Raw genomic sequence first — 57,671 nt, 5'->3', positions numbered from 1 at the left:
GCATGGCGATACGCTGTGCACCGATGATATCGGCTATCAGCAATATCGTCAGCGCGTCCATACACCGTGGATACAACGGCTATTCCTGCTTCTCCCTCTGTTTATCCGTTTGAAAATTGCCGCCAAAATGCGGGCAGGTAGCCAATACGCCAACAGTCAAAAATCCGAATCGATTATGGATGTCAATCAAGCGGCTGTTATCGCGCATTTTAAAAGACATCAGGCAGATTGGATCATTCACGGGCACACTCACCGCCCGGCAATACATGATATGCAACTTGATGATAAAACCGTACATCGCGGTGTTTTGGGGGCATGGCATGAGCAAGGTTCGATGTTTAAAGTCACAGAAACAGCCATTGAATTGATCTCCTTCCCTTTCTAAACACCTTTATTTATTTTAGAAAAATCGACAAATCAAACGACGCAAACGTTTTCCTTGTGCAATTAGCGTGATATGATCCGCCGTCTGAAATTTCCTCTTTGTTCTGGTAGATACCCAATACAGGAGCATCTGATTTATGACTTCCCCAACAGAAATAGAGGCCAAAATTGCTATTGTCATGGGTTCTAAAAGCGATTGGGCAACCCTGCAACATGCCGCCGATATTTTGACCTCCCTTGCGATCCCTTTTCATGTTGAAATTGTTTCAGCACACCGAACACCCGATAAACTGTTTAGTTTTGCCGAACAAGCCAAGGAAAACGGTTTTGATGTGATTATCGCGGGTGCCGGTGGTGCAGCACATTTACCGGGGATGCTGGCAGCCAAAACCTTGGTGCCTGTGTTTGGGGTTCCAGTACAAAGCGCCGCGCTTAGCGGTGTTGACAGCCTGTATTCCATCGTCCAAATGCCAACGGGCATCCCCGTTGGCACACTGGCTATCGGCAAGGCAGGCGCAGCAAATGCCGCATTATTGGCGGCTCAAGTGCTGGCTTTGCATGACAATGCGCTGCTTCAACGTTTGTCGGATTGGCGCAGTGCACAAACACAGGCGGTTTTGGATAATCCAGATCCACGGGAGGAGGCATGAAACCCGTTTGTGTATTGGGAAATGGTCAGTTGGGCAGAATGCTGCGTCAAGCCGGCGAACCATTGGGGATCGCGGTTTATCCCGTTGGATTGGATGCCGAGCCGGAAGCGGTACCTTACCAGAGCAGCATTATCACCGCTGAAATTGAGCGCTGGCCCGAAACCGCATTAACCCGCGAACTGGCTCATCATAAGGCGTTTATCAATCGCGATATTTTTCCGCAACTGGCGGATCGCTTGCCGCAAAAACAGCTTATGGATACGTTGGGATTGGCGACCGCACCGTGGCGATGGCTTTCCACGCCGGATCAATGGCCACAACTATTTGCCGAATTAGGCAATTTCATCATTGTCAAACGCCGGACAGGCGGCTATGACGGGCGCGGTCAATGGCGTATCCGGCCAGGCGATGAAACCACCCTTCCACCTGAAATTTATGGTGGGGATGATGGTGGATGTTATGGTGAATGTATTGTAGAACAGGGGATTCCGTTTTCAGGGGAAGTCTCGCTGGTAGGTGCCCGTAATGCCAAAGGTGAATCGGTATTCTATACATTGACTCACAATTTGCATCAGGACGGTATTTTGCGTACCAGTGTCGCCTTGCCTGATCATACTGCCGACAGGCAATTTCAACAAAAAGCAGAGAAAATGCTGTCCGCCATCATGAATCACCTGGACTATGTGGGTGTGATGGCAATGGAATGTTTTATTGTCGGCGATGATTTGTTGATCAATGAATTGGCTCCGCGGGTTCACAATAGCGGTCACTGGACACAAAACGGCGCTTCTATCAGCCAGTTCGAACTGCATTTACGGGCGATTTTGAATCTCCCTATGCCACAACCTGAAATCTTCGCGCCATCCGTTATGATCAACCTGATCGGCACGGAAATAAATCCCGCATGGCTGAGTCTGCCGCTGGTTCGTTTACACTGGTATGAAAAAGAAGTTCGACCGGTACGTAAGGTCGGCCACTTAAATGTGACGCATGCAGATAAGGCGACACTGCAAACGACATTGCAAACCTTAGCGTCACTCTTGCCAACCGAATATCAAAGCAGCCTTAAATGGGCACAAGATAAATTAAGTTGATGGGTGACGTACTTCAAAGTGCATTGATTATCTCCCCGCACAGCGGGGAGACAATCAGCTACTTCTGTCTTGCGAGCTGCAACCTGAAGCTAATAGGGTATATTAAATAACAATGACACCCACGTAAAAATCCATTCTCACTTCTTTAACCAATAGTGACTCCAGACAGTGAGTTAAAGTGGTTAACATTATGGGATGTATAGCCACTTCGGACTAGAATATCCTTCAATGCCTCGTATCTTTCTCTAACTGATTTGTACGGATTACGACTAAAACATTCATCTAACAATTGAAAATATTCTCTGATTGACACTGCATAACTAAAGTGAAAGCGGGTAGCAAGAAACAGGATAGACTGAATGTTGAATTCATCGGCGTGCTCAGCTATATGAGCGAGTGAATCCCGCAGTGATGTTGGCAATGGTTGCCGATCATGAATAATATCTGGTTCTAGGTTGTCTACACATAACGTGTGGCTTTCGGAATACAAATCCTCGAATTTAGCACCAGAGTCAAAATCAAGCACTAAACTGTATTTCCCTACACGACTTAGTGACATTGCACTGTGTGCACTATGACCGTCAACAAACCATACTTCACCAGGGAGCATGTGATAAACTGTATTCTCTTCGGAATTGAGGCAACTTCGGTCTGATTTTAGCACCAGATGCACACGTTTGAACCCTTGATTGAATTCCAAATAATCAATATGTGGATAAATGGCTCCACCGTTATAAGAACGGAATATACGCACTGATTTGATCAGAGATATATTAAAATTGTTTCGAATAAGTTGGTTAATACAATCCAACTGCTGTCCAAGCTCTGTAGGACGAGCCTGCCCAACATACTCTCTTGATGTTTGGTCACCAGCGTCTCCACTGTGATTCCATAACGTGATGGTGCCCCAGTTGCCACAAGCATATTCGCTATATGCAACATCCAGAATTTCACTACCTACAATATTTAAGTCGTGTTCAATTTGTTCCTGATTCAGTTCAATGCTGGCCAACAATTTTGCACTCATCATGTTACATCTGTCCTCTACGGTGGGGGGAGAGAGAATCCCCAATGGTGTCAATACTGCGCAACGGGTCAAAAATTGTGGGTACATCGCCATCATCCATACAATGACGTGCGATCAATTCAGATGCTTGCTGGGAAAACATATAGCCAAAACCTGACAACGCACTGTTGATATAAATTTTGCCTGATACCAATGTACCGATGCAGGGCAAGTTATCCGGCATTTTGGTATAGATGCCCGTGTGCGTCACAGAACCATCTGGATAATATGGATGGGGTTCATCCATCGGCTCACAGTCATAGGTCCAAAGTGCTTGAACTGAAGGTTCACCTAAAACATCCGACCAGTTTTCTCTTACGTGAAAATGGCCTGGCAATGCCTGTCCTTGCAAGCCAGCCAGAGCTGGTTCTGCCGCGAGTTCCTCTGCATTGAAATTTAATTCAAAAGTATCTGCGTAGAATGAAAACGGCATTCCAGACAATGATCGTGATAAGTCCGGTAATACCACTTTGGAGTGAGATTCATAAGCAATAGGTAAGTTAATATCAATACGTTGCAGTAACGCCTGGCTATACTGACCAGCACAAATAATAACCTTATCCGCCACTATTGCTGTGCCATCGTCGAGTTTCAACGTTACCTTGCTGTTTCCCCAATTTAGTTCTTCCACTGTTGCTCGAGCAAATGTGAAACGACTGGCCATGGCTTCGAACAACATCGATTTCAAATATTCCCCAGTACGGAACCATCCACACCGATGGAACACCAACGCACTACGTATAGCGGGAGACAGGTTGGGGTAAAAATGATGTAACTCTTGGGCATCACGAATAAATGAAGCACCATCAAAACGCAACGCCAAACCCTCCGAGTCTTGGTACAGTGGTTTCTTAGACAAATCGGCTTGTTCCATCGCCAGCAACTGCATTTGCTCACTACCTTCATCTAGCTGACTAAAGAAGGCATAGCCACGTGTTTGCATCTGCAAACTGGGGTGGCTAGAGGCAAACTACACCAGAGAGTCTACACTTTGCTCTAATTGCTGTGTAAACAAGCCACCAGTGATGTCATTAGGCCAAAATGTACGGAATGCCTCCGTTCCTTTATTGCTTGCCACACTGCCTGGAGCCTCACGATCCAGTAAAGTGATGTGACAGTCTGGGTACAAGCGCCTAAACTGCCAAGCTGTAGCAATTCCAGAAACACCAGCCCCGATGATCACGATATGCATATAACTCCTCATTCTTTATATAATTCCCTGATCCATACCCAGGGCTATTGTTATTCCACGCTTAGTGTCAATCGCTTTGCTGTTTCCAGACAACGTGTAAAGGCATCATCTTCATTTGATACACAAATCACGTAACCGATACGATTAAATGAACTGCTACACGAAGGTACTTCATCGCCTGGCTTGTAGTTGAGTTCGAGACTAAACAGATCCAAGTCATCAGTTAGCTCAAGTGAACGAAGGTAACCAGCATCCCCATCATGAGTAAAAAAGTGGATTGCTGCTGAGCCCTTAGGATGTCTTGGTGTAGGAAGTAAGGTGCCAGATATTAGAACTTCTATTGCCAGCTTATACTGACAATGTTCCTCAACCAAAAGCAGCAATTCCGGAATTTCATCACCGCCTGGGCGGAGGTGAGTTTCGATGATATGCACGCCTTTAGAACCAGACATTACCTCGGTATGGGTAGCTCCCCAACGTACCCCCAACAAGTTCAGTGCCTTAAGAGTGGTTTGTTCAATCGCCACTTGTTCGGCTTCAGGTAATGGCGCGGGATAAAGGTGCCCCACTTCAACTCCTCGGTGATTAGTGTATTTCTTTGTTATACCCAGAATCCGAGTAATACCATCGCAACTCACTGCTTCTACACTGTATTCCTCACCCGGTAATTCTTCTTCCAATACCCATACTGCATCTGAATTGGAGTGATTTTCCAACGCATCTCGTAACGCAGGCATACCATCAATGAAATAAATATCGCGGCTGCCTACCCCATCTGAAGGTTTGAGAACATAACGATGATGGCCCGTTAACATTGAGGCAGCTATTTCCAGCAATTCAGAGGCGGTTCCTGAAACAAAGCCCACAGCCATATGGACATCCTGATTCAGCACACTACGCATCAGCCCTTTGTCGATGATTGTCTTCGCCACATCGACACCGTTGCCTTGCAGTCCATGGCGGTCACGTAACCATTCACAGGCAAGTTGGCCAGCATCAGAAAAATTCAAAATAGTGAGTGGAGGGCCAAATAGGCTCTCGCACTCGTCATATGCCTGCGCCACCGCGTTAAGATTACTTAATTTGACAGGAAAAGCGGCTCGACAGAGCTTGATAGCTTCTCCACTCAAGGAATTTGCCTCATCTGGTATCATTGCCACATCATAGCCTAGGGTTCGTATCGCTTTTGCCCCTTTAAGAGAATTCCCCAAAAGCAGCACCCAACCTGCCTCAGGTTGTTGCGACTGGAGCGTACTAATACCCTCTGGCTCCAGCAAAATTCGGGTATGTTGCACAAATGTATCTACTGCCTCTCGTGCTGCTTGTGTTGATATTCCCCCGGCGACTACGAAGCCAAGTCGGTCATAACTGCTAGACACCGATTGAATACGTTGAGGGACCGCCTTGATTTTTGACATCACGATGTTTGGTCCCGGCTCTGGCGTTTCCACAAGAGTGACAATGCCTGCTGCCTCAGGTACCAAGAAACGAATGGATGCGGCCTGATATTTCGCAGAGTTAGATTGCCCTGCATACCCATGGACCAGAAGTTCCAGATAACGATCCACTACATCTATGCCAGTCGATAGTTGGCACAACAAATGGATCATATCTCCACCTGGACGAGGATTAATCTCAATCAATGCCATACCATGTGAGGACAATTTGAATTCAACATGTGCTACTGTGTGACTGAGCCCAGCTTCGTTTAGCCAGCCATGAATGGTAGTTTCAACTTCTTGATATTCTGGCAATATCACCGGAAAGTCATGGCCAACTTCTACGGCGTAGCTACCCGATGTAATATGTTTCTCTGTCACACCAAGCAATTGCCAATTATTGGAAGTAGTATTCCAGATCAGTTCAGCGCTGTATTCCTGTCCCTCTACAAACGCCTCAATTAAATACTGGCTGGATAGACGATACCCACGCGCGTTTATCCTTTGTTCTTTAAGTGCGGCAACGGCCTTGTGCAGATCTTCCGCATTCTGACAAATACGTACACCTACACTTCCGCTATCATCGCAAGGTTTAACCACACAGGGATAAGGTACGGTACCGTCATCCAAAGGAGCTTTCAGTTCACATACTTGGTAATCAACATTCCCACTGGACACGACTTGCCGGGTAAGGTTCTTAAAGCGGCAATGAATCAATCCGTCTATACTTGGATGCGGGAGTCCCAGATGTCGTGCAACAAAAGCAGCAGTTATCAATCTGTAATCATCGAAAGCAACCACTCCGTGTAGCTCAAAATTAGCTAGGCGATTGAGGATAGAACCAATACAGTTGGTGTTGACCTCTATCACAATATCGGCCACTTCCAACGGATTAAGTTCCAGAGATTGGTAAAACTCAATCTCTTGAGTTAGAAACAACACGTGATAACCAGCATGTTGCAATTTACGGATTGCCTCGACTCCAGTACCGGAAGCATTAGTTTCCAAAAATGCCACATATTTATTCATTGCATCTATATGAATACATCCTGTTTGCAAGGTTTCCGGGCTCTGACTATCTAAGCTTTAAACAAGGAAATTAGACAGATTCATAATTTATTACCTGCCTTTGTCATTGCCAGAATTTATCTCACAATCTTTCAGTATTCCCCTCGTTATTAAGGATTAATATTTGTAGGCTGAAAATAGTGTTAATTAACCGACAATACTCATCTGATATTATTTCTTTTTGCTTAGAAATAATTAAGTTCCTCCGATACCTATTTTGGCTGCACGTGCAAGAGCAAAGTGTGTAGCCAGAATAATGGCTGCCACAGTGATGGCCACTATCGGTAAATTTTTACCCAGTGTATTAAACCCACTGATACCAATAAAAGTACCCAGCGATTCCGCTATCCCCCACACAAAATTACATACAGGCATAAAGGACTCTCGGCCATCCGGCCCTGCAAATTCAGCCGACAGATAATCGTTAAGCGGGCTCCAAACCATCTCGCTGAAAGTAAATACTACGACGAACATAATCAGAGCTTCAAAGCTATCTAGTTGGTAAAACATCAAGCTGGCACACAGCACCAATTGATTGATGCAAGACACCCACAACAACCCGTCTTTCCTTATCCGATCGATGTAATGCAGGACTATTGTCTGGAATACAATGATTAAACCAGCGTTTAGCGAAAACAGGATAGATACACGATGTCCTGTAGCACTGGTTGTAGCGAGTTGATAACTGATCCCATTAAAGAAAAATCCATATATAAGCCAAGGCGACAAACTGGCCAAGATGAACAACAGACGCATCCGTATTTGTCCAGATACAGTCTGTACATGTTCTAGTTTTTTTCTATGTAGAGGCAGGCGCTGTTCATCCAGCTTTGCAATCAACAAAGCGGTAGCGGCAAGCACAACTCCTGCCAGTAGAGGAAGTAGATTGATATAAATACGGGATGTCTGATCTGCAATGACTGTTCCCAACGCGCTGGCAACGTTAACAGCTACATTCAAATATCCGAATGCTTTCAAACCCTTACCACCCTGCGATAAGCCTGCGATTAATATTTTCGAGGCAATCGAACACAAGGCAAATGATATGCCGATGATCATAGACGCCAGGCTTAACGCAACGCATCCCTCTAAAAGAGTCAACAATACGCAGACTGCCGAACAACCAGCATAACCACACAACAATAATCTTTTAAGTCCAGTGCGAATGATCACAATCCCAGAGAACAATGAAGACACCCTTCCGCTGAGAATCAGTAGCGACACAGCTATAGCAGCATCCGCTTGGCTAATCTCCTTGGCCTTAACCAAATAAATAGCCAGAAAGGGTACAAAACTGTAATAGGCGAGACTGCCAGTGAAACGGGAAATAATAATATTCTTGACCAATTTTGCCCCTTACAGACAAGCACACACAATGTCTTTTCGCTAAAAATATATCTCCATCAAGTACCCTGATATCTTTTTTGTCGGCAAGATACTACCTCTCAAAAAATTCAAAAAAAATAAACAGAAAATAACAATATCGATTATTTATTAAAAAACAACCCAGTTATTTAATTAACAAGACAAAACAAAAAATTAAATCAGGTATATATCTCTTTTGAATCTGGAGCTTTGCAAATATAATTTCTTAATATATTAATCCCCTCAATTTAATTAAAACTCTGCGATATTAGAAATATACCTTCATTAGCAACATAGGGTATCTTTATTATCCTGAAATCCCTCAATAAAAATTGAGGGATTTGTGTATAAGAGACAAACACACAGCGGGGAGACAATCAGCTACTTCTGTCTTGCGAGCGTGCGAGATAATGTATCCACAATTGTTCTTGTCGTTTGATCTATTTCATAATTGAGAAAATCACCGACCTTAATCTGGCTGAGATTCGTCATTCTTAATGTCTCAGGGATCAGGTTTAAAGTGATGGTCTTATTTTCTTCATCAATGCCGTTGATGGTTAAGCTACAGCCATGCAGCCCAATAAAACCTTTCAGGAAGAAATAACGAATATTGTCTTGCGGGATACGGATCACTAAGCGATAGGTTTCACCCGTGGCAGTAAATTCGACCACTTCGGCCATGCCCTCGACATGCCCGTAAAGACTATGCCCGCCATTTTCTTTGTGCATCTGGTGTGAACGTTCAATATTGACGTCATCTCCAATGGCGAGAAACTTTAACGTGGTGGTATCCGTAGTAAAGTCTGAAATATCAAAAGCGACGCTATCGCCGCTGAATTGGGTCACCGTCAGGCAGGTGCCATCAATGGCGACACTGGCACCGACGGTGACATCATCAAAAAAATGATGATGATTGCTAACCATCAAGGTCGTGAATCCACTCCCTTTATTGAGTGATAATACTTTCTCTTTGCCTTGCACAATACCGGTATACATGATTACCCTCTCTCTCATTATGGAAATGTTTGGTAGGCCGTTTATTCGATACAGCTTTTTCTCATAATCACATAAAATAAGGTCGTTTTTAATCGCTTATATCCTTGATGGGGTCTCGATGTCCACTCAACACGACAAATTTGGGCGTACTTATCGGTGGTTTTTGCTGATACTTTTAGGCATGGTTTATTTTCTGTCCACAGCAACAACCTTTACGTCATTGGGTGTTGTCCTGCCCAGTATGATTAATGAACTGGGCTGGAGTTGGACAAGTGCCGGTTTGGGGTTCACACTGCTTGGCCTGACCTGCGGGCTATCCAGTTTTTTGCCAACGTTGTTTATTCGTAAGGTTGGCGTCCGTTTCACGCTGTTTATCGGCCTGCTGATTTTTCTGGCGGGTTTCTACCATCTTTATCACACCTACGCGATTGCATCCTATTTTATGGGTACGGCCTTAATGGGGGTCGGTTTTACTTTTCTGGCAACGGTACCCGGCACTTATGTGATTTCACGGCTATATGAGAAGCAGTCCCTGGCTTTTGGTTTCTACTTTACGATCGGCGGATTGGGCGGCGTTATTGGCCCGTGGATCTACTTTCTGGCAAGTCGTGTTTGGGGCACATGGCGGATGCACTGGATGATTTCTGCCATTATTCTCTCCGTTTTCGTTATCCTGACGATCATGACCCTGCAAGAGGGAAAACGGGAAGTCGCCCACGCCAAGGCCGTTAATCAGGAACATAACCGGCAGGATACGCCCAGCATTTATCGCACCAGACAACGCTGGACCGCACATCAAGCACTACGGACATGGCAGTTCTATGTGATTGCCGCAACTTACACCTCATTTTTATGGTGCGGCATTACGGTCAATAGCTTTGCGGTTGCCCATATTATCGAAAAGGGTTTCAGCGAAGCCATCGCCGCCGGGTTATTAAGTAGCATGGCTTTTATTAATGCGTTGTCCAGATTGGCCGGTGGCGCAGTGGGGGAATGGGTCGATCCAAAAAAATTACTGATTGTCAGCCTGACCATTATTATTGTGGGTTTGATTGCGCTGAGTAGCGCCTCATCATGGCCGTTCTTGATTGCGTTTACCGTATGTGTTGGGATGGGATATGGTATGACCTTCCTCGCATCCAGTGTCTTGCTGGCTAACTATTTTGGCCGCAAACCTTATCTGGAACTGTTTTCCGTCATGAACCTGATATCCACGCTGGCTTGTCTGGCGCCTTTTTTTGCCGGTGCCATCAAGGATTATTCAGGGAGTTTCACCGCTGCGTTCCTGATTATTGCTGTCCCTGTATCTGTCGTTCTTGTTGTCACATTAATGATGAAACCGCCGACTCATAAAATGAGAAAACAGCCGGTTGAAAATACTCAACTGACTAAATAGAGTGAATGAAATAATCGCTGATAAACCTCGTTAGCGTAAACGAGGTTTATCAGGCTTCTCAAAACCAGAGGGGAATTACTCCGGCAAACGCCGATATTGCCCTTGCCCGCGCAATAACCTGATCCCTAACCAGCCACCACATAATGAAAGCAATAAGCTACTGAGAACAGGCAGCACAAACCACATTGGCCATTGCGGTTGCCACGGGAAATCAAAGACCTGCGTCTGTAACAACCAAAGGGCAATTTCTGCCCCCCATGCCGCTGCCAGACCCGCCATAAAACCCAACAGGGCAAATTCACTCCATAAGGTGCGACGCAACAGTTTTTTACTCGCGCCTAATGTGCGGTATACCACCAATTCAAGTTGCCGTTGGCTCATGCCGACTTGAATTTGTGCCAATAACAGTAATCCGCCACAAATCATTACCAAAACAACCATAATTTCCAATGCCTTGCTGACCTGCTGCAAGATGCCTTGGGCTTGTTTGAGGATCGAACCGATATCCAGCATGCTGATGGTCGGGAAATGACGATTCATTTCGGTGAGCAACCGCCCGTCTCCTTCGTAGTGAAAGCTGGTCAACCACATTCTGGGCTGGTTTTCCAATGTCTCTTTGGAAAGAATAAAAATAAAGTTCGGATTGATACTTTCCCAATCGACCTTACGAATACTGCTTACCGTAGCGTGAAATGTACGGGTATCTCCCGTGAAGGTCAGTTTATCCCCTAAATGAATTTGCAACCGTTCAGCAACGCTTTGTTCCATGGAAACTTCGTTCGGTTTTGGCGGCCAGCTTCCGGCAATCAGGGTATTAAAAGGCGGTAATTCTGTTTTCCAGGTTAAGTTCAATTCACGGCGCACGGTCGTACTGTTCGGGTGTTTTTCATCCGCCCATGCAATCGCAGATTGTCCGTTTATTTCCGTCAAACGCGCCAGCACCACCGGGTAAAAATCGGTCGGTTGCACCTGATGGTTAGCCAATAAATCACTCACTTGGGCAATTTGTGGTTGCGTGATGTTAATCAGGAAATAATTCGGGCTATCCGGCGGTAATTGCTGCTGCCATCGACTCAATAAATCCCCCCTTGCCATGACCAGCAAAGCCAGCAACATAAATGACAGGGAAAATGCCGCCAGTTGGGTCATGGTCTGAAACGGCCGGCACAGTAACCGATTGACCGCCAAACGCAGGCTTAACTGACGGAATGTCACACGGCGCAGCAACCATAATCCACCCCAGCCCAATAGCGCTAAAAACAGCGCGACAACCGGCACGCCCGCCAACAGTGACCATAACAAAGGCTGAGTCCCGGCCAGTAATACCAATCCCCCCGTGATGATTAATGCCACCACAGGCAAATAGTAACGCAATGGCCAGATGGATGCCGTTACATCACTTCTCAACACCCGTGAAGGCTGGGTCGCCATCAGTTGACGATAAGGGCGAATTCCTACCAGCACGGTAATGCCAAACAGGGCACCCATCGCCCATACCCACGGCCACATTCCCGCAGCCGGTAACATCTTCGGCAACATGCCGGCCAGAATTCGAATCAATGCCGATTCAAAAACCAAGCCTAAAATAGAGCCTACCACGATGGCGGCAAGCAAAATGACCAACCATTGCCCGATGATCCATTGACGCAACGCCCAACGCCCGGCTCCCAATGTTTTCAGGATGGCGATCAGGTTATGCCGGCTGCGGCAATAATGCGCCATAGAAACGGCCATCGCGGCGACAGCCAGCAGTAATGTCAATAAAGCGGACAACAGTAAAAATTGCTGCGCACGCTCAATGGATTGCGCCATCACGCTATTGTCTTGTTTCAAGGTCAGCCAGCGTTGATCCGCCTTGAGTTGCGGTTCAACAAATTGCTGAAATGACTGAATGGCTTGCGGCGCTCCCGCGAACATATAGCGATAAGTCAGGCGGCTGCCGGGTTGGATCGCGCCGGTTGCCTGCGCATCAGCAATATGGATTAAAATGCGGGGCGAAATCTGGAAGGGACTGAAACCGCTGTCCGGCTCTTGCAGCAATTCCCCGCTGATTTTCAATGTGGTATCGCCCACATCAATATTATCCCCAACCTTAACGCCCAACAGGGTCAGCAATCGCGGTGCCACCAACACCGCACCTTTTTCGGGTTTTAACCCGCGTGGATGGGTTTCCAGTTCGCCGTACAGGGGATAACCTTCATCGGCGGCTTTGACCTGAGCCAGTTGCGGAATATCTCCCGCATAGGTCATGGTCGAAAATGCGATCTGGCGACTCAGTATCAATCCCTGCCCTTGTGCCCTTTGCAACCACGCTTCATCAACGGGATAGGAAGCCCTTAGGACCAGATCCCCCGCCAGAAAATCACGGCTTTGATAATGCACACTTTGATCAATACGATCACTGATACGCCCCAATGCCAGCACACACGCCACCGCTAATGTCAGGGATAACCAAACGATCAGGAGAGAGGGGGTGCGCCACTCACGCCAAAACCAGCGCCAGATCATGCTTCCTCCCGCAATTTTCCATCCACCAGACGTAAACGACGCTGACAACGCGCCGCAAGCTGGCTATCGTGGGTCACCAGAATCAACGTGGTGGCATAATCTTGATTAAGGGAAAACAGCAAGTCCGCGATACGATCGCCCGTTTGGCGATCAAGGTTACCGGTGGGTTCATCAGCAAACAGGATTTTGGGACGGGTACAGAATGCCCGTGCCAAAGCTACCCGCTGCTGCTCTCCGCCCGAAAGCTGGGCTGGCATATGTTTTAAGCGTTTTCCCAACCCTAACTGTTCGAGTAACTCGATGGCTTGTGCACGGCTTTGGTTTTCCGATTCACCCCGCAATAGTGCCGGAAGCTGGACATTCTCCAGCGCATTCAAGGTGGGGATCAGCATAAATGACTGAAAAACAAAACCCACATTTTCGGCCCTTAACTGCGCCCGCTGCTCTTCATTCATGCGGCTGATATTCTGCCCCAACAGGTGAACGTCCCCTTCACTGCCATCATCCAAGCCGGCAATAATGCCCAGCAACGTTGATTTACCGGAGCCTGATTCGCCAATTAATGCAATTGTCTGGGCTGGCTCGACAACCAACTCAATACCTTGCAATATATTAATTACCTGTTCCCCTTGACCAACATGTTTAGTGAGATGATGAACTTCAAGAATACTTTCTACAGCCATGTATTTTTCCTTTTATTATTGGTGCTATGCAGTGCAAAAGCAGCGGCAGCGGATACCCTGCTGATACTGGGCGACAGCCTCAGTGCCGGATACCGTTTGCCGGTTGAGCAATCCTGGCCTGCGCTGATGGCAAAACAGTGGCAACAAACCGGCAAAAAAACCGTGATCGTGAACGGCAGTATTAGTGGCAATACCGCAGCACAGGGCCTTGAACGTTTGCCTGAATTATTAAAACAGCACAATCCAAAATGGGTTCTGGTAGAGCTTGGGGCGAATGATGGACTGCGTGGTTTTCCCATTCAAAACATAGAACAAGATTTGCAACAGGGCATTAGTTTGATCAAGCAAGCCGGCGCCCAACCGTTATTAATGCAAATCCAAATTTCACCTAATTACGGCAAACGCTATACCGAATCCTTTGCCAACATTTATCCGGCGCTGGCTGAACGTAACCACATTCCTCTGCTGCCATTTTTTATGGAGCACGTGGCTGGCAAGCCAGAATGGATGCAGGATGATGGCCTTCACCCCAATCAAGCCGCACAACCCTTTATCGCTGATTGGATGTCCAACACATTATCGGTATATATCAACGCTTCTTAAGTAACCGGATTTCTCAATAGTAAATCATTTATTTCCATAAATTAAACAGGTTTTCATCAGTGAGCGTTTGCAACCTTGCCCGTGCGTTGCGCGGGGCAAGGTTTATCCCTATCATTTCGAAACACGATCATTTTGAAACACCATTCAATGCAGGTGAACAGATAAAGCAGGTGAACAGATAAAGTTATGCAAAAATCGATTCTTATTACGGGATGTTCCAGCGGGATCGGTTTAGCCGCAGCCAAAACCCTCCAGCAACGTGGATATCGCGTACTCGCCGCTTGCCGCAAGCCCGCTGATTTGGCACATATGCGTGAGTTGGGGTTCGAACCGATTGAATTGGATTTAGATGATAAATCCAGCGTCAAGCACGCCGCCCGGAAAGTGATTGAATTAACCCACGGCCGTTTGTTCGGGCTGTTTAATAATGGCGGATTTGGTCTATACGGCTCGCTGGAAACTATTTCCCGTGAACAGATGGAAAAACAGTTTTCCACTAATTTCTTTGGCACCCATCAACTGACGTGCCTGCTCCTGCCGGCGCTACGCGCTTATGGTGCCGGGCGGATTGTCCAGACCAGTTCGGTGATGGGATTGATCTCAACGCCGGGCCGTGGTGCCTATGCTGCCAGTAAATATGCACTTGAAGCCTGGTCAGATGCCTTACGGGGCGAATTGGCAAAAACAGACATCAAAGTCAGCCTGATAGAACCGGGGCCAATCCATACTCGTTTTACCAAGAATGTCAATCAAACCCAGCAGGATCACCCGGTCGAGAACCCAGGTCTTGCACGCCGTTTCACGTTGATGCCTGAAGATGTCGTCTCTAAACTGATTCATGCGTTGGAAAGTCCCAAGCCGAAATTACGTTATTCCGTGACTTTATTAACGCATGCCGTCAAAGTGATGCGCCGTCTGCTTCCGGAGAGATGGCTTGATAGGATCGTGTGCCGACAAAGCGAATAGACGTTGAAAAACGGACCAACAAGTCTTATTTATCCATGTAATTACCTTACCATTCACCTTACAACGACCCTGAGAGAAATCCCATGCAGCCAACAGTGAATACCAACGATACTGCCTATATTGTTAATATTGATGAATCGAATATTGCTCAAATTGTACAACACTCACTCACCCAGCTTGTCGTATTCTATTTTTGGTCGCCACAGGACCTGCATTGTCATGAGTTAGAAACGACGCTGGATAAAATCGCCCATGAATATGCCGGGCAGTTTACTCTGGCTAAAGTCAATTGTGACCAACTTCTCCATATCGCCGCCCAATTTGGTGTGCGCAGTTTGCCGACCGTCTTGTTTGTCAAAGAAGCCCGCCCGGTACAAGGTTTTGAAGGCATCCAGACCGACGATGCCATCAGGAAAATTTTCTCCACCCTGCTGCCTCAAGAGGAAAAATCACCGTTAGATCACGTTGACGAACTACTTGCCGACGGCAAAAATCAGGAAGCCTTGCGCTTACTGCAAGAACTCCATCAGGAAAATCCGCAAGACACCGATATCACCCTGTTGTTAGCCCAAGTGAACCTTTTACTCAATCACCTTGAAGACGCCCAAAAAACAGTGGAGACCATCCCATTGGAAGAACAGAATGAACGCTATCATGCGTTAGTTGAACAGATTCAGTCCCAGCAAGAGGCGGCTGATTCACCTGAGATCCGACAACTGCAACAAGCGTTGGCAACTCAGCCAGAGAATGCAGAACTGGCTGTGCAACTGGCAGCGAAATTACACGAAGTTGGCCGCAATGAAGAAGCGCTGGAATTGTTGTTCAGCTTTCTGAAACAGGATCTCTCTGCTGCTGATGGCGCGGTGAAAAAGACGCTGATGGATATCCTTTCGGCACTGGGTACTGGAGATGCGCTGGCATCTCAATATCGTCGTCATGTATACTCTTTACTCTATTAAGTAAAGAAATTTATCTATTCCATAAAACTGGGTAAGGGAATTGTTATGGATTTACTCTCTTTTGGTGCTGTACCGATTTTAATCGTGATTGCTGTTGCTATCGTTTTTACCTGTGTAAAGACGGTTCCACAAGGCTATCAATGGACGGTTGAGCGCTTTGGCCGCTATACCCGCACATTAACGCCGGGTCTGCATATCATTATGCCATTTGTGGATCGCATTGGCCGTAAAATCAATATGATGGAGCAGGTTCTGGATATCCCGTCGCAGGAAGTCATTTCCCGCGATAACGCCAATGTCACCATTGATGCCGTCTGCTTTATTCAGGTTGTCGATCCCGTGCGGGCAGCCTATGAAGTCAGCAATCTGGAACTGTCGATTATCAACCTGACCATGACCAACTTCCGGACAGTACTGGGTTCAATGGAGCTGGACGAAATGCTGTCCCAGCGCGATTCCATCAACAGCCGGTTGCTGACCATCGTCGATGAAGCGACTAACCCGTGGGGCGTTAAGATCACGCGTATTGAGATCCGCGATGTGCGTCCGCCCAAGGAATTGATCTCCGCGATGAACGCGCAGATGAAAGCAGAGCGTACCAAACGGGCAGATATCCTTGAGGCCGAAGGTATCCGTCAGGCCGCTATTCTGAAAGCCGAAGGGGAAAAACAGTCGCAAATATTGAAAGCAGAAGGTGAGCGTCAGTCAGCCTTCCTGCAAGCGGAAGCCCGTGAACGTGCCGCAGAAGCAGAAGCCCGTGCCACCAAAATGGTTTCTGATGCGATTGCTGATGGTGATATGCAGGCGATTAACTACTTCGTTGCCCAGAAGTATACCGATGCCCTCACCAACATTGGTGCCTCAAGTAACAGCAAAGTGATTATGATGCCACTGGAAGCCAGTAATTTAATGGGTGCCATTGGGGGGATTGCTGAACTCATTGGCGAGAGCAAGAAGAGCAAACAGGATAACTAACCATGATTGAACAGATCGCCGCGCAGCCAGCTTGGTTCTGGCTCTGTTTTGGTGGCCTGCTGCTGATTGCGGAATTGCTGGGAACGGGGGGCTATCTGTTGTGGACAGGAACCGCAGCCATCGTGGTTGCCCTGATCACATGGGTTTTCCCCCATATGGGCTGGGAACTACAAGGGATTCTGTTTGCGGTCCTGACCTTGCTTTCTGTGATTGCCTGGCGTCGCTGGCTGCGCCATCGCCCCCGTCAGGCAAGTGATAAGACGCTCAATCAGAAAAATCACCAATTGATTGGATTGCATGCCCGTTTAACCACGGATACCGAAAACGGTTTTGGGCGAGTCAAACTGGCCGATGGGAGCTGGCGCGTTCATTGTGACCGCGAACTGCCAGCCAATACCGAAGTTGAGGTGATTGCCGTTGACGGGATCACGTTGAAGGTGAGACCGGTTCCCCATCAACCGTGATGTTTGCAGCAACCCGATAAATGCTCAATGATGGGGCAATCCGCCCCATCATCTCCCGGACATTCAGCCACCAATGCCAGTAATTTTGCTTTGATCTTTTGCAATTCCGCCATTGTCTTTTCGATTTCCGCCACTTTTTGCAGGGTCGCGGTTTTGACATCGGCACTGTGACGGCCGGGATTGCGAAATAGCCGCAGCAATTCACGACATTCCTCCAATGTAAATCCGACTTCTTTCGCCTGCCGCAAGAGTATCAATTCATCAACGTGCTGTTGCTGGTAATAACGATAGCCATTATCACCCCGCTCCGGCACAGTAATAAGTTGTTTTTCTTCATAAAACCGAATCGCTTTGCGGGTTAAACCCGTCTTACGGGCAATTTCGCTGATATTCATAATTTCCCCTTGACCTTCCCCTTGCAGGAAGGTTTAGCCTTAATGAAGTATATCACTCTGTATCAGGAGATCGTGTTATGTCCACAACCACCATACTCGCACTTCAAGGCCTAACGTGTCTGCATTGTGTCGGCCGGGTCAAAAAAGCGCTGGAAAAAATACCCGGCGTTGAACTGGCGGAGGTGAATCTCAATTATGCCAAAGTTATCAGTCATGTTTCATCGGATGAATTGATCGCCGCCATTGTTGCCGAAGATTATCACGCCACCGTTGCCACTCAACCTGATGTTGTTTTACGGCTGTCCGGTTTAAATTGCATGAAATGTGCAAATAAGACCCAAAAAGCATTAGAGGCCGTGGAAGGGGTTATCGCGACAGAAGTGAACACCCAAACAGCAAAAATCTATGGTAAAGCAGATCACGATGCTTTAATTGATGCCGTCGAGCAAGCCGGATATCACGCTGAATTAGCAACGGAAGCCGATTTCCCAAAAACTGAGCCGCTGACAACACAGACTCCGGAGTCTTTGGCAGCGGCAACCTCTTCAACTCCGGCAGAAACGGTGCCTTTTGATGACAGTATTCAGCTTTTGCTGGACGGTATGAGCTGTGCAAGCTGTGTCAGCAAGGTGCAAAAAGCGCTGCAATCCGTTGATGGCGTGGAACATGCCAGAGTCAATCTCGCCGAAAGAAGCGCCCTGGTCACGGGTCGTGTTTCACCAAACGCCTTAGTGGAAGCCGTGATCAAAGCAGGTTATGGGGCGGAAGTGATTCAGGATGAAACAGAACGCCGCGAGCGCCAGCAACAAGTCGCACAGGCGAATATGCGCCGCTTTCGCTGGCAATCCGCCCTTGCCTTAGTAGTCGGGGTGCCTGTGATGGTGTGGGGTATGTCAGGCGATAATATGGTCCTCACCCCGGCAAACCACGCGATCTGGCTAACGATTGGGGTGATAACACTGGTTGTCATGGTATTTGCCGGCGGGCATTTTTATCGCAATGCGTGGCAAAGCCTAAAAAATGGCAGTGCGACCATGGATACCCTCGTCGCGTTGGGAACGGGCGTGGCGTGGCTCTATTCAATCAGCGTCAATGTATGGCCAAACGTTTTTCCTCCCCAGGCCCGCCACCTCTATTATGAAGCCAGTGCGATGATCATTGGTTTGGTCAATCTCGGCCATGCGTTGGAACAACGCGCCCGTCAACGCTCTTCCAAAGCGCTTGAGCGATTATTGGATTTAACCCCGCCAACCGCACGAGTGGTGACTCCCGAAGGTGAAAAAACTGTGCCATTGGCCGATGTGATGCCCAATATGATATTGCGCCTGACAACCGGCGATCGTGTTCCGGTTGATGGTGAAATTATTCAGGGCACCGTTTGGTTGGATGAAGCCATGCTGACCGGAGAACCCATTCCTCAGCAGAAATCCACCGGCGCTACCGTCCATGCCGGCACGGTGGTGCAAGATGGCACGGTACGGTTTAAAGCCAATGCGGTCGGCAGCCAAACCACATTGGCACGCATCATCAAATTAGTGCGTCAGGCACAAAGCAGTAAACCGGAAATCGGCCAACTGGCAGACAAAATCTCCGCGATATTCGTGCCGATTGTCGTTGCGCTCGCCCTTATTGCGGGTGCCATTTGGTATTTTATCGGCCCCGCCCCGCAAATCATGTATGCACTGGTTATCATGACCACCGTCTTGATTATCGCCTGCCCTTGTGCCCTTGGGCTGGCAACCCCCATGTCCATCATTTCAGGCGTTGGGCGCGCCGCCGAATTGGGTGTTCTGGTGCGTGATGCTGATGCCCTGCAACATGCCAGTCAACTGGATACGATTGTCTTCGATAAAACCGGCACTTTAACGGAAGGTATGCCGCAGGTGACCGAGATCCACACCTTTAATGACTTCACCGAAGAGCAGGTATTGGTATGGGCCGGCGCCTTGGAAAATGGCTCCAATCACCCTCTGGCAAAAGCCATCTTGATGAAAGTTAAAGGGCAAGAGTTACCTGAAATACACACCTTCCGCACCCTCGCAGGTCTGGGGGTTAAAGGCGAAATGGGCGATATCACGCTGTTATTGGGTAATCAAAAATTACTTGAGCAACATCAGGTTGAGACCGCAGAATTAAAGCCATTGGTTGCGGCACAGGCAGAAAAAGGCATCACTCCCGTTATCCTGTCAGCCAACGGGAAAATCGCCGCCCTGTTTTCCATTCGCGATCCTTTGCGCCAGGATACCGTGGCTGCCCTGCAACGCTTACATCGCCAAGGCTATCGTTTGGTGATGTTGACCGGAGACAATCCCACCACCGCAAACGCGATTGCCAAGGAAGCCGGTATCGATCACGTTATTGCCGGTGTTTTACCGGATGGCAAAGCCGCCGCCATTCAATCACTGCAAGCCGAAGGCCGGAAAGTGGCCATGGTGGGGGATGGCATTAATGATGCGCCGGCATTGGCTCAGGCGGATGTGGGTATCGCAATGGGAGGCGGCAGTGATATCGCCATAGAAACCGCAACCGTGACCCTGATGCGCCATAGCCTGCACGGGGTGGCTGATGCGGTTGAATTATCGCGCGGCACGTTACGCAATATGAAACAAAACTTATTGGGGGCATTTGTCTACAATACCTTGGGCATCCCGATTGCAGCCGGTATTTTATACCCTTTCACCGGGACATTATTAAACCCGGTGGTTGCAGGTGCCGCGATGGCATTGTCTTCAATAACGGTCGTCAGTAACGCCAATCGTTTATTGCGTTTCAAGCCTAAGCCCTGACATCACATCAGGAAAATTATATACTCGTCGTACTTCAAGATGCCAACGATGGGAGCAGGCAAGATGGGAAAATTACTGTCATATTTCAGTAACCTATTGGGACTCAACTCCCAACGGCATTACCCCTATCCGGCTTTCGACATCAATTTAAGTAAAAACAAACCATTACATATTGTTGACAGTATTCATATGGGTACAAGAAATATGTACCCACTTTCTGAAATCTTGCTGGAACAACTGGAACACGCTGATGCACTTATTGTCGAGGCAGATATCACTCAGGCTTATCCCCCTTTCAACGACGCACTGCCTGAACAGATTGCGCTGTCACACCGTTTATCTCCCGAACATTTTGACTGTTTACAGCATTATTGCCGGGAAATTCAACATCCCGTTACGCTGCTGGATCCATTGCCATCGTGGCAAGTGGCATTGATATTACAGGCTGCCCAAGCCCAGTATTTGGGATTACATCCTCAATATGGTATCGATTGCCAATTACTCAACAGTGCAAAAGCTATCAATAAACCCATCATTGAGCTGGAAGGCACTGCCGCACAAATTAACCTTCTCATCAACCTGCCAAATGGCGGGATTGCTTTGTTGGAAGATACCCTCACCCATTGGCATACCAATGCCCGCGCTTTACAAACGATGATGAGTTGGTGGATGAATTACCAACCTGAGAAACAAAATCAGGTACTGCCGATGACTTTCTGCGAAGAGATTTATCAAACCTTAATGACAGAGCGCAACCGTCAGTGGAGCGAGCAATTACATCACTTACCGACAGGAAAATATTTGGTGGCTGTAGGTGCCTTACATCTTCACGGTGAGAACAATTTGCGCCAGATGCTGGCAGAGCGATACACATAACCACACGCATAATCACATATTTATCGTTACAGGAAAAAATATGACTCCCGCTATTGTCTTACTGGAAAAGCAAAAAATTAACTTCAAACTACACCCTTATGATCATGATGTTAATGAGCATAATTTTGGTGATGAAGTGGTTAAAAAACTTGGTTTAGATGCTAACCAAGTTTTTAAGACACTACTGGTTGCATTAAATGGCGATCCTAAAAACCTGGCTGTCGCTGTTACCCCTGTTGCCGGGCAACTCGATTTGAAAAAAGTTGCCAGGGTTTTTAAAGCCAAAAAAGCCGATATGGCCGATCCCCAACTGGCACAAAAGGTAACGGGTTATTTAGTCGGGGGTATTAGCCCGCTGGGACAGAAAAAACGGCTGCCGACCGTGATTGATCGTCAGGCGCAAACGTTACCAACCCTTTTCATTTCCGGCGGCAAACGGGGACTGGATATTGAATTATCCCCCACAGACTTATGCCAACTACTTAACGGTTCGTTTGCTGATATTGCTAAAATTTGAAAATCGCTTGCAATTCCCGCTGATTTTTTTCGAGCTGGCTCTGTTTTATTTAAAACAGGGCTTTGTGATAAACAATAATGTCGATATACTTTTCTCATCTGGAAAACATATTTTTTACTATTTCAATTAACTGATTTAAATAAAAGAGGAATAACATGCCGACCTCATCATTTTTCCGACAAATTGTTATCACTGATCCCAAAGCCATTAAGATGCTTAGGAGGGCTAATAGAAGACCGCCCAAGGAGAACTTTGAAAAAATCGATTTTGAAGCACAACAGAAAGAGGCCATAGAGATATTAAGACGAAAATTCTCACGCTAAAGAAAATATTATCCGATTTTGGTCATGAACGAACAAAAGAGTATTTACTTTCTTTCTCATGTCCAATAAATCGCGATGTAGAATCATTTCTACATGTTAAATCCATTAGATTTGAGCAAGCTGATGTAACCAGAACTTATCTTATTCTTGATGAAAATGGTTTAATTCTCGCTTATTTTTCATTAACTTTTAAGGAGTTATCAGTAAATAATTTCACCATTTCAAAAACTAAAATAAAAAAATTTAATGGTATCAGCAAAAATGCTAATACTATAAAGGTTTACTTAATCGGCCAAATAGCTAAAAACTTTTCATTAAGTGAAAACCCAGTAAGATTTAAAGATATTTTCTTTTATGCAAAGAATATCATTAATATTTCAAAGACATTTATTGGAGGAAGAGTTATTGCATTAGAATGTGAAAATCACCCCCAGCTTGTAGCATTATATATGAAAAATGGACTTGAGAAATTACCAACAAAAGGAGACAACCCTTCATTAATTACTATGTTATTTAATCATTAGATTATTATTCAGTTTCAACCATCCTATTTAGATTATACACATCACTCCTTACCTTTAGTAAGCAAAAGACCCTCTGTTTTGCAGAAGGTCTTTTTATGCAAATAACTAACCGTAAGCTATTAAATAGATTTTCATCATAGTGAGAGCTTGCAATCTTGTCCCGCGCGCCACGCGGGACAAGATTTACTCCTATCATTTTGAAACGCTATTTAATCTGTCGTTATTATTTATGTGAAATTTCACCTTTCGGATCATAATCAGCGGCTTTCAGTGGAGAATGTTTTTCAATATATCCTTTCAATACTTCCGCATCAACGAACCCGGTATCAACGTAACCCGGCAAATTATCAACTCGTGGATAACCATCTCCGCCAATTGCGTTGAAGTTTAACGTCGCCATACGATAAGTCTTATTTGGGTCCAATGACTTACCACCAATTTTTACGTCACTGATACTCTTACCATCCTTCACAAAACTCACATTATAGAACTGTCCGTAAGCGCCAGAATCCGGTTCCATATTGGCAATAGCCGTCAAATATGACAAAACTTCGCTACCTTTGAAGTCCACATAAACCAGTTGGTTGGCAAATGGATGAACTTTCAGGACATCTTTGTACGTAATATCCCCGGCTTCAATTGAGTCACGAATTCCACCACCGCTCATCACGGCAAAATCGGCATTTGTCCGTTCCATTTGGGCTGCCAATACAAGATGTGCCATATTCGTTTGAACGAAACGAACTTTGCTGCGATCACCTTCTAATTTGTTATCTACCGAACCGACTTTCACATTCAGTATCTTACTGCCCTTGTCCTGATAAGGTGTCAGCAGTTTTAGCACTTCAGGGTTTTGCTGAATTTCGTGCGTATAGTAAACACGCGCCGTGCTGCCATCTTCTTTTGTTACTTTTTTCTTTAGGTTAATCGGGATCAATTGATAATGAACCAGCTTGAATTCACCATTACGGAATTGAAAATCAGCACGGCCGACATATTTACCCCATTCATGGGCTTGCACAATCCATGTCCCATTTTGGCGATCGGGAGAACAAGGTGTCCCCGGAACATAATCCACTTGTTTATAGTTTTTATTCTCCGCCGACATACAGACCGGATCTTGTGAATGACCACCGACAATCATATTCAAATAACCCGCAGGCAAACTGCGTGCCATTTCAACATCTCCCGGCGCATTCGATCCGTGGTGACCATCGTCATAGTGCCCCATATGCGTTGCTGCAATGATCACATCCGGCTTTTCATGCTTTTTCAGATCTTCAATCACTTTTTTGGCTTCTTCGGCAGGAAGGCGAAATTCAACATCCGGGAAATTCGCAGGATTCCCGACTTTCGCTGTGTCATCCGTTGTCAGCCCAAGTACAGCGATTTTCACGCCTTGCTCATCAAAAATGGCATAGGGTTTAAATAAACGCTTGCCGGTACTGGTTTGATAAATATTGGCCGATAGAAACGGAAAATTCGCCCATTTTTGTTGCTGGTGCAATACATTTAAAGGCTTATCAAATTCATGGTTCCCCAATGCCATTGCGTCATACCCTACAAGGTTCATCCCCTTAAAATCGGGTTCAGCATCCTGCATATCTGACTCTGGTACGCCGGTGTTAATGTCACCCCCCGACAATAACAATACGCTCCCTCCTTTCTTAGCCACCTCCTGACGAATGGCATCGACGACGGTTTTTTGGGCGGCTAAACCATACTCACCCTGATCGTTATGCCAGAAGTGGCCGTGATGATCGTTAGTATGCAGGATTGTAATGTCATAGGTTTTATCTTTTTCCCAAGCGTTGGCAATTAACGGTGCCAGTGACAGCGAAACAGCCAAGGCACAGACTGACGCTTTAAACGATAATTTCATGGGGTATCTCCATGTTATTTAAAATTCTATGGTTATATGACAGGGATGCGACATTTTGCCGAGCAGGATTATAGCGTTGTGTCATTAAATAATACCTTCTCTGACCTTTTTGAGGTTGCGGTCAAATTATATAGATATCAATAAACGTTTTGTTAATTATCTAAGATGTATTATGGTGTGAAAATTAAACAGAAATTCAACAAATCGACAAAATTTTTACCTCGACAAACTATGCTGATAATAACCTTGATAAGCGAATAACTGTGAGTGAAAAGAATGAGTGAAAAAAGTCAAACCGTCCCTTTGCCAACATCATCAACAAAAAACCATCGGACCGTTTTTTCCATTCTCGGTGCTATCAGCTTATCCCATATGCTGAACGATATGATTCAGTCGTTGATTCTGGCGATTTATCCACTGCTGCAATCTGAATTTACCCTCAGTTTTATTCAGGTTGGCATGATAACACTGACTTATCAGGTCACCGCATCCCTGTTGCAGCCCCTTATCGGTTTGTATACCGATAAACATCCGCAGCCCTATTCACTGCCTGTCGGCATGGGATTTACCTTATCGGGTTTATTGCTATTAGCTTATGCTGAGAGTTTTTCTGTCATATTAATGGCCGCCGCGCTTGTGGGGACGGGTTCATCGGTTTTTCATCCGGAATCATCACGCGTCGCACGCATGGCTTCAGGCGGGCGTCATGGATTGGCACAATCTTTATTTCAGGTAGGGGGAAATTTAGGCAGCTCACTCGGCCCACTGTTAGCAGCGATTTTCATTGCGCCTTACGGCAAAGGAAATATTGGATGGTTTTCTCTGGCTGCACTATTGGCTATCGTCATTCTCTTGCAAGTCAGCCAGTGGTATAAGATGCAACATCGGGCCATAACGCCGCTGTCGGCTAAAACCGCTTCTCTGCCAAACCTGCCCAGAAAAACCGTCATCAATTCATTTGCTATTCTTCTGTTGCTGATTTTCTCCAAATATTTTTACCTGACCAGTATCAGTAGCTACTATACTTTCTACCTGATACAGAAATTTGACGTGTCAGTGCAAAGCGCCCAGATCCATCTATTTCTCTTTTTGTTTTCCGTCGCGGCAGGTACCCTGATTGGCGGGCCGGTGGGGGATAAGATAGGCCGGAAATACGTTATTTGGGTTTCCATTCTTGGCGTTGCGCCTTTTACCCTGATGTTACCTTATGTCTCTTTATTCTGGACCAGCATACTCACCGTCATTATTGGCGTAATATTGGCCTCTGCCTTTTCGGCTATTTTAGTCTATGCCCAAGAGCTTATTCCCGGCAAAACAGGCATGGTTGCAGGTTTGTTCTTTGGTCTGGCCTTTGGTATGGGGGGTATTGGGGCTGCCGTACTTGGCTATGTCGCAGATAAGACCAGCATAGAATTGGTTTACAAAATTTGCGCCTTTCTGCCACTTCTTGGTTTTTTTACGCTGTTCTTGCCAAATATAGAAAAAAACGCATAAAAACACCAAGAAAACATCAGAATAGTCACCGTAATTATTACGCTATTTCTCTTTGTAAACCTGCGTAAATAATGGCAAAATCTACATAAAATTACATTAAAATAGTATTTATGTAGATTATTCTCTTTTTTACCACTCAATATATTTTTTTGTAATCTCATCTTTAATTATTTATAAAATAGATTATTACCTCACCTAACCATACAATTTATGCTATTCGCTACCCAGAAGGAGCCTTGATGGAGCACTCGACACCTCTTATCACGACCATTGTTGGTGGTTTTGTTCTTGCCTATCTGCTTGGCATGCTTGCACAGCGTCTGAAAATCTCCCCTCTGGTAGGATACCTTGTCGCAGGTGTACTAGCAGGCCCCTTTACCCCTGGCTTCGTTGCCGATACATCGTTAGCTCCAGAACTTTCAGAAATTGGCGTGATTTTACTGATGTTTGGTGTCGGTCTGCATTTTTCACTTAAAGATTTGTTAGCCGTCAAATCCATTGCCATTCCCGGTGCTATCGCCCAAATTGCCGTCGCGACTTTATTGGGTGCCGGATTATCAATGCTGCTCGGTTGGGGATTAGGCAGCGGCATTGTATTTGGCCTGTGTCTGTCCACCGCCAGCACGGTGGTATTGCTCAGGGCATTGGAAGAGCGGCAACTGGTTGATAGTCAAAGGGGGCAAATTGCCATTGGTTGGTTAATTGTTGAAGATCTGGCTATGGTGCTGACGTTGGTATTACTCCCGGCGGCGGCAGGAATTATGGACAGCCACAATGCCAACATGGGTCAATTGCTGCTCAAGATATCTCTCACCGTCGGCAAAGTCATTGCTTTTATTTTATTGATGATTTTCGTCGGCCGACGTGTCATTCCTTGGTTACTGGCGAAAACCGCCGGGACAGGCTCCCGTGAATTATTCACGCTGGCTGTCCTTGCCATTGCATTGGGTGTTGCTTATGGTGCAGTGACACTCTTTGATGCTTCATTTGCCCTTGGGGCATTCTTCGCGGGTATGGTCCTGAACGAGTCAGAATTGAGTCATCGGGCAGCACAAGATACTCTGCCGTTAAGGGATGCTTTCGCCGTTCTTTTCTTTGTTTCCGTTGGCATGCTGTTTGACCCGATGGTTCTGCTGCAACAGCCTCTGGCTATTTTGGGCACGCTGGTCATTATTATCATTGGCAAGTCACTGGCTGCCATGCTACTGGTCAGAATGTTTGGGCATTCACGGCGTACCGCCCTGACTATCTCTGCCAGCCTCGCCCAAATTGGTGAGTTTGCCTTTATCCTCGCCGGGCTTGGCGTCACGCTGGGATTCTTGGATGGCGAAGCCCGTAACCTTGTATTAGCGGGTGCCATTATTTCCATTATGTTGAATCCTGTTCTATTCAGCTTGCTGGATCGCTATTTGGAAAAAACAGAAACCATTGAAGAACAATTACTCGAAGAAACACTGGAAGAAGAAACCCAGATCCCGGTTGATATTTGTGGTCATGCGATTGTAGTGGGTTATGGTCGGGTAGGTCATCAGCTTTGCCAGCGTTTACAAGAAAAGCACTTTCCCGTCGTGGTTATTGAAGATACCCGCGCCAGATTTGAAGAGTTAGGTGAAATGGGCATCAGTGCAATCATGGGCAATGCCGCCAATAAAGAGATCATGGCCCTGGCACGGCTCGATTGTGCCTGCACGTTATTCCTGACCATCCCCAATGGTTATGAAGCCGGTGAGATTGTTGCGAATGCCAGAGAAATCAGGCCAGATATCAGCATTATTGTCCGCGCCCATTATGATGATGAGGTCACTTACATTACCGAGCGTGGCACTGACCACATTATCATTGGCGAGCATGAAATAGCGCGGGCAATGGCTGAGGCACTGCCAGAAGAATATGAAGCGGGCTGCCCAGTGGAGCCACCAGCCTTGCATTCACCCGCAACGCCATCAGCAACCTAATTTGCGAATTGAGGAATATCCCCATCACGCGGGGATATTCCAGTCACGCCAATAACACAGTGAAGACGATATGTCAGGCCACCAGAATCAACGTTCCCAGTAAGACTCTTCCAGACTGTCTTCTTTCTCCGGCAACCCGCGGGTTAAACGTGGGGAATGCTGGCTCAATACCTGATAACTCACTCGGTTGGCGTACTTGCATACCTGAGCCAAAGAAGAGTAGGTCAAGTAAGAGCGCATATGTTTACTGGAGTTCGGCACATTCATGCGATGATAGCTGTTGGCCGTGATATCATGCAGCAATGCAGATAATGCACCATCGCCGGCACCATTGGTATTCATGATTTTTTCAGGTCCTCCCATATAAGGCTCAATATGGGAATAGACCCGCATCGGATTTTGGCAATCCACCTTGCGCATCGCCCGACTGAATTCATAACGGTTAAATTCTGCAATCGCACCGGGCAGCAAAGGATGCGACGTTTGACGTTTGTGCTCCTCCTCAGAGTAACCCGCCATATACAAACCCGCAGGACCGGCGGTACACAACACCAAATCCACCCAATTTAGCGCCATGTCAGCCGCTAATAAAGGATCACTGAAACCGGTCAATTCACACGCTTCATCTTCATTCATTGCAACAACAGAAATATTTTCAGCCAGAAAATCGCGCCACCACTGCGGATCATCCGCAATGACGTATTTTGTTCCCAACGTCAATACAACCGGTACATTATGCTTCTTCGCATACTCAATAGCTTTCATCGTCGCTTCCGGCATCGGCTCACCCGGTTTACAACGCACCAGATAAGCGGTGATCACCAAAGCTGACGCTTCTGCAATAATGTGTTCAGGAATATTCTCTGGGCGAAGCTGATTCATTAAACCCGGACTGATAGCAAATGTTCTTTCACCATTTTCCGTCACTAAGGTAAAACAGCGGCCAATAGGCCCATCAACGCCTTGAAGATGGTTTAAATCCATGCGGCTGGATGTATTGCAAAGATAACAATACGCATAACTGCCTATTTGGATGTTATTACACATGGCACCAAGCAGGACGGATTTATCGTCAGCCAGAACAGAATAATTGTGCAAGGTATTGCCGATAGTGCCACCCGCAAATTCATGGCTGATAAGATTTTTGTCTGTCAGCTCTTTGTAGAGAGCCTCAGCGACATCATCTTCAATGACTAAGGAGTGTCCCTGACTCAGGTGATAACGTTGAATAAAATCTTCATCAACTTTGGCTTCGATATCAACCAGCGTTTGGTCAATACCAACAATGTAGGCTCGGTTATTTTCGGTATCCATCATCTCTTTGATGGGTTGGAGCAGAGGATCTCTTAAACTGACAGGAAAATAGTGTTTAGATTTACGTTTACCCGGGAATTTCATAACTTATGCTGCTGTAGCGCCAAAATATGCGGCATGTTAGCACAATACCGCGTTATCACAATACCGCGCCAGCACAATACAGTGTGTCATAATACCGGAAAAAAACAAAAAATACGGTGCCAAAAATAAAGACAGCCAATGTGATTATCAACATTGGCTGTCGAAATTTCAGCGATCAGAACATGAGATCGTTAAGATAATATTAAGCCTCTTGTTTCTGGCGGCTACGTACCATATGGCGCAGCAGAACATACATAACAGATAAAATAAAACCAATAAAGCCCGCGCCAATCAAAATCAGCAAACGCTTAGGTGAATCTTTTGACGTTGGTTGATAAGGTTCCTGCATGTACTTGAATGGCACGAAATCAATAGTATCAACATTCACTTTTTCTAAATTCTTGATATACAACTGACGGTTACGCAGGTCGGCATCAATTTTAGTCGGATCAGTGATTTCTTCGGTAATCTGTAATTTACGTTGCAGTGCATCAGACCCCAGTGCAATCGAATAATCCGGGTCATCCTTGATCATCGCCCCGCCATTGGAGACGGGCTTTTTCACCCCGGCAGAATCAGCAATAGAAATCGCATATTTCAATTTTTCAATATCCACACTACGCATATTACTGATACGTTCTAAATCAAGAGCATAAAGCTTTTGCGAGTACTCCAGTTTCTGATGAACCAAATCATTCAGTTCTTCTTTCACCTGGTTACGAACCACCGAAGAGACGAATTTGATATAGCCATTTAATAGATTGTAAGCGTCTTGTGCATTATCAGAACTGAAAGAAAGTTTAGCTTCAACATCTTCATCTTCATTTTTATCTTTCTTAGGCAAAGATAGCACAATGTTTTTATTAATAATTTGCTCAATCAACTTCCTTTTTTCCTGCTCGGAACCATCATGGTTCTTCGCGAGCAAAGCCTTAAAGTAATCAGTATTGACCAAATATTCTTCACGTAATACACGCGAGTTATAGTTTTCAATAAACCGATTAAACAGTGACTCTTCTGTCACTTTCGGTTCAAGACTCAGAACATGTAAACCCGTTAACGCATTTTTCAATGGCTGAAACTCTTCCAACCCTGGCTTCACCACCGCAGCCGTACTGGTCCATTTTTGCGGTAAAAATGATGCGATACCGAAACCAATAATTGCAAGAACGAAAGATACTGCAATAATCAAATATTTTGATTGGAAGAGTACCGAGAATAGTTCAAACAAATCAATTTCATCTTCCCGTTCTGGACGATAATAATTTGCCTGCTCTTCGTAAAAATCGGGGTGTTTAATAGGTTTATTACTCATTATCTATATGTCCAATCCAAATAATTTTGCTTTTCATTGATATGCAAACCCTTTATCTCGCTTATCGTATTCATTGGGTCCAAAACCCTATCCCTAAAATCATACGACGATCAATGTCTGCTATTCACTATGTGTGATAATGTCCCATAACAAGCAATAACAAGTTATTTCATGACATTATTGACTAACTGTTTCAGCAAGGAAATGTGGGCTTCATTATCATTAAGTGCAGAGATATATTCAAACTTTTTCCCACCTGCATTTAAAAAGATAACTTTATTTTGTTGCTTAATCTCTTCCAATGTTTCCAGACAATCAGCCGCAAACCCAGGGCACACCACCTGGACATGTTCCACTCCCTGGCTGGGTAATGATGCCATGGTCTTATCGGTATAAGGCGATAACCACGGTAAGCGACCAAAACGCGACTGATAAGTCATGACAATTTTATCTGCCGGATAATCCAGTGCCTGACTCAACAGTGTAGTCGTCGCCTTACACTCCTGTGGATAAATATCCCCCATCTTTGCCAGACGTTCAGGAATACCGTGATAGGACACAATTAAGCGATCTGGTTGACCCTGTTTCTCAAAGCTCTGCTCAATGGTTTCCTTCAATGCCGCAATATAAGCGGGATGCGTGGCATAACTACGGACAAAATACAGAGTAGGAATTGTCCGATACTCGCGCAATATTTTACTGATGCTGTCAAAAACCGCGGCCGACGTTGTACTGGAGTATTGAGGATAAAGTGGCAGCACAATCAGATTATCAATCCCCTGCTGCAACAAACTGTCTATGGCTTGGGGTAAAGAAGGAGAGCCATAAGTCATTCCCAACGCAACGGGAACAGCCAACTTTTCAGCCAGTAACTTCTGCTGGCGGCGACTGTAAACTAATAATGGAGAGCCTTCTTCTCCCCAAATTTCTTGATAAAGTTTAGCCACTCGATAAGAACGGAAAGGAAGAATAAAACCATGTAATATCGGTTTCCAAATCAATGGCGGGATATCAACAACCCTTCTGTCACTGAGAAACTTTGCCAGATAACATCTTATTGCTGCTGGTGTTGGCGCATCAGGTGTACCCAGATTGACTAATAGGACACCATATTTCTTGCTACTCATTCCTCAGAGCTCCATTAAAATGACTGACAATCTAGTATAAAACATGAATGATAGCGACATGTAACATTTCATGGAGTAAATTTTTCATCGGGTATAAGTAAGCCGCAAAAAAATCAGGCGGTATGAAAGCCGCCTGTTTTAATAATCCGAGAAGTATCCCCTTCATCTTTCGGGTAAAAGACCAAAGTCTCTGGGGGTAATCATTCAAGGTACAACGAAATTATTCGCCCAGAATGTTCGCCAGCTCTGCGCTAACTTCCGCGACTTGACGAGTCCCATCAAGTTTGAAGTATTGTGTGTTACCCGCCTGCGCTTCTTGCTGATAGTAAGAAACCAAAGGTGCAGTTTGTGCGTGGTATTCAACCAGACGTTTACGGACCGTATCTTCCTGATCATCTTTACGGATTGTCAGCGCTTCGCCCGTCACATCATCTTGGTTTTCCACTTTTGGTGGATTAAATTTGATGTGGTAAACACGGCCTGATGGCGCATGCACACGACGGCCAATAATACGTTCAACGATGATGGCATCAGGAACATCAAATTCCAGCACATAATCAACCTTGATACCGGCTTCTTTCATGGCATCGGCCTGAGGAATGGTGCGCGGGAACCCATCCAACAAGAATCCATTATGACAATCATCTTGTTTGATGCGCTCTTTAACCAAGGCAATGACCAGTTCATCAGTCACCAGCTTGCCATTATCCATCAACTCTTTTGCTTTCAAACCCAATTCAGTGCCCGCTTTTACTGCGGCACGCAGCATATCACCTGTCGAAATTTGGGGAACCCCATATTTCTCCATGATAAATTGTGCCTGAGTCCCCTTACCGGCGCCTGGTGCGCCCAGCAGAATAATACGCATTGCGTAAATCCCCTTGCTATTTGCTTTTCATATTTTAAAGAAAACGTACCACCATACCATTTGAATAGGGGATGGCTCAAGAAAACAGGTAAACGTTTTCGCACTAATCAAAAAATAAACCACGTCAAAAAATAAACCACGCCCCATTTTTCGTTGAAGCGTGGTTTTTTTATCATTTATCTCAATAAAATTACGCTTTTTCAGCCAATAATAATTGATTCATTCGACGAATAAATTGGTTTGGATCATCCAATGTGCCACGTTCGGCAAACAGGGCTTGATCCAGCAACAATTCTATCCAATCGGCGAATTGAGTATCATCATCAATATCAGCCGCTTTCTTAACCAGAAGGTGTTCCGGATTCAGCTCAAAGTTATAACTCACTTCTGGCGCCGACTGGCCCGCTGCCGCAAACAGCTTCGCCATTTGTGTACTCATGGCATTAGCATCCGTTGTGACGATAGCAGGCGTATCGGTCAGACGATGTGTCAGCTTCACTTCTTTCACGCGCTCACCCAACAGCGTCTTCACGCGCTCAACGAATGGCTCCAACTTTTTATCGGCTTCTTCCTGTTCCGCCTGGTTTTCATCCGCCAGTTTATCGAGGGATTCATCAGACTTGCTGACCGATTGAAGTGACTTACCCTCAAACTCAGTCAGGTAACTCATCATCCATTCATCAATGCGGTCAGACAGCAGCAGAACCTCAATGCCTTTCTTGCGGAACAGCTCTAAGTGCGGACTATTTTTCGCCGCAGCATAGCTGTCTGCCGTGATGTAATAGATCTTCTCCTGACCTTCGGCCATGCGGCCAACGTATTCTTCCAGAGACACGGTTTGCGCGGCGCTGTCATTGTGAGTGGTCGCAAAGCGCAGTAATTTGGCGATGGCTTCTTTGTTGGCGCCATCTTCGGCAGGTCCTTCTTTCATCACCAGGCCGAATTGCTGCCAGAAGGTCTGATATTTTTCTGCGTCGTCTTTTGCCAGTTTATCTAACATTTGCAATACACGTTTAGTCAGCGCGCTGCGCAGGTTACGTGTGATGGTGCTGTCTTGCAAAATTTCACGGGAGACATTCAACGGCAGGTCGTTGGAATCGACCAGACCACGCACAAAGCGCAGGTAATTTGGCATGAACTGTTCAGCTTCATCCATGATGAATACACGCTGTACATAAAGTTTCAGACCATGTTTATGTTCGCGGTTCCACATGTCCCACGGCGCCTGAGAAGGGATATACAGCAAGCTGGTGTATTCTTGTTTGCCTTCAACGCGGTTATGGCTCCAAATCAAAGAATCGGTAAAATCATGGGAAATGTGTTTGTAAAACTCTTGGTATTCCTCATCACTGATTTCTGATTTACCACGCGTCCACAAAGCTTGGGCCTTGTTGATTTTTTCCCAAGTGACGGTAACTGAGTCGTCTTCTTCGTTTTTAGTTTGGGTTTCAATTTCAACGGGTAAGGCAATGTGATCAGAATATTTGCCAATGATAGAACGCAGACGCCAGTCATTAAGGAAGTCGCTTTCGCCATCGCGCAAATGCAGGGTGATTTCTGTACCACGCCCGGCTTTTTCAATAGCCGCAACGGTGTAATCACCCTCTCCCGTTGATTCCCAGAACACCCCTTGTTCAGCCAGTGCGCCTGCTGCACGGGTACGCACGGTGACTTTGTCCGCAACGATAAAGGCAGAGTAGAAGCCAACACCGAACTGACCAATCAATTGGCTGTCTTTTGCCTGATCAGAGCCAATGGATTCAAGAAACGCTTTAGTACCGGATTTTGCAATCGTTCCCAGATTATCGATCACTTCATCACGGGACATGCCGATACCATTATCACTGATGGTGATGGTTTTCTGCTCTTTATCAACCGCCAGACGAACACGTAATTCACCATCATTTTCATACAGCTCAGGCGCGGACAATGCACGGAAGCGCAGTTTGTCAGCCGCATCAGAGGCGTTTGAAATCAGTTCGCGGAGAAAAATTTCTTTGTTGGAATAGAGAGAGTGGATCATCAATTGCAACAGTTGTTTGACTTCAGACTGAAATCCACGGGTTTCCTGATCTTTCATGCTCATTTATTACCTCAATCTAAATCCAGTTCAGATATGTAAAATCGGACGATGGTAATCAAATGGGGATAGATAAGGAAAGTTTCAAGTTATGACAAGCAAGAAGAATGTAAAATTTGTTAGATAAGCCAGTCAATCGGCGATGGATGGCGGCATAATCAGCAACACCATCCATTGGAATGACCCATTTAAATTGGCAGAGAAATCACAAATCCGTGATTTTTTGACGGCCAGCCAACGAGTGAGACAATGTTGTCCCATCCACCATTTCAAGCTCTCCACCCACAGGAACACCATGAGCAATTCGGCTGGCGGTCACACGATATTGAGAGCACATTTCCGCAATATAGTTTGCCGTTGCCTCTCCTTCGACAGTGGGATTGGTTGCCAGAATAATTTCTGACAAGGTTTCAGAAGATAAACGCGCTTCCAGCCGATCCAAACCAATATCCATCGGCCCAATACCATCCAGCGGCGATAAATGCCCCATCAGGACAAAATACCGTCCTGCAAACTGACCTGTTTGTTCGATGGCATGAATATCGGCGGGACTTTCCACGACACAGATCTGACCATTCTGCTGACGGCGGGGATTGGCGCAAATCGTGCACTGTTCTTGTTCCGTGAATGTCCGGCAATCCTGACAGTGACCAATTTCCGACATGGCTCGCGTCAGTGCCTGTGCCAGTCGCATTCCACCACTGCGATCTCGCTGCAATAGATGAAATGCCATCCGCTGCGCAGATTTTGGGCCTACGCCGGGCAAACAGCGCAGGGCTTCCATCAGAGATTCAAGAAGAGGACTGGTCTGCATTAGAATGGCATCTTAAACCCAGGCGGCAATTGCATTCCGCTGGAAACACTGGCCATTTTTTCTTTCTGGGTTTCTTCAATGCGACGAGCGGCATCATTGAATGCTGCGGCGATCAGATCTTCCAGCATATCTTTGTCGTCGTCCATCAAGCTGGGATCGATTTCAACACGACGGCAGTTATGTGCACCGTTAATGGTGATTTTTACCAGCCCTGCACCGGATTCGCCTGTTACTTCCAGATTTGCAATTTCTTCCTGCATTTTCTGCATCTTGTCTTGCATCTGCTGGGCCTGTTTCATCAAATTGCCCAAACCACCTTTACCAAACATAATTCTCTCTCTTCGCTATAGCCACAGCATACAAATACACTGCGGCAGTTAAACAGGCCGGATACTTTCTTCATCCAATTCGGCATCAAATAGTTGCTGAAGTGTTTGAATCGTTTTATCCGAAATAATGGATTGACGCGCTTGTGCCAATTTTTCTTCATAAATGGCTTGGCGCCACTCCAGAGGCGTTTTTACCGCAGGATTATCATCTTCAACGATACTGAGTTCAATCGATTTTCCATGCAATTCACTTAATGCTTCCGCCAGCGCTTTCTGAGCCGATGCTGAATTGAGATGGCGTTGCTTTGAACGTAAATGCAGACAAAGACGATTTTCATCAATCTGTTCTTTAAACGCATTCAATGCGACTTGCTGAACCAATTTAGGAATACGCAGTTTATCAATTTCTGCCGCCCATGAATCCCTTTGTTTCGATTCCAGAGCCAGCTTTTCGACCAATTCGGCGGTCTTCTCATGCTCCAGCGCCGCTTTAATTGCTTTTGGTGTCGTCGTCGGACGCGGCTTTTCCTCTCTGGCATTCGTTGCCCGCCAACGATACGCCTCTTTCTTTACCGGTTTAGGCTCCTGTGTTTCAGGAAGGTAAGATTGAGGCCGCTGTTCTGCCACCGCCACCAGTCGTTCCAGCGCCGAACTTGCCGGCTTCGCCTTCGCAGACTCTGCCGGTTCAGGCTTTTTTGCTGGCGTATTCCCTTGACGAGTCAGTGTATTTCTCGCTTGCAATAGTTTCGCTGTTGGGCTGTTTGCGATGGATTCACTGCCCAACGGAGCTGGAGGCGGCGCACCAGTTGCTCCCCCAACTGGCGCGGCAAGGTTTTCCACCACCGCAGGTGGTGAAGTTTCCTCAATGACCGTTTTGGGATGAAAAGCCAAGGCGCGCAGTAATGCCATCTCAACGCCCATCCGTCGTTCCGGCGCATAAGGAAGTTCTTTGCGCCCTACCAGCAATGCTTGATAATAAAACTGCAAATCCGTCGGGGAAATGGATCTTGCCAGCAAACGCAACCGCCCTTCTGTTGAAGAAGGCTCACTTTCAGGTTGTTGGGGTAACAGTTGGAGCATGGCAATGCGATGCAACAGCGACAATGTCTCAACCAGCAGGTTTTCCCAATCCGCACCGCGAGTTGCCGCCTGCTCCACCAGAGCCATCATTTGTTGACCATCGGCACGCACCAACGCTTCAATGATCGCCAAGGGTTGGTCATCATCCAGCGTACCCAGCATCTGGCTGACGATATCCGATGTCAGCGTTCCCCCACCAAGGGCAATGGCTTGATCCGTTAAGCTCAAAGCATCACGCATACTGCCATCCGCGGCACGGGCAAGAAGCTGACGGGCACGCACATCGCTCTCTATTTTCTCAGCATTGAGCACATGTTCCAGTTGACTACTGATTTGATCCACACCGAGTGTTTTCAAATGAAATTGCAAACAGCGTGACAGGATCGTCACGGGCAGTTTCTGTGGATCGGTTGTTGCCAACAGGAATTTCACATGTTCTGGCGGCTCTTCTAATGTCTTTAACAAGGCATTGAAACTATGGCGGGAAAGCATGTGAACTTCATCAATAAGGTAGACTTTGAAACGACCACGGGCAGGGGCATACTGGACGTTATCCAGCAACTCGCGGGTATCTTCTACTTTTGTTCGGGAAGCGGCATCGATTTCAATCAGATCAACAAACCGCCCCTGTTCAATTTCAAGACAGTTGGCACACTGACCACACGGCGTCTTTGTGATACCCGTTTCGCAATTCAGCCCTTTTGCCAACAGACGTGCGATAGTCGTTTTTCCCACGCCACGAGTGCCGGAAAAAAGATAAGCGTGATGAAGGCGTTGGTGTTCGAGACCATTCGCCAATGCAGTCAGCACATGTTGCTGACCAATCACATCAGAAAATATTTGTGGGCGCCACTTACGGGCAAGTACCTGATAGCTCATGAATACCGAGGAAATTGAACATGACTGTCTATCATGCTAGCACAGCCTCCCCATTAACGGCGAGGCTGATGTGCCAATATGTATTAATAATGTAAAAAACAGAATAATCAGTGGCCGGAAAATTCAACCAACGTGTAGCTGTCAACACCTTGTTTTTTCAAGCGTTCAGCACCACCTAAATCCGGTAATCCAATGATAAATGCCGCTTCAGAAACTTGACCACCCAGACGACGAATCAAGCGTACTGTCGCCTCAATCGTCCCACCCGTTGCCAGCAGATCATCAATAACCAGAACGTTATCCCTTTCATTGATGCTGCTTTTATGGATTTCCAAGGTATCTGTACCATATTCCAGATCGTAAGTTTCGCTCAACGTCTCACGCGGCAATTTACCTTTTTTACGAACAGGAACGAAACCCACTCCCAGACGCAGTGCAACAGGCGCGCCGAATAAGAAACCACGTGCTTCAGTACCCACAATTTTCGTGATGCCTTGATGCTGATAACGAGCCACCAATAAATCTATCGTCGCTTGATAGGCTGCTGGATTATCGAGCAAGGTGGTAATGTCACGAAAAAGGATCCCCGCCTTTGGATAATCAGGAATTGTTTCGATACTATCTTTAATTAATTGCAGTTGTTGCGCGTTAGCGGTCATAATCGATGCCAGCCAAGTTAAAAAAGAAAACGGTAAAATCTATGCAAACTACCGAAAAAAAGCAACTGCAAAGCAAGTTGCTGCTTATATTTTGTTGACTTAAGTCAAACCTTATCCCGAACCGATTATTGATGATAATGAGATGCTAATGGGCATACAAAATTTATTAGGTGCACTTGAAAAACAGGTCAGTATGCTGGAAAAAGAGCTCGATTTGCTGCCCGACCTCCCTTTTACCAGCGCCCGTTTTGATCAGGTACTATTCCACCATCGCAGCAATAAACTCGGTGGATACCTGCAAGAAATCAGACAAAATATGAAGCAACTCAGCGACTGTGTAAACGATTCTCGTATTGAACAAGTGAAATTCCTTGCCGAACGTTTAGTGGCACAAATCGAGGCATTTAAACGCGAAATAGCAACCCAGACGCTGCGAAAACAGGAAGAGAAATTTGCGCATCGATCACAAGAACGGGATCTTTATCAACGTCTGGCAGAACATCAGGATTACGAACGCCGTTTAATGGCCATGGTCAATGACAGGGAATTGCAGTTAGACAAACAAACGACGCTTGCCAACCAGTATAAACTGCAAAAAGAAATTGCCGCCTTGGCTGGCCGGCTCGCCCGTTGTCGTCAGGCATTAATGCGGATCGAAAAATCGATAGAGAAACAAGAGAATTCAGATTAATCATAAAAAAACAAGGAACAACAATGCCCCTGGAACAAGCCTCCCCTGAAATACAACTTGCAGTGGATCTTATTTATCTGCTTGAGTGTAACGAGGTTCCCCCTGCTATCGCACTGGCAGCACTAGAAATTGTCAAACACGATCTGCAAAGGAAATTGGAAAAACAGACTCAACGGCCTGAGGAATAAACGGGATAACTGTTTACCCCTCAGACTGCATATCATCCTGCCCATTATGTAAGTAAACCTCCAACTGATTAAAGGCAATATTGATGTCGTTTTCCCGGCATAATTTATCAATACTGCGGTTGACTTCATCAACCGTCCGGCTACGGTCGCCCAATTCCCGGACATAGAGCCTCAACTCATGATCCAGTGTACTGGCGCCAAAATTCATAAAGTAAACTTGTGGCCCCGGCTCACTCATGACGCGGGTGTTTTCACTCGCTGCTTGTAACAAAACCTCTCTGACCTTATTAAGATCAGAGCCATATGCGACGCCAACCTTAATAATAATGCGCGTAATGGTATCAGAAAGTGTCCAGTTAATGAGACGCTCCGTCACAAATGCCCGATTGGGAATAATCACTTCTTTACGGTCAAAATCTGTAATCGTCGTCGCACGAATGCGGATTTTACTGACCGAACCGGAATAAGTGCCTATCGTTACGGTATCGCCAATACGGACGGGGCGTTCAAACAAAATAATGAGACCCGAAACAAAGTTGGCAAAAATTTCCTGTAAACCAAAACCTAAACCGACTGAAAGTGCCGCCGCCAACCATTGTAATTTATTCCATGAAACTCCCAATGTTCCTAACGCAGCAATGACGCCAACGCCAATGATCAAGTAAGTCAATGTTGTTTTAATGGCATACGAAGATCCCTGTTGTAACTGCAAACGGGATAACACCAGGACTTCCAGCAGGCCCGGCAAGTTTCTCATCATGATCCATGAAATGACCAACATGGCGATTGAAAGGACCAAATCTTTTAAGGTCACGTGTTGCAGCACATTGCCCAGTTCTGTTGCCGTGCTGTATTGCCACAAATTGATCCCATCAAGGTAAGAAAATACCGTCACCAGATCAGACCAAATCCAATAAAATGCCCCTAAAAAGATCAAAAACAGCACCATAGTGGTTAAACGCAATGACTGTTGATTAATGAGATCCAAAGCCATTGGCGGCTCTTCCATCATTTCTCCTTCTGCCCCTTCTTTCGTCAGCGATTGGCGCCGGGCAACAGCACGCCGATAGGCAATGCGACGCGCTGCAATGCCTAACCCCCGCAAACAGGCTTGATAACTGATATGCCAGAGAAACAGTAAATACAGGCTGTAGAACCAACGTTCTGCCAGACGTAGAGTTGTATAGAAATAACCCGATATCAGCAACACCATTAATATCAGCGGGGCAAATGTTAATGCCGTGACGACGATGTTGCGGATCATATGGGAACTTTTTTCACGCCATACATACCGGCAGAATGGAAAAAGAAACAGGAAGATAAAGAACAGACAGATCAAAACGGTACATTGCCCAATCACATCATCAGACAGCCGTAAAGGATATTTAGTACCTAATGTTACCCAGAATAAAATGGGCAATAGCGCGATCGACAGACGAACCAGGTTTTTGCGGAACAAATGACAAACCGCACTGTCTAGGGAAAAATGCTGTTCGCCAATTCCTCCTTTCACCAGAATTTGATAATTGCAACTGGATATAATCCAGAAAAGCGCCAATTGGCAGGAGAACCCCCAAATCAAATCACTCAGCTCATTACTTGATTTCGAATACCAATAACCTATCGCCAATACGATAAAAGCAATCGGCAATGTTTTTATCAATGTCAGTATGAGCGCCAATGGTGTATGTAGCTGACTGTCACTGCGAAACTGTCCCACTTCACCCGTTATTTTTTTCAACTGCTCGTTAATGCCTTTGGTTTGCCAGCGTAAAAACAGGCCAACCAACACAAAGGGAATGACGAAATGGATAGAGTTTTTCAGCCCGGTAATCAGTCCATGAAGCGTTAAACGAATATCCAGGTGACTCAGCTCTTCTTTAATTAGCTCAGGTAAGGATTTCAACCACACCACATTCATCGGTTTGTTGCTATTAACCCAAAATATTTGCTGGATAAGGGTTTGCTCCAGCGATTCAGAAACATCCAACAACTGCTGCTGATCCATTTGTAAGTTGATGGCATGGGTAATCTGATTTCCCAACTGGTTATTGAGCTGCTCTAAAAGCTCACAATGAACATCCAAAATCTGGTTAATAGCATGATGGATTTCGCTCACCACTTCCTTGGGTTCATTTTTTATTTGATAATGATTATTTCTCAATAAGTTATTGATATAATCATTCCCTTGGCAGAGCTGATCGAGTTCCTGATTAATTTCGAATTGCTCTAGACGCAGGTCTGCTATTTTGGTTGGTAAATCTTTTGTCAGAACATCCTGCGGTACTTTCAACTGCTCCTGAAATAAGATGCGTGATAACAATAAACTGCCGCGCAAAACTTTAATTTGCTCTTTAAGATTGCGCTCTGATTGAATAGCTCGTTCCAGAAAATTCTTAACGCGAATACTTTCTTGCGCCAGTTGATTACTATCACGTGTTGCTGCAACCAACCGCTGACTCAGTTCACGATTATGTTCAATCTCCGTCTGAACCAATGAATTATCCTGAATATGTAAGTTCTTACCATCCTTAGTCTGCGCTTCTTTCGCGGTTTCTTCCGAAAGAACCAAACGCTTTTCACTCATCACATTTTGAATAAATTGGACATTACGCTCCAATTGTTCAATTTGGAGAGTCGTATAATCCCGTTGTCGCTGTAAAAGTGCTTGTAACTGAGTATTTGCCTGTAGAGATTCTCTTTGATACTCATTTTGCTGTGTCAGAAAAAACTGTTCTATCTGCAATAACTCTATCTGGGTACGACTCGATTCTGACTGCTCAATCAATACGTTATTGAGTTGATTACGAATTTGCTGCAATCTCTGCATGTTACGAAATAGCATATTTTGCACGCGTTCTGGTTGAGTTTGCAGCCCAGTCAACTGGCTATTGTAGCTGGCAAGATTTTCCTGTGCCTGCTGCAAGTTATACCATGTGCTATTCAGTTTCGATTCAAGTTGCTTCAGAGACAGGGGTTCCAGTGTCTGTTTATAGGCATCCTGCTGATCGTTATTTTTCAGATTCTCCAGTTCAGTCACAACCTGATGTGATTTTTGTGGCACATTTTGCACATTTTTTCTAAGTAGATCGAAATCCAGCTTCAATTGATCGATTTTGTCAAAGAAAGCGAGCGTTTTTTCTAAATCAGCTATTGATACCTTTTCTTCAACCGTATGCTCCTTACGTTCTGTCAGGATCTTAAGTTGGTTTTGAATATCATTACGGGTTGGAACATCACCACTGGCAGCCGCATTGGCAGAAAAAAAGACCGGGGACAGGAGAAAAACCAAACTTACCATCAACACAAAGCGAAAAAACAATATCGTAGAGAATTTGTTAGACAAACTCCCCTTATTGAGTAAAACCATCAAGTATCGGTTAACTGAAACCATGAACTCATCTACTCATCACTATTCGTTTTTTTCGCTATTGCGCAAATGGTGGCTGTATTTGAGTGTATCAATGAAACTATCCACCAAGTGAACGGCCTGCTCTTGAATATTAAAACTGTCTGGTGAGAATGACCAGTTTTCCAGTGTTCCTGTCATCAATGCTCTCAACATGATAGCAGAACGTTTGAAATCGAGATTGCAGGGCAGCTCCCCAGATTGAATACAAGCCTTCAACATTTTTTCAATCTTCTGATCATCAGAAATACATTTCTCCCTAATTTCCGCTATTAATGGAGATATTTCTCCAACAAACTCACATTTATGGAAAAAAATTTCTATTAATTGACGAATCTGAGAATCATCAATCATCATTTGTAACGTAGAAATTAATAAATATCTCAATGTAATAAGTGGATTATCAGGATATTTTGATTGATACTCTTTCTCTAGCTCGTCTATTTTATGCTCTGGCATTCTACAAATAACAGAAAGTAGATCGGTTTTATTTTTAAAGTGCCAGTAAATGGCTCCGCGCGTTACACCTGCGGCCGTTGCGATATCAGAGAGTGAGGTAGCAGAAACACCGCGCTCAGAAAAAGTCTTTATTGCAGCATCTATGATTTGCTGACGAGTTTGATTTGCTTGTTGTTTAGTTTTTCGTGCCATTTTAGTGCCATAAACTTTGTTTTTGACTGAGGCTGATTTACATACATTCATGTATGTTTGTACTATAGCACCCTTAATCAATGAAGTAATGATTTCACTTGTTAGATTAGAGAATCAATATTGAAAAATTGAGGTTTACTTATGCGAAAGAACAGGGGAGTTTTGCCTCTGGCCACATTACTGGTGATTTCAGGCAGTTTCATTCTTTCAGGATGTAATGACAATAAAAATACACAGCAAGGGGCGGCTGGCCAGCCGGTTCCTGAAGTGGGTATCGTAACGCTGAAAGCAGAACCTCTCACGGTTATCACTGAATTACCCGGCCGTACATCAGCTTATCGTGTTGCCGAGGTTCGTCCCCAAGTCGGCGGCATCATACTGAAACGTAACTACAAAGAAGGAAGTGATGTTGTTGCCGGAGAGTCGTTATACCAAATAGATCCAGCAACTTATCAAGCAGAATACAGTAAAGCCAAAGCAAGTCTGGCCAGATCGCAAGCCAACGAGAATGTTTCCCGTTTAACCGTTGAACGTTATCAGTCCTTGCTAGGCACACAATATGTGAGTAAGCAGGAATTTGATAAAGCAAATTCAGAATATGCGCAGGCAAAAGCAGATGTTCAGTCCTCTCAGGCTGCATTGGAAAATGCCAGAATCAACTTGGCATACACCAAAGTGACATCCCCGATTTCTGGGCGTGCAGGTAAGTCCACCGTCACAGAAGGCGCTCTGGTTTCTGCTGGTCAGCCAACAGCCCTCACGATTGTTCAGCAATTAGATCCTATCTATGTTGATATCACTCAATCAAGCGAAGACTATCTGCGCTTCAAAAATGAAATTGCCAAAGGAACTGTTCAAAAAGAGAGCAAAAAAACCAAAATCCGTCTTATAACAGATAACGGCCAAGAATACAGTCAAGAAGGTTATCTTGAGTTTTCTGACGTGACGGTTGACGAAACAACAGGTTCTATCACTATGCGTGCTGTGTTCCCAAACCCGAATGAAGAATTACTTCCGGGTATGTTTGTACGCACCAAGTTAGAAGAAGGTGTACGCAAAAATGCAATTTTGGTTCCTCAGCAAGCCGTGACCAGAACACCTCGCGGTCAGGCAACCCTACTGATTGTCGATAAAGATAACAAAGTAGAATTGCGCAATATCAACGCTACTCAGGCAATTGGTAATAAGTGGTTGGTGACAGACGGACTGAAAACCGGAGATAAAGTCATCGTCACCGGGTTGCAGAAAATAGCACCAGGAATAACGGTCAAGCCAACGGAAACAGATCTGAATGCCAATCCTACGGCTAATCAAGCTGAGTCCGCAAAAAAGCCTCAATAAGGAGTCGGTGATTCATGCCTAAGTTTTTTATCGAACGGCCAATTTTTGCGTGGGTAATAGCCATTATCACCATGCTATCTGGCCTGCTGGCAATCATGAAATTACCCGTGGAACAATATCCTGCAATTGCTCCACCCACCATTTCCATTTCAGCAGCTTACCCAGGAGCTGATGCAACAACTGTACAAAATACTGTAACACAGGTTATTGAACAGAACATGAACGGTATCGATAATCTGGTGTATATGTCTTCCAGTAGCGATTCTACAGGAAGCATGAATATCATGCTGACCTTTGAAGCGAACACCGATCCGGATACCGCGCAAGTCCAGGTACAAAATAAACTGCAATTGGCAATGCCACTATTGCCTCAAGAAGTCCAGCAGCAAGGTGTGACTGTTGATAAAACCACCAGTTCGTTTTTGATGATGGTCGGTTTCATCTCTCAGGATGGTTCCATGACTCAAGATGACATCGCCGACTATGTCGGTGCCAATGTCAAAGATAGCTTGAGCCGTGTGGCTGGCGTGGGTGAAGCAATGCTCTTCGGTACACAGTATGCCATGCGTATCTGGCTCAATCCGGACAAACTGCTCAACTATAAAATCACCACTCAGGATGTTATCAGTGCAATCAAGGCACAGAACAATCAAGTTGCCGCCGGGCAATTAGGTGGAACGCCTCCGGTTCCGGGGCAGCGTTTAAATGCGTCGATCATCGCACAAACCCGTCTGAATTCAGCGGAGGAATTTGGCAACATTTTGCTGCGCATGAACCCCGATGGTTCACAAATTCGCTTGCATGATGTCGCCACCGTTCAATTGGGCGCTGAAAATTACAGTATCATTGGACGCTTCAATGGCAAACCGGCAGCAGGGATTGGGATCAAACTGGCAACGGGTGCCAACGCACTGAATACTTCCAAGGCTGTCCAGGAAACACTGGCGGAGATGCAGCCTTTCTTCCCGCATGGGTTGACGGTTGTCTATCCCTATGACACCACACCATTCGTTAAAATTTCTATTTTCGAAGTGGTGAAAACATTAGCAGAAGCCATTCTGTTGGTGTTTATCGTCATGTACCTGTTCCTGCAAAACTTCCGCGCCACGCTTATCCCAACGATTGCGGTTCCGGTTGTCCTGCTGGGTACGTTTGCCATTCTTGCCGCGTTTGGCTACTCCATCAATACATTAACCATGTTTGCTATGGTACTTGCCATCGGTCTGCTCGTGGATGATGCCATTGTTGTGGTGGAAAACGTCGAACGCGTCATGCAGGAAGAAGGGCTTTCACCGAAAGAAGCCACCAAGAAATCGATGGGGCAGATCCAAGGCGCGCTGGTCGGTATCGCGCTAGTGCTTTCGGCTGTATTTGTACCCATGGCCTTCTTCGGCGGTGCAACAGGCGCAATTTACCGCCAATTCTCAGTCACGATCGTTTCAGCAATGATCCTGTCTGTACTGGTGGCCTTAATCCTGACCCCTGCCCTGTGTGCCACAATGCTCAAACCTGTAGCCAAAGGCAGCCACGGAACTCAAACCGGGTTCTTTGGTTGGTTTAACCATTTGTTTGAAAAATGCACACATCATTATACCGATAGCATCGGTAGAATGTTACGGGGTACAGGGCGTTACCTGGTGATCTATGTCATGTTGCTCTCTGGTATGGCCTGGATATTCAATAACCTGCCCTCCTCCTTCCTGCCAGAAGAAGATCAAGGGGTTTTAGTGGCAATAGTTCAATTACCACCTGGCTCAACTCAAGAGCAGACACAAAAGGTATTGAACCACATCAATGACTACTTCTATACCAAAGAGAAAGACGTTGTTAAATCTGTGTTCACAGTGAATGGCTTTAGTTTTAGTGGTCAGGGGCAAAATACGGGTCTGGCATTTATCAGCTTAAAAGATTGGGATCAACGCAAAGATCCCAAAGACAAGGTTCCGGCCATTGTTGGTCGGGCAAATGCGAGTTTTGCCCAAATCAAGGAAGGCCTTGTCTTTGCGTTTAATATTCCTCCCATTGTCGAGTTGGGTTCTGCCAGTGGTTTTGACTTCCAGTTGATTGATAAAGGAAACCTGGGACATGCAGCACTGACAGAAGCACGCAACCAGTTGCTGGGTATGGTTGCACAACATCCCGATATGCTGACGGGTGTCCGCCCCAATGGGCAAAATGATACCCAACAATATCGCGTGCATATCGATAAGGAAAAAGCAGAAGCGCTGGCCGTATCCACGACAAATATCAACTCAACCTTGAGCACGATGTTTGGCGGTGCTTACGTCAATGACTTTATCGACCGTGGCCGGGTCAAAAAAGTGTATATTCAAGCTGATGCCCCTTACCGTATGTTGCCAAGCAATATCAGTAACTTGTATGTTCGTAACTATCATGGGCAAATGGTGCCGTTTTCTGCGTTCATCGATGCCTCAAAAGAGCCGTGGGTTTATGGTTCACCACGTCTGGAACGCTATAACGGTCTCCCTTCCATGGAAATTGTGGGCGAAGCCGCTCCTGGGCAAAGTACGGGTGACGCAATGGCCCTGATGGAGCAACTGGCATCACAGTTACCTGCTGGCATTGGCTATGACTGGACCGGCATGTCTTATCAAGAACGTCTGTCTGGCAATCAAGCTCCAGCGCTATATGCACTGTCATTGATTGTTGTGTTCCTTTGTCTGGCAGCGTTATATGAAAGCTGGTCTGTTCCGTTCTCGGTCATGCTGGTCGTTCCCCTAGGCGTTATTGGTGCCTTGCTGGCAACATCAATACGTGGGCTGGATAACGACGTTTACTTTAAGGTTGGCTTATTGACGACCATCGGGCTGTCAGCGAAAAACGCTATCCTGATCGTAGAGTTTGCTAAGGATTTGATAGAAAAAGAGGGCAAGGGATTAATAGAAGCGACTCTTGAGGCGGCCAGGATGCGTTTACGCCCAATCCTAATGACTTCTTTAGCCTTTATGCTTGGGGTTATGCCTTTGGTATTGAGTAATGGCGCAGGTTCAGGTGCGCAAAATGCCGTAGGAACAGGGGTACTGGGGGGTATGATTGCCGCTACATCGTTGGCAATTTATTTCGTTCCTGTATTTTTCGTTGTCATTAAGCGGCGGTTTACGAAAAAAAATGAGGAGCTTGAACACATTTCAACACCTCACTAAATTCAACTATACTAAAAAGGCCACTTATGTGGCCTTTTAAAATGGGTAAAAACACTTCAAACAGTAAATTACAAGTTACAATGCCTGCATTAAAATTCGAACATAGTCTAATTAAAATAAATACTTATGAAAGACAGGTTAAGTTTAAAAGGTAACATCTTTCTGTTTTTTTATAATAAGCAGAAGATAACTTGGTAACTTTCCTTGTTTTTCTCTGGATTACACCTTTAATGGTAAAAAGTGTTCCATCTCGATGGTGACATATGTAATAATGGCGCCACATTGATTTTGAAAGTCGCAATACAATCGCCTATAATGACTTCTGTGCTATTGCTACAGCCTTTACTGTATTAGTGTAACTTAATATATTTACAGCATATGTAGATATCGCTACTCTCCACAGTTTCACAGTAGAATGCTAGCACTTGCCAGAACTAAGCGTTTTTGTCATAACCAAGCGTAAAATAGCCATTGTTAAAAAACCCAGTTGGCAGATACGCAAAATAGGGCTTTAATATTAATAAATAATAATCATGTTTTGATAAGCTCTATTCTAAAAGAATGACTATAATAATTAGCATGTATAAAGCCTTAGTTCAAATAAACTGTTGTCGTTTACGGAGGTGATTATGGATGAATATTCACCAAGAAGGCATGATGTTGCTGAATTAAAGTACTTATGTGAAAATTTAATTCATGAGGCGTTTTCAGTCCTGAATCGCACTGATAATCATTGGATTCACGACCTGACCTCCGAGAAAAGTTTAAAACTAAACGAATTGATTGAACACATTGCAGCTTTTGTCTGGAGTTTTAAAATTAAATACTCAGATAACTACACGCTGAGTACCTTAATTGATAACTATCTAGATGAAACATATAATTTATTTGGAAGTGATAAGATAAGCTTTCTTGAACTTACAAAATGGCAAAAAACAAACGAACACTTAACTAACATTCTGTTACATGATTTGAACGCTGCTCTAAGCAAAATCTGATAAATATATTTCTAACTATTTTTTATACTAAATAAGATAAGGCGACCATGACTAAAACTGACTATCTGATGCGTTTGAGAAAATGCACTTCTATTGAGACACTGGAACGTGTAATTGAAAAAAATAAATATGAGCTTTCGGCTGATGAACTTGAATTGTTCTACTCCGCAGCTGATCACCGTTTAGCTGAACTGACTATGAATAAACTCTATGATAAAATCCCATCATCTGTTTGGAAATTTGTCCGCTAAACTGTAGTGTTCAGATAGAAAGTGACTAAGCCGGTAGCTATTATCGGCTGACAGCATAAGCTACTGATAAGCTTGAAATTGGTGAGGGCTCTACCAGCGACATCCCGGCACACACATCCCTTGCTATGGCTGCTTCTTTCCAGACCTGACCAAGTTAACAAGTTAGCGTTGCGGGAGAACCAGCAGAGCCCCCATTGACGTTAGCTTCAAATTTCGAAGCGGGGGTTATTATCTTTCAAACATAATAAAATAGCAAGGCAACTTCATTTGAATGCTGATTTATTACCCACAATGTGGCAAAAAACATCAAAAATGGTGTCAAATCCAATATTTTTCCAATCTCCGGGTTATTTTCAACTTTTTCAAGTTATCGCTCATATCATATAGTAAATAAGCAGTAAACAGATGCAATAATAAATATATTTAACAATATTAATGAATCATTGCCATGTCATATAAACACCACACAATTTTACAGTTTCAACTTAAGCAAAATACTAACCTTCCCATCCTTTATCATTCAAAATAAAAATAACCATATAAATCAATAAATAACAAAGAACAATACATTCGCATTATTTGATAAGCCTTGATAAAATTAACAGTGATAATTCACATCTAAAATAAAAACAAAAGATAATTTTATTTACAACTTAATCCATTTATTTTCAAATAAATAAAAACTTATTATCCATAATCTTTCGTTCATACTTTTTAAATAGCATTTCAAAATGATAGGCGTAAATCTTATCCCGCGCGGCGCGCGGAACAAGATCGCAATCTCTCACTATTATGGGAATTTATTTAAACACGCTTAAAAGTAAAGGCATGTTATGAGCCAGACATTACAAAACTTAATTAACTTGATACATCTAAATGGCTTGCCAAAATGGTAGGAGTCTCAAAGAAACTCAGTCCTATTTTTGCGAATGTCTTGATTGCAATAAAAGAAACCGCAAAAGGAAGGACTGAGTTATGCTTATCTTACCACCAACCTCCCGAAATGAACGGCGCCAGATGAAAAAAGTCGTTCAAAAAACCACAGATAAAAATTATGCCCGCCGGATCATGGGCATACTCTGGTTATGCCAAGGAGAGCCGGTCTCCCAAGTGGCCGATAAACTGTGTTGCGCTGAGTCTTCTGTCTGGCGCTGGATTAAGCGGTTTAGGGAGCTGGGATGGATGGGGTTACTCAGTTTACCGGCAGGCCGCCATACCCGATGGCATTTAACCCCACTTTGGCCTTTTCTGTCTTATCTATTGGAACATTCTCCCCAACAGTTCGGTTAATCTCGTTCCCGATGGAGCCTGGCCTTTTTTGTTTTTTAAATCAAAGGGTTACTTAAAATCACCCTTTCAAATGAGCACGCTTTACCGTTATTTCCGTCAACAAGGGATTGTCTGGAGAAGAGCGGCCCCGACAGTCAAGTTACCCGATCCGGAATATGAAGAAAAAATGGCCCGCATTACCGAAGCGCTTTCCCGGGCGTCAGAGAAACATCCTGTTGTTTATGAAGATGAAGTGGATATTCACTTGAACCCGAAAATCGGGGCGGGCTGGTATTTTAAAGGCCAGCAAAAACGCATTAATACGCCGGGTAAAAATCAAAAATACTACGTTGCGGGTTGTCTTGATGTCCGGACCAACAAAATTGTTTTTACGGGTTACATGAAGAAAAGCGCTCAATTATTTATCAATACGTTAGAAGAATTAAAACGCCAATATCGTCACGCAGAAACGCTCACCGTGATTTTAGACAACTACATTATTCATAAAAGTAAGTCAGTAAAAGCGTGGTTACGACAGAATCCAAGCGTGACACTTTTATTCCTTCCGGTTTATTCGCCCTGGTTGAACAAAATAGAGCGGTTATGGCAATCGTTACATGAAACGGTTACCCGTAATCATGGTTGCCAATTTATGTGGCAACTGATTAAAAATGTGAAAATTTTTTTAAAAACGGCGTCAGGAAAAAAGACGTTGAAAGGAATCAGAAATATCAGAGTCTCAGCATTATGAAAAGGCATTTAGAAAAAATAGAAGAAGGCATTTACCGGGGACAAAGTGAAGACTTAGGATTCCCTCAGGTTTTCGGCGGGCAAGTCATAGGCCAAGCGCTATATGCAGCAAAACAAACTGTCGTGAATGACAGAATGATCCATTCCTTTCATAGCTATTTTCTACGTCCAGGGGATAGCCATAAGCCCATTGTTTATGATGTTGAAATATTACGTGATGGGAAAAGTTTCAGTGCCCGCCGCATCAGCGCAATACAAAATGGTCAGCCTATTTTCTACATGACAGCCTCCTTTCAAGGAGATGAAGAGAGTTTTGAACATCAAAATACTATGCCCATGGTTCCCCCTCCCGAAGAGTTAGAATCTCAAGAGGAAATCATAAAAAAAATGGCTAACTCACTCCCGACAAAATTAAAAAAAGTTTTTTCTGTCCCTCCCTTGGAGATGAAACTCGTTCCTCTGCAAAATCTACCCAATCATTCATCCCAAGTCCCCGTGCGCTATGTTTGGTTCCGTAGCAATGGAAAAATGCCGGAAGATCCACTCCTTCATCACTGTTTGTTGGGCTATGCCTCAGATTTCAATTTTCTGCCCACGGCATTACAGCCCCATGGCGTAAAATTTATGGAAAAAAATATGCAAATAGCAACCATTGACCACTCAATGTGGTATCACCGCCCTTTCAATATGGATGAATGGTTACTCTATTCAATCGAAAGCCCGTCAGCATCAGGTGCCCGTGGTTTTGTTCGTGGGCATATCTATAATCGTGCAGGCGTGCTTATCGCTTCTGCGGTTCAGGAAGGCGTCATCCGCAAACTGTCATGAATTGAATCAATACTGTATGCCGTAATAACAGAAAGTTACTACGGCACGGAACACCTATCTTCACGCGAATAACAGTGCTCAGTTATAAGCACTTTCGCCATGTGAAGTAATATCAAGTCCTTCCCTTTCTGATTCGATACTCATGCGTAGTCCAACCAACTTATCAGCGATCTTAAACGAGATATAAGCCGCGATTGATGACCAAACGATACAGACCAAGATACTCATCACCTGAATACCGAGCTGCCTTAACATTGTCATGCCTTCAGAAAACCCTGTTCCTCCTAAAGTGGATGCAGTAAAAACACTGGTCAATACACAACCGACGATGCCACATACTCCATGTACCCCAAACACATCACAAACATCATCAACCCGTAACCATCTCTTCAGTATGACTACCCCCCATAAGCCTGCAATACCTGCAATCAATCCCATCACTAATGCGCCACCAATACCCACTGTTGCAGCAGCAGGTGTAATGACCACCAAACCCGAAATACACCCAGAGCATGCCCCTAAAAGTGACGGTTTCTGGCGAAATAACCACTCACAGAAAACCCATGACAACACTGCTCCTGCCGTTGCTACCACCGTATTCACCAGAGCCAGCGCTGCGATAGCATTCACTTCACCCGCGGAGCCCACATTAAAGCCAAACCATCCAATATAAAGGATCGCTGTGCCAATAAAAGTCATGGGTAAGTTATGAGGTTTAAAGGCTTCCCGTCCGAAACCAGAACGCTTTCCAAGTAAGTGAGCACCAACCAATCCTGCCGCTGCCGCATTAATATGAACAACCGTCCCACCAGCAAAATCCAAAGCGCCATCCTTAGCCAGCCAGCCGCCGCCCCACACCATATGCGCCATAGGGATATAAGATGCGGTCAGCCATAGCGCACTAAAAATCAGCAGTGCGGAAAAACGAACTCTTTCACATAAGGCGCCCACCACTAAGGCAACAGTAATACACGCAAATGCCCCCTGGAAAACAACGTGAATTAACTGATAGAAACTACCATTTAGATCAGTTATGGATATGTTTTTCAACATTACCTGACCAAAACCGCCCCAAAAAGAGTTGCCTGTCTCAAAGGTCATGCTGTACCCATACATAATCCAAAGCACACAAACCAATGAAAAACTGACAATCACCTGTGACATCAATGACAAAACATTTTTGCTGCGTAGTAATCCCCCATAAAACAGAGCGATGCCGGGTATTGTCATAAAAAGGACAAGTACTGTATTAACCAACATAAATACGGTGTCTGCTTTATTGAGATTATTTTCCACGGCAAAAGCAAATGAAGGAAAACTGGCCGCAATACACGCTAAGAATAAAAATTTCTTCTTCATTTTTTCCTCCACTTACAGTGCAGCATCATTCGTTTCACCCGTCCTGATCCGAACCGCATGCTGTAATTCAAAGAGAAAAATCTTTCCATCCCCCATTTTCCCAGTGAAAGCAGTCTGCTGAACAATATGGATAATTTCTTCAACTTTTTCATCATGGGTAGCAATATCAATCTTAACTTTGGGCAAAAAATTAACGTTGTATTCGGCGCCCCGATAAAGTTCGGAATGGCCTTTTTGACGTCCAAATCCCTTTACTTCCGTTATAGTCATACCTTGTATTCCTATATCAGCAAGTGCTTCCCGCACTTCCTCCAGCTTAAATGGCTTTATGATGATGGTGATGAGTTTCATATTTCCCCCGTTTTTTGCGACGTTTGCACAAGGGGATATTTGCAAGGGATATGCCAGAAGTTAAAAATGATGTGTGATCAATTTCTTATCGAAAAACATCTCTAAAGAAAGGATAAAAAAGGGAACAGAAAAGACTTCTGTCCCCTTATATGCACATTAAGCGTGCACCGATTCATTCAAAGTCTCTCCAACTTGCTGGAGTTGGTACATTTGATAATAGCGCCCGTGCTTTTCCAGTAGCTGTTGATGCTGGCCTTGCTCGACAATTGCACCACGATGTAGCACTACTATGGAATCAGCTTCAGTTATGGTTGAAAGGCGATGAGCGATCACTACCAATGTCGTCTGTTTGCGGATCATTCCCAGCGCTTTCTGTACTGATCGCTCTGTTCCAGAGTCAATATTCGCGGTTGCCTCATCCAAAATAAGGATCTGTGGCGTCTGAACTAAAACCCTGGCCATTGCCAAAAGCTGTTTTTGGCCTGCGGAAAGTGTATTCCCTTGTTCCCCCAAGACAGAATTCAAACCATCCGGCAAATCACGAACAAATTCAGCCAATTGAACCAATTCCAGCACTTCCCATATTTTCTCTTCACTGATATCCCGCCCTAGCGCGATGTTGTTAAGGAATGAAGCTGCCAGAACGACAGGATCTTGCTGCACCATCGCTACCCCATTACGTAACACTGCATGAGAAAGCGAAGAAATAGGGCGTCCATCAAGATAAATCTCACCGTCTTGCCACGGATAGTACCCCATAATCAAATTGGCCAGCGTGCTTTTCCCACTTCCGGTATGCCCAACCAAAGCCACAAATCCATGTGGAGGAACATGCAGGTTAATATCACTCAGGACAAGTTTGTTACTGCGATAAGCAAAATTTAAGTTTTCAATCTCAATGCTACCACTCTCTAATGCCCGCAAATCATTGCCATATTGCTGCTGCGGGCTATCCATCAGTTCAAAAACCCGTTCTCCTGAAACCACAGCTTGCTGCAATATTGATTGCTGTGAAGTCAACTCAATCAGTGGCTCATTCAGCCTGCCAAGATAGTTAATAAAGGCGTACAGGACACCCACGCCAATCACCTCAGTGCCTTTGATGCCAAATAATAAGAGCAAACCACACAATATTGCGGCAGAGAAGAAGCTCAATAATGGCCGCAACAAAATGCCATCTAACCGTAAAGCCTGCATACGGGCCTGATAATGTGCTCGGTTGATTGCCAACATTTTCTCACCAAAACGGGCTTGTTGACGAAACTGCTGAATCACCGTCATGCCATTAATGACTTCGTTGAAACCATCGTTAATATCAGCCAGATAACCGCGAACCCGCCTAACTATCGGGGTGCTAAGACGTTGATAGATCACCATGACAAGCAAGACTGCGGGAAATATCATGATCGCAACACATGCCATACGCCAATTCAAAACAAACATGGCTATCAGCATGGCACCAATCAGTGCAATACAGCGAAACACAGCCGGGATCACATTAACAAACAGATCCTTAATGACCTCAGTATCATTTGTTACGCGGGATATCAGTTGCCCAACGGGTTGATTATCAAAAGCACTTAATGGCTGACGTAATGCTGAGTTCATCACATCAGTACGAAGTTTCTGCACCACGGCCACAGATGCCTGATTAAAAAATAATGTTTGATAATAATGTAAGACAGCAGAAATAAGCTGCAAAACCAAGAATACGACGGCAAGCCCACCAACAATATCAAGCGGTAAATTCCCCGTTGCTACCATATTGTCGATAAAATAACTCACAAGCAGAGGTCCGCTCACTTCTGCCAATGCAGCAACCCATAACATCAATACAGCAATTAGCATTGGTTTGCGGTAATTTTTACTGTAAGCAAGCAGGCGCTTTAATGATGGCCATAGCTTATTGATATGAGTTTTAGTCATTTTCTCCATCCAATGCCGCTTCTAGTTGTTGGTAATGGTACATATCTGAATACCAACCTGATTGAGCGATAAGCTGCTTATGCTGGCCCTGCTGTGCAATCGTGCCATGTTGCATAACCAAAACATTATCTGCTTCCGTTAATGCCGATAGCCGATGTGCACTGATAATAACAGTGCGCTGTTGCCGCCATTGACTGAGATTTTTCATAATCTGGTGTTCCGTGTGCCCATCAACGGCAGACAGCGCATCATCAAGGATTAAAATTTCCGTATTCAGCAACAAGGCCCTGGCAATGGATATACGCTGTTTTTGCCCGCCAGAAAGCATCACACCGCGCTCTCCCACTTCCGTTTGATACCCCTGAGGCAAGCGCAAAATATCATCATGTACACTAGCTAAACGCGCGACTTCTTCTATTTGTTCTTGGGTTGCATCGGGCCGACCTAAAGCAATATTACCTGCTACCGTATCTGAAAACAGAAAAGGTGTCTGGTTAACAATCGCCAATCGCGAACGCCACTCTTCCATTCGGAGAATAGAGATATTTTTTGACTGAAAAAGAATGCCTCCATCAGTGACATCAAATTGCCGTTGCAACAAAGCTAATAGCGTACTTTTCCCTGCCCCCGTTGGTCCGCAAAGCCCCAATAACTGCCCAGGCTCTAGCTGGAAATGGATACCCTGCAAAACAGGACGATCACTTTGGGGATAAGTAAAGGTGTTGATATTTGCCTGCAAACTTCCCCGATTGGAAGACAAAGACAGTGTTCCATCTTCAGTGACCAGTGGCTCCTCCAACAAGCTGCGGATACGTGTATAAGCAGCGCTCCCTCTCTCAACGATGTTAAACATCCATGCCAGTGCCAACATCGGCCAGATCATCAATCCCAGATACATCACAAAACTGGTCAGTTCACCAAGAGTCATGGTGCCATGCACCACCATCCAACTCCCACCACCGACAGCCAACAGGTTTGCAACCGCGACAGTGATAAAAATGGTGGGATCAAAACGTGCATCTACACGTGCGACATGCATATTTTTACGCCCGGCATCAATGGCAACTTCTTCAAACTGATTAGATTGCAACTTCTCCAGTCCAAACGCTTTTATCATGCGGATACTCGTCAAACTTTCCTGTGCATGATTATTTAGGGTGGAAAATGCACCTTGCGCAGATTTGAAACGATGATGAAGCTGATTACCATAATGTTTAATTGCCAAGGCCATAATGGGCATGGGCAACAGTGATAACAAGGTTAATTGCCAACTGATCTCCACACTCATTACAATGAGGACAGCGCATCCCATGACTAAAGCATCAACTAGAGTAAGCACTCCCTCACCTGCTGCAAAAACAACCCTGTCAACATCATTTGTTGCGC

Annotated in this window: 46 protein-coding genes, 1 other RNA gene and 1 pseudogene (2 of these 48 cut by a window edge); 22 read left to right on the top strand and 26 right to left on the bottom strand. The window is 45.2% G+C overall.

What is annotated here, in order from left to right; all coding sequences use genetic code 11:
* From lpxH to purK, 3 genes are all read left to right on the top strand, one after another.
* A protein-coding gene (gene lpxH / locus XDD1_RS04360) for a UDP-2,3-diacylglucosamine diphosphatase (RefSeq protein WP_045969042.1) crosses the window boundary here: on the top strand, nucleotides 1-385 show its 3' portion. 338 nt of this gene lie to the left of the window's left edge; 385 of the gene's 723 nt are visible here — the last part of the coding sequence; the start codon falls outside the window, past its left edge; the stop codon is at nucleotides 383-385.
* A 136-nt stretch (nucleotides 386-521) separates the two neighbouring features.
* A complete protein-coding gene (gene purE / locus XDD1_RS04355; protein WP_045969040.1) occupies nucleotides 522-1,034 on the top strand; it encodes a 5-(carboxyamino)imidazole ribonucleotide mutase in 513 nt (170 codons plus the stop codon).
* Nucleotides 1,031-2,128 carry a 5-(carboxyamino)imidazole ribonucleotide synthase gene (gene purK / locus XDD1_RS04350; RefSeq protein ID WP_045969038.1) on the top strand — a complete coding sequence of 366 codons (1,098 nt, stop codon included), beginning with the start codon at nucleotides 1,031-1,033 and terminating at the stop codon, nucleotides 2,126-2,128. The genes purE and purK overlap by 4 nt, the downstream gene beginning before the upstream one ends.
* 145 nt (nucleotides 2,129-2,273) lie before the next feature.
* Here purK and XDD1_RS04345 read toward each other — a convergent pair whose 3' ends face one another.
* From XDD1_RS04345 to XDD1_RS04320, 6 genes are all read right to left on the bottom strand, one after another.
* Nucleotides 2,274-3,158, bottom strand: coding sequence for an aspartyl/asparaginyl beta-hydroxylase domain-containing protein (locus XDD1_RS04345; RefSeq protein ID WP_045969036.1), 885 nt, complete (start codon nucleotides 3,156-3,158; stop codon nucleotides 2,274-2,276).
* 1 nt (nucleotide 3,159) lies between these two features.
* The gene (locus XDD1_RS04340) at nucleotides 3,160-4,137 is read right to left on the bottom strand and encodes an NAD(P)/FAD-dependent oxidoreductase (protein WP_084720934.1); all 978 of its coding nucleotides are present in this window, start codon (nucleotides 4,135-4,137) and stop codon (nucleotides 3,160-3,162) included.
* A gap of 27 nt (nucleotides 4,138-4,164) precedes the next feature.
* Nucleotides 4,165-4,386 (bottom strand): FAD-dependent oxidoreductase, encoded by a 222-nt coding sequence (locus XDD1_RS20330; RefSeq protein WP_045969032.1) that lies wholly within the window; start codon nucleotides 4,384-4,386, stop codon nucleotides 4,165-4,167.
* A 50-nt stretch (nucleotides 4,387-4,436) separates the two neighbouring features.
* The gene (locus XDD1_RS18375) at nucleotides 4,437-6,842 is read right to left on the bottom strand and encodes an ATP-grasp domain-containing protein (RefSeq protein WP_167541623.1); all 2,406 of its coding nucleotides are present in this window, start codon (nucleotides 6,840-6,842) and stop codon (nucleotides 4,437-4,439) included.
* Between the two features lie 246 nt (nucleotides 6,843-7,088).
* Nucleotides 7,089-8,240: an MFS transporter gene (locus tag XDD1_RS04325; protein WP_045969031.1), complete on the bottom strand. Its 1,152-nt coding sequence runs from the start codon at nucleotides 8,238-8,240 to the stop codon at nucleotides 7,089-7,091.
* 399 nt (nucleotides 8,241-8,639) lie between these two features.
* Nucleotides 8,640-9,254, bottom strand: a complete 615-nt coding sequence (locus XDD1_RS04320; RefSeq protein ID WP_045969029.1) for a riboflavin synthase — start codon at nucleotides 9,252-9,254, stop codon at nucleotides 8,640-8,642.
* Between the two features lie 118 nt (nucleotides 9,255-9,372).
* On the opposite strand from XDD1_RS04320, the gene XDD1_RS04315 reads away from it, so the two are divergent.
* Nucleotides 9,373-10,650 carry an MFS transporter gene (locus tag XDD1_RS04315; RefSeq protein WP_045969026.1) on the top strand — a complete coding sequence of 426 codons (1,278 nt, stop codon included), beginning with the start codon at nucleotides 9,373-9,375 and terminating at the stop codon, nucleotides 10,648-10,650.
* A 75-nt stretch (nucleotides 10,651-10,725) separates the two neighbouring features.
* On the opposite strand, the gene ybbP is transcribed toward XDD1_RS04315, so the two are convergent.
* Together ybbP and ybbA are read right to left on the bottom strand one after the other, a co-directional pair.
* A complete protein-coding gene (ybbP, locus tag XDD1_RS04310; protein ID WP_045969025.1) occupies nucleotides 10,726-13,158 on the bottom strand; it encodes a putative ABC transporter permease subunit YbbP in 2,433 nt (810 codons plus the stop codon).
* Entirely contained in the window at nucleotides 13,155-13,841 is a 687-nt protein-coding gene (gene ybbA, locus XDD1_RS04305) for a putative ABC transporter ATP-binding protein YbbA (RefSeq protein ID WP_045969022.1), read from the bottom strand. The genes ybbP and ybbA overlap by 4 nt, the downstream gene beginning before the upstream one ends.
* Between ybbA and tesA the strand changes: the two genes are divergently transcribed.
* The 5 genes from tesA to XDD1_RS04280 all read left to right on the top strand — a co-directional run bounded on the left by tesA (nucleotide 13,812) and on the right by XDD1_RS04280 (nucleotide 17,808).
* A complete protein-coding gene (gene tesA, locus XDD1_RS04300) occupies nucleotides 13,812-14,444 on the top strand; it encodes a multifunctional acyl-CoA thioesterase I/protease I/lysophospholipase L1 (RefSeq protein ID WP_197541012.1) in 633 nt (210 codons plus the stop codon). The two genes, ybbA and tesA, sit on opposite strands and share 30 nt — an antisense overlap.
* Before the next feature lie 186 nt (nucleotides 14,445-14,630).
* Nucleotides 14,631-15,410, top strand: coding sequence for an SDR family oxidoreductase (locus XDD1_RS04295; protein WP_045969020.1), 780 nt, complete (start codon nucleotides 14,631-14,633; stop codon nucleotides 15,408-15,410).
* An 83-nt stretch (nucleotides 15,411-15,493) separates the two neighbouring features.
* Complete coding sequence (locus XDD1_RS04290) at nucleotides 15,494-16,369, top strand: thioredoxin family protein (protein WP_045969018.1); 876 nt, start codon at nucleotides 15,494-15,496, stop codon at nucleotides 16,367-16,369.
* 45 nt (nucleotides 16,370-16,414) lie between these two features.
* Nucleotides 16,415-17,344 (top strand): SPFH domain-containing protein, encoded by a 930-nt coding sequence (locus tag XDD1_RS04285; protein WP_045969016.1) that lies wholly within the window; start codon nucleotides 16,415-16,417, stop codon nucleotides 17,342-17,344.
* Between the two features lie 2 nt (nucleotides 17,345-17,346).
* Nucleotides 17,347-17,808 (top strand): NfeD family protein, encoded by a 462-nt coding sequence (locus XDD1_RS04280; RefSeq protein WP_045969014.1) that lies wholly within the window; start codon nucleotides 17,347-17,349, stop codon nucleotides 17,806-17,808.
* On the opposite strand, the gene cueR is transcribed toward XDD1_RS04280, so the two are convergent.
* Complete coding sequence (gene cueR, locus XDD1_RS04275; protein ID WP_045969012.1) at nucleotides 17,799-18,203, bottom strand: Cu(I)-responsive transcriptional regulator; 405 nt, start codon at nucleotides 18,201-18,203, stop codon at nucleotides 17,799-17,801. The two genes, XDD1_RS04280 and cueR, sit on opposite strands and share 10 nt — an antisense overlap.
* Before the next feature lie 77 nt (nucleotides 18,204-18,280).
* On the opposite strand from cueR, the gene copA reads away from it, so the two are divergent.
* From copA to ybaK, 3 genes are all read left to right on the top strand, one after another.
* Nucleotides 18,281-20,989, top strand: a complete 2,709-nt coding sequence (gene copA / locus XDD1_RS04270) for a copper-exporting P-type ATPase CopA (protein ID WP_045969010.1) — start codon at nucleotides 18,281-18,283, stop codon at nucleotides 20,987-20,989.
* Between the two features lie 63 nt (nucleotides 20,990-21,052).
* Nucleotides 21,053-21,865 (top strand): TraB/GumN family protein, encoded by an 813-nt coding sequence (locus XDD1_RS04265; protein WP_045973323.1) that lies wholly within the window; start codon nucleotides 21,053-21,055, stop codon nucleotides 21,863-21,865.
* 40 nt (nucleotides 21,866-21,905) lie between these two features.
* On the top strand, nucleotides 21,906-22,382 hold the full coding sequence (gene ybaK, locus XDD1_RS04260; protein WP_045969008.1) for a Cys-tRNA(Pro)/Cys-tRNA(Cys) deacylase YbaK: 477 nt from the start codon (nucleotides 21,906-21,908) through the stop codon (nucleotides 22,380-22,382).
* Nucleotides 22,383-23,452: 1,070 nt separating this feature from the next.
* Here the strand turns inward: ybaK and ushA are convergent.
* The gene (gene ushA / locus XDD1_RS04250) at nucleotides 23,453-25,111 is read right to left on the bottom strand and encodes a bifunctional UDP-sugar hydrolase/5'-nucleotidase UshA (protein WP_045969007.1); all 1,659 of its coding nucleotides are present in this window, start codon (nucleotides 25,109-25,111) and stop codon (nucleotides 23,453-23,455) included.
* 276 nt (nucleotides 25,112-25,387) lie between these two features.
* Here ushA and XDD1_RS04245 point away from each other — a divergent pair, with 276 nt between their 5' ends.
* Together XDD1_RS04245 and ybaL are read left to right on the top strand one after the other, a co-directional pair.
* Nucleotides 25,388-26,605 carry an MFS transporter gene (locus XDD1_RS04245; protein ID WP_045969005.1) on the top strand — a complete coding sequence of 406 codons (1,218 nt, stop codon included), beginning with the start codon at nucleotides 25,388-25,390 and terminating at the stop codon, nucleotides 26,603-26,605.
* Nucleotides 26,606-26,844: 239 nt separating this feature from the next.
* Complete coding sequence (gene ybaL / locus XDD1_RS04240) at nucleotides 26,845-28,560, top strand: YbaL family putative K(+) efflux transporter (RefSeq protein ID WP_045969003.1); 1,716 nt, start codon at nucleotides 26,845-26,847, stop codon at nucleotides 28,558-28,560.
* 87 nt (nucleotides 28,561-28,647) lie between these two features.
* On the opposite strand, the gene XDD1_RS04235 is transcribed toward ybaL, so the two are convergent.
* The 9 genes from XDD1_RS04235 to apt all read right to left on the bottom strand — a co-directional run bounded on the left by XDD1_RS04235 (nucleotide 28,648) and on the right by apt (nucleotide 39,109).
* The gene (locus XDD1_RS04235) at nucleotides 28,648-29,958 is read right to left on the bottom strand and encodes an inosine/guanosine kinase (RefSeq protein ID WP_045969001.1); all 1,311 of its coding nucleotides are present in this window, start codon (nucleotides 29,956-29,958) and stop codon (nucleotides 28,648-28,650) included.
* A gap of 202 nt (nucleotides 29,959-30,160) precedes the next feature.
* On the bottom strand, nucleotides 30,161-31,273 hold the full coding sequence (gene wzz(fepE), locus XDD1_RS04230; RefSeq protein ID WP_045968999.1) for an LPS O-antigen length regulator Wzz(fepE): 1,113 nt from the start codon (nucleotides 31,271-31,273) through the stop codon (nucleotides 30,161-30,163).
* A gap of 164 nt (nucleotides 31,274-31,437) precedes the next feature.
* Nucleotides 31,438-32,400 carry a ferrochelatase gene (gene hemH / locus XDD1_RS04225; protein WP_045968997.1) on the bottom strand — a complete coding sequence of 321 codons (963 nt, stop codon included), beginning with the start codon at nucleotides 32,398-32,400 and terminating at the stop codon, nucleotides 31,438-31,440.
* 220 nt (nucleotides 32,401-32,620) lie between these two features.
* A complete protein-coding gene (adk, locus tag XDD1_RS04220; protein WP_045968995.1) occupies nucleotides 32,621-33,268 on the bottom strand; it encodes an adenylate kinase in 648 nt (215 codons plus the stop codon).
* Nucleotides 33,269-33,458: 190 nt separating this feature from the next.
* Entirely contained in the window at nucleotides 33,459-35,348 is a 1,890-nt protein-coding gene (gene htpG / locus XDD1_RS04215) for a molecular chaperone HtpG (RefSeq protein ID WP_045973321.1), read from the bottom strand.
* A 205-nt stretch (nucleotides 35,349-35,553) separates the two neighbouring features.
* Nucleotides 35,554-36,162 (bottom strand): recombination mediator RecR, encoded by a 609-nt coding sequence (gene recR / locus XDD1_RS04210; RefSeq protein WP_045968993.1) that lies wholly within the window; start codon nucleotides 36,160-36,162, stop codon nucleotides 35,554-35,556.
* On the bottom strand, nucleotides 36,162-36,491 hold the full coding sequence (locus tag XDD1_RS04205) for a YbaB/EbfC family nucleoid-associated protein (protein WP_045968991.1): 330 nt from the start codon (nucleotides 36,489-36,491) through the stop codon (nucleotides 36,162-36,164). Before XDD1_RS04205 ends, recR begins: the two co-directional genes overlap by 1 nt.
* A 48-nt stretch (nucleotides 36,492-36,539) precedes the next feature.
* A complete protein-coding gene (dnaX, locus tag XDD1_RS04200; RefSeq protein ID WP_045968989.1) occupies nucleotides 36,540-38,450 on the bottom strand; it encodes a DNA polymerase III subunit gamma/tau in 1,911 nt (636 codons plus the stop codon).
* A 107-nt stretch (nucleotides 38,451-38,557) separates the two neighbouring features.
* Nucleotides 38,558-39,109, bottom strand: coding sequence for an adenine phosphoribosyltransferase (gene apt, locus XDD1_RS04195; protein WP_045968987.1), 552 nt, complete (start codon nucleotides 39,107-39,109; stop codon nucleotides 38,558-38,560).
* 148 nt (nucleotides 39,110-39,257) lie between these two features.
* On the opposite strand from apt, the gene priC reads away from it, so the two are divergent.
* Both priC and rsmS read left to right on the top strand, forming a co-directional pair.
* Nucleotides 39,258-39,800: a primosomal replication protein PriC gene (gene priC, locus XDD1_RS04190; RefSeq protein ID WP_045968985.1), complete on the top strand. Its 543-nt coding sequence runs from the start codon at nucleotides 39,258-39,260 to the stop codon at nucleotides 39,798-39,800.
* Between the two features lie 23 nt (nucleotides 39,801-39,823).
* Nucleotides 39,824-39,988: a pleiotropic regulatory protein RsmS gene (gene rsmS / locus XDD1_RS18600; protein WP_065814090.1), complete on the top strand. Its 165-nt coding sequence runs from the start codon at nucleotides 39,824-39,826 to the stop codon at nucleotides 39,986-39,988.
* 13 nt (nucleotides 39,989-40,001) lie between these two features.
* Here rsmS and mscK read toward each other — a convergent pair whose 3' ends face one another.
* Complete coding sequence (gene mscK / locus XDD1_RS04185) at nucleotides 40,002-43,382, bottom strand: mechanosensitive channel MscK (RefSeq protein WP_045968982.1); 3,381 nt, start codon at nucleotides 43,380-43,382, stop codon at nucleotides 40,002-40,004.
* Nucleotides 43,383-43,400: 18 nt separating this feature from the next.
* Entirely contained in the window at nucleotides 43,401-44,048 is a 648-nt protein-coding gene (gene acrR / locus XDD1_RS04180) for a multidrug efflux transporter transcriptional repressor AcrR (RefSeq protein ID WP_148886028.1), read from the bottom strand.
* Nucleotides 44,049-44,189: 141 nt separating this feature from the next.
* Here acrR and XDD1_RS04175 point away from each other — a divergent pair, with 141 nt between their 5' ends.
* The 4 genes from XDD1_RS04175 to XDD1_RS04160 all read left to right on the top strand — a co-directional run bounded on the left by XDD1_RS04175 (nucleotide 44,190) and on the right by XDD1_RS04160 (nucleotide 49,802).
* Nucleotides 44,190-45,389 (top strand): efflux RND transporter periplasmic adaptor subunit, encoded by a 1,200-nt coding sequence (locus XDD1_RS04175; protein ID WP_045968978.1) that lies wholly within the window; start codon nucleotides 44,190-44,192, stop codon nucleotides 45,387-45,389.
* A 14-nt stretch (nucleotides 45,390-45,403) separates the two neighbouring features.
* The gene (locus XDD1_RS04170; RefSeq protein WP_045968976.1) at nucleotides 45,404-48,553 is read left to right on the top strand and encodes an efflux RND transporter permease subunit; all 3,150 of its coding nucleotides are present in this window, start codon (nucleotides 45,404-45,406) and stop codon (nucleotides 48,551-48,553) included.
* Nucleotides 48,554-49,182: 629 nt separating this feature from the next.
* Entirely contained in the window at nucleotides 49,183-49,551 is a 369-nt protein-coding gene (gene tomB, locus XDD1_RS04165; RefSeq protein ID WP_045968974.1) for an Hha toxicity modulator TomB, read from the top strand.
* Between the two features lie 47 nt (nucleotides 49,552-49,598).
* Complete coding sequence (locus XDD1_RS04160) at nucleotides 49,599-49,802, top strand: HHA domain-containing protein (protein ID WP_045968972.1); 204 nt, start codon at nucleotides 49,599-49,601, stop codon at nucleotides 49,800-49,802.
* 88 nt (nucleotides 49,803-49,890) lie between these two features.
* Here XDD1_RS04160 and ffs read toward each other — a convergent pair.
* An RNA gene (gene ffs / locus XDD1_RS18595) (signal recognition particle sRNA small type) lies at nucleotides 49,891-49,987 on the bottom strand.
* A gap of 790 nt (nucleotides 49,988-50,777) precedes the next feature.
* On the opposite strand from ffs, the pseudogene XDD1_RS04155 reads away from it, so the two are divergent.
* Nucleotides 50,778-51,822, top strand: a pseudogene (locus XDD1_RS04155) (IS630 family transposase).
* Nucleotides 51,819-52,649 carry an acyl-CoA thioesterase II gene (gene tesB, locus XDD1_RS04150; protein ID WP_045968970.1) on the top strand — a complete coding sequence of 277 codons (831 nt, stop codon included), beginning with the start codon at nucleotides 51,819-51,821 and terminating at the stop codon, nucleotides 52,647-52,649. Before XDD1_RS04155 ends, tesB begins: the two are co-directional and overlap by 4 nt.
* A gap of 78 nt (nucleotides 52,650-52,727) precedes the next feature.
* Here tesB and amtB read toward each other — a convergent pair whose 3' ends face one another.
* The 4 genes from amtB to XDD1_RS04130 all read right to left on the bottom strand — a co-directional run.
* A complete protein-coding gene (amtB, locus tag XDD1_RS04145) occupies nucleotides 52,728-54,008 on the bottom strand; it encodes an ammonium transporter AmtB (protein ID WP_045968968.1) in 1,281 nt (426 codons plus the stop codon).
* Nucleotides 54,009-54,020: 12 nt separating this feature from the next.
* Nucleotides 54,021-54,359 (bottom strand): P-II family nitrogen regulator, encoded by a 339-nt coding sequence (gene glnK, locus XDD1_RS04140; protein WP_045968966.1) that lies wholly within the window; start codon nucleotides 54,357-54,359, stop codon nucleotides 54,021-54,023.
* Nucleotides 54,360-54,515: 156 nt separating this feature from the next.
* A complete protein-coding gene (locus XDD1_RS04135) occupies nucleotides 54,516-56,294 on the bottom strand; it encodes a SmdB family multidrug efflux ABC transporter permease/ATP-binding protein (protein ID WP_045968964.1) in 1,779 nt (592 codons plus the stop codon).
* On the bottom strand, nucleotides 56,278-57,671 hold the 3' portion of the coding sequence (locus XDD1_RS04130) for a SmdA family multidrug ABC transporter permease/ATP-binding protein (RefSeq protein ID WP_045968963.1). 355 nt of this gene lie beyond the right edge of the window; only the last 1,394 of its 1,749 coding nucleotides appear in the window; its start codon lies beyond the right edge, outside the window; its stop codon occupies nucleotides 56,278-56,280. Before XDD1_RS04130 ends, XDD1_RS04135 begins: the two co-directional genes overlap by 17 nt.

It is taken from the genome of Xenorhabdus doucetiae (assembly GCF_000968195.1).
Taxonomy (GTDB): Bacteria; Pseudomonadota; Gammaproteobacteria; order Enterobacterales; family Enterobacteriaceae; genus Xenorhabdus; species Xenorhabdus doucetiae.
This window is presented reverse-complemented; position numbering and strand designations above follow the sequence as displayed.

Coding starts and splice junctions, on each gene's coding strand:
- amtB (WP_045968968.1), bottom strand. CDS start 54,008: ATGAAGAAGAAATTTTTATTCTTAGCGTGTATTGCGGCCAGTTTTCCT.
- XDD1_RS04135 (WP_045968964.1), bottom strand. CDS start 56,294: ATGGAGAAAATGACTAAAACTCATATCAATAAGCTATGGCCATCATTA.
- ybbA (WP_045969022.1), bottom strand. CDS start 13,841: ATGGCTGTAGAAAGTATTCTTGAAGTTCATCATCTCACTAAACATGTT.
- acrR (WP_148886028.1), bottom strand. CDS start 44,048: ATGGCACGAAAAACTAAACAACAAGCAAATCAAACTCGTCAGCAAATC.
- tesB (WP_045968970.1), top strand. CDS start 51,819: ATGAAAAGGCATTTAGAAAAAATAGAAGAAGGCATTTACCGGGGACAA.
- dnaX (WP_045968989.1), bottom strand. CDS start 38,450: ATGAGCTATCAGGTACTTGCCCGTAAGTGGCGCCCACAAATATTTTCT.
- XDD1_RS04315 (WP_045969026.1), top strand. CDS start 9,373: ATGTCCACTCAACACGACAAATTTGGGCGTACTTATCGGTGGTTTTTG.
- XDD1_RS04320 (WP_045969029.1), bottom strand. CDS start 9,254: ATGTATACCGGTATTGTGCAAGGCAAAGAGAAAGTATTATCACTCAAT.
- rsmS (WP_065814090.1), top strand. CDS start 39,824: ATGCCCCTGGAACAAGCCTCCCCTGAAATACAACTTGCAGTGGATCTT.
- adk (WP_045968995.1), bottom strand. CDS start 33,268: ATGCGTATTATTCTGCTGGGCGCACCAGGCGCCGGTAAGGGGACTCAG.
- XDD1_RS04205 (WP_045968991.1), bottom strand. CDS start 36,491: ATGTTTGGTAAAGGTGGTTTGGGCAATTTGATGAAACAGGCCCAGCAG.
- ybbP (WP_045969025.1), bottom strand. CDS start 13,158: ATGATCTGGCGCTGGTTTTGGCGTGAGTGGCGCACCCCCTCTCTCCTG.
- purE (WP_045969040.1), top strand. CDS start 522: ATGACTTCCCCAACAGAAATAGAGGCCAAAATTGCTATTGTCATGGGT.
- XDD1_RS04170 (WP_045968976.1), top strand. CDS start 45,404: ATGCCTAAGTTTTTTATCGAACGGCCAATTTTTGCGTGGGTAATAGCC.
- ybaK (WP_045969008.1), top strand. CDS start 21,906: ATGACTCCCGCTATTGTCTTACTGGAAAAGCAAAAAATTAACTTCAAA.
- glnK (WP_045968966.1), bottom strand. CDS start 54,359: ATGAAACTCATCACCATCATCATAAAGCCATTTAAGCTGGAGGAAGTG.
- ybaL (WP_045969003.1), top strand. CDS start 26,845: ATGGAGCACTCGACACCTCTTATCACGACCATTGTTGGTGGTTTTGTT.
- mscK (WP_045968982.1), bottom strand. CDS start 43,382: ATGGTTTCAGTTAACCGATACTTGATGGTTTTACTCAATAAGGGGAGT.
- ushA (WP_045969007.1), bottom strand. CDS start 25,111: ATGAAATTATCGTTTAAAGCGTCAGTCTGTGCCTTGGCTGTTTCGCTG.
- apt (WP_045968987.1), bottom strand. CDS start 39,109: ATGACCGCTAACGCGCAACAACTGCAATTAATTAAAGATAGTATCGAA.
- tesA (WP_197541012.1), top strand. CDS start 13,812: ATGAACTTCAAGAATACTTTCTACAGCCATGTATTTTTCCTTTTATTA.
- XDD1_RS04295 (WP_045969020.1), top strand. CDS start 14,631: ATGCAAAAATCGATTCTTATTACGGGATGTTCCAGCGGGATCGGTTTA.
- cueR (WP_045969012.1), bottom strand. CDS start 18,203: ATGAATATCAGCGAAATTGCCCGTAAGACGGGTTTAACCCGCAAAGCG.
- tomB (WP_045968974.1), top strand. CDS start 49,183: ATGGATGAATATTCACCAAGAAGGCATGATGTTGCTGAATTAAAGTAC.
- recR (WP_045968993.1), bottom strand. CDS start 36,162: ATGCAGACCAGTCCTCTTCTTGAATCTCTGATGGAAGCCCTGCGCTGT.
- XDD1_RS04265 (WP_045973323.1), top strand. CDS start 21,053: ATGGGAAAATTACTGTCATATTTCAGTAACCTATTGGGACTCAACTCC.
- XDD1_RS04280 (WP_045969014.1), top strand. CDS start 17,347: ATGATTGAACAGATCGCCGCGCAGCCAGCTTGGTTCTGGCTCTGTTTT.
- XDD1_RS04290 (WP_045969018.1), top strand. CDS start 15,494: ATGCAGCCAACAGTGAATACCAACGATACTGCCTATATTGTTAATATT.
- XDD1_RS04345 (WP_045969036.1), bottom strand. CDS start 3,158: ATGATGAGTGCAAAATTGTTGGCCAGCATTGAACTGAATCAGGAACAA.
- htpG (WP_045973321.1), bottom strand. CDS start 35,348: ATGAAAGATCAGGAAACCCGTGGATTTCAGTCTGAAGTCAAACAACTG.
- XDD1_RS04340 (WP_084720934.1), bottom strand. CDS start 4,137: ATGCAAACACGTGGCTATGCCTTCTTTAGTCAGCTAGATGAAGGTAGT.
- XDD1_RS04160 (WP_045968972.1), top strand. CDS start 49,599: ATGACTAAAACTGACTATCTGATGCGTTTGAGAAAATGCACTTCTATT.
- hemH (WP_045968997.1), bottom strand. CDS start 32,400: ATGAGTAGCAAGAAATATGGTGTCCTATTAGTCAATCTGGGTACACCT.
- XDD1_RS04235 (WP_045969001.1), bottom strand. CDS start 29,958: ATGAAATTCCCGGGTAAACGTAAATCTAAACACTATTTTCCTGTCAGT.
- copA (WP_045969010.1), top strand. CDS start 18,281: ATGTCCACAACCACCATACTCGCACTTCAAGGCCTAACGTGTCTGCAT.
- XDD1_RS04285 (WP_045969016.1), top strand. CDS start 16,415: ATGGATTTACTCTCTTTTGGTGCTGTACCGATTTTAATCGTGATTGCT.
- purK (WP_045969038.1), top strand. CDS start 1,031: ATGAAACCCGTTTGTGTATTGGGAAATGGTCAGTTGGGCAGAATGCTG.
- XDD1_RS04175 (WP_045968978.1), top strand. CDS start 44,190: ATGCGAAAGAACAGGGGAGTTTTGCCTCTGGCCACATTACTGGTGATT.
- XDD1_RS20330 (WP_045969032.1), bottom strand. CDS start 4,386: ATGCATATCGTGATCATCGGGGCTGGTGTTTCTGGAATTGCTACAGCT.
- XDD1_RS04245 (WP_045969005.1), top strand. CDS start 25,388: ATGAGTGAAAAAAGTCAAACCGTCCCTTTGCCAACATCATCAACAAAA.
- priC (WP_045968985.1), top strand. CDS start 39,258: ATGGGCATACAAAATTTATTAGGTGCACTTGAAAAACAGGTCAGTATG.